The following is a 45,654-nucleotide window of genomic DNA, read 5'->3' as shown; positions in this document are numbered from 1 at the left end:
CCACCGCGTCGAAGCCCACACCGACCTCCTCTTCACCAAACGCCACCTCTTCGACCGCTCGAACATCGAACTCGACTTCGGCGGCCACCACATCCACACCACAGGCATCGAGAAGAACACCCACGACAACCCCTTCGGCGCCGTCCTCTCCTTCCGCGGCACCATCACCGACACCACCATCAAACACACACTGTCCGGCAAGGTCATCGAGCTCACCGACACCTTCCCGGTCCCGGACGCCAAGGCGTTCGCGGTGGGCCAGTGGTGGTCGGTGCAGGTGGACCCGGTCGAGGGCGGCGGCGGTGACGAGCGCGAGCTCCAGAAACTGGTCGAGATCACCGAGATCATCGACGCGGGCCACATCCGGATCGGCTACCTCAACGGCTGGGAACTCGCCGCCGGCCGCTCCCTCACCTGGACCCGGATCGAGCCGGTCCGCAACACCCACATCCGCGACATGGTCTTCGAGGGCGCGGGAACCGACGAGTACACCGGCTCCCACCCCGTCAGCTTCGAGTACGCCGTCGGCTGCGACGTCTCCGGGATCCACGCCACCGGCACCTTCTGGCCGGTCGTCATGCGCCGCTGGTGCACCCGCTTCCGTACCGAGAGCTGCTCGCTGAAGAACCCGCCCACCGTCGAGTACGGCGGCGCGGGCTACCTCACCCAGCAGATCTACTGCCTGTACGGACGGGTGGCCGACTGCACCACCAGCAACGTGCGCCACCTCAACGACCTCACCGCCTCCGCCTACTGCACCGTCGTCAACTGCCACGGCGACGGCGACGACGCCGGCGGCAACCCCTTCACCACGCACGGCCAGTACGAGCACGATCTCCTGTTCGACGGCAACTCCGGACTCATGGACATCGCCAACTCCGGCGCCCAGTGGGGCATCTCCGCCAAGCGGATCACCGTACGCAGGCACGTCTGCTCCTGGTTCACCGCCAACACCAAGATCACCGACCTGACCCTGGACGACGTCACGGTGATCGCCCGTCCCACCTTCGACCAGGCCGGCACCCTCACGGTGAACGCCGACGGGGCCCAGCTGCGCGGCTGCACCGCGAAGACCTTCGCCGTCGCCCAGCGCTCGGCCCGCTCCACCCGGCCGACCACCATCAGCGACTGCTCCTTCGAACCGCCCGCCGGAGCCGTTCTCGTCCAGACCCCCGTGACCGCACCCGTCCACTTCGTGCGCTGCACCTTCAAGGGCGTCGACGGCCTCGTCCTGCGCGGCGCGGGCCCCGTCCACCTCACCGACTGCACCGTCACCGGCGCCGACGACGCGGCCCCCCTCTCGGTGGGCTCGGCCGATCTGCGGCTGGACGGCGGTACGTTCCACAACACCGGCATCGAGCTCAGCGGCGTGCGCGACCAGCGGATCACGGTCAGCGGCGGCGCCAGGATCACCGGCGGCAACAAGGCGGGCACGCTGCTCGGCCGGGCGGCCGGCTCCGGGAGCACGACCTGGGACCTCACCGGTCTCAGCAGCACCGCTGCCGGGGCGGACACCGCGCACATCCGGATCGCCGACGGCATGAACCACTACGCGGCGACCGGCAGCCGCTTCACCGGCGGCGCCCTCCACCTCGCCCCGGAGGCCCTGGACTCGGTCCTGCACACGGGGTGCGTGGAGGACGGCACCCGGCGCAGCGCGATGCCGGAGAACGGCGAACGGGTGCGCACGGACGGGAACCTGATCCTGTGAGCGCCACCGTCCGCACCGCCACCCCGGCCGACGACCCGGCCCTGGCCGCCCTGTGGAAGCGATGCTTCGAGGCCCCGCACCTCGCCGCCCTCCACGCGCTCGACCCGGACCGCCACCGGCACACCTTCGTCGCGCAGAACGACGCGGGGGAGGGGATCGACGCGGTCGTCGTCTACGTACCGAGGCTGATCCGGGACGCGGACGGCGCCCCGCGCCGGGTCGGCGGCATCGGCAGCGTGGCGACCCGGCCCGAAGCCAGGGGGCAGGGACTGGTACGACGGCTGCTGGTCGCGGCGGAGCGCACCATGACCGCCGAACAGTGTGCCTGGTCCCTGCTGTTCACCGGGACGCCCGGCGTCTACCGGGGCTCGGGGTGGCAGGAGTTCGCGAGCAGCTACACCGAGGGGACGCTCGCTGCCTCGTCCGCCCAGGAGGCCGTCCCGGTCCGCGCGGCCAGGGCTCAGGACACCGGGGAGGTGGCAGCGCTGCACCACGCGTACAACGTGAGGCGGCCGCTCAGCTCGCTGCGGGCCCCGGAGGACTGGGCGGTGCGTGTGCCCGCCTGGTACGGCGCGTTCGAACAGTCGCTCGTGGCGCGGGACCCGGTTTCCGGTGCGCTCACCGGCTGGATCGTGGCGCAGCACGCGGGGGACTGCGTGGAGGTGCGCGAGTTCGCGGGTGCGGAGACGTCTCTGGGGGCGCTGTTCGCCGCCGTGGGCTCCCGGGCCCGTGCGGCGGGGCTGACCAGGGGCCGGGTCCGGATTCCCGTCACTCCCGGGGTGCGGGCCGCGCTGCCGGTCCTGCTGGCGGACGCCGGGCAGGTCACGGAGCACGTGGGGATGGCACGGCCGCTGCACGCCCCGGCCGAGTCGGTGTGCGCCACGGTCACGGCGCCCGGCGCGGTCCACTGGTACGGCGACTGCTTCTGACCGTGCTGCTCGTCGGCGGCCCCGGACCGTGTGCCGGCCGGGGCTGCCTGAAGGTCAGGCCCCGTCGGCCGGCGGCTTCCCGTCGTAGTCGGACGTCCCGGAGTCGAGCAGCGGCTCCTGGGTCTTGAGGTGGGCCGGGGCGAAGGCCCGCAGCACGTGGTAGCCGGTGATCACGACGATGGTGCCGAGCGCGATCCCGCTCAGCTCGAAGTTGTCTGACACCTTCAGGCTGACCCCGCCGACGCCGATGATGATGCCCGCCGCGGCCGGCACCAGGTTCAGCGGATTGCGCAGATCGACCTTGGCGTTCAGCCAGATCTGGGCACCGAGGAGACCGATCATGCCGTAGAGGATCACCGTGATGCCCCCGAGGACCCCGCCCGGAATGGCCGCCACCACCGCGCCGAACTTGGGGCACAGGCCGAACAGCAGGGCGAAGCAGGCGGCCGCCCAGTAGGCCGCGGTGGAGTACACCCGGGTCGCGGCCATCACGCCGATGTTCTCGGAGTACGTCGTGTTCGGCGGACCGCCGACCGCGGTCGACAGCATCGAGGCGGCGCCGTCCGCGGCGATCGCGGTGCCGAGCTTGCCGTCCAGGGACCGGCCCGTCATCTCGCCGACCGCCTTCACATGGCCGGCGTTCTCCGCGATGAGCGCGATGACGACGGGCAGCGCGACCAGGATCGCGGACCATTCGAAGCTCGGGGCGTGGAACGACGGCAGCCCGACCCAGTCGGCCTTCCCCACCCCCGACAGGTCCAGTCGCCAGTGGTCCACGGCCTCCGCGCCGCCCGCGGGGGAGTGGATCTTCCCGAACACCCGGTCCAGGACCCAGGACAGCACGTAGCCGAAGACCAGCCCGAGGAAGATCGCGATCCTGGACAGGAAGCCGCGCAGGCAGACCACGGCCAGTCCGGTGAACAGCATCACCAGCAGGGCCGTCCACTGGTCCTGCGGCCAGTAGGTGGACGCGGTGACCGGGGCCAGGTTGAAGCCGATCAGCATCACGACCGCACCCGTCACCACCGGCGGCATCGCCGCGTGGATGATCCGCGCGCCGAACCGCTGCACCGCGAGGCCGGCGAGGAAGAGCACCACCCCCACCACGAAGACCGCCCCGGTGACCACGGCACTGCTGCCGCCGCCGGCCCGGATGGTCGCGGCAACCCCGACGAACGAGAGCGAACAGCCCAGATAGCTGGGCACCTGTCCGCGCGTGGCCAGCAGGAAGATGGCCGTCGCGACACCCGACATCATGATCGCCAGGTTCGGGTCGAGACCCATGAGCACCGGGGCGACGAACGACGCGCCGAACATCGCGACCACGTGCTGGGCGCCCAGCCCGAACGTCCGCGGCCAGGAGAGCCGCTCGTCCGGGCGGACGACCGCTCCCGGTGCGGGCGTCTTCCCGTCGCCGTGCAAGGTCCAGCGCACGCCGAGGCCGCCCATGGTTGCTCCCTGTGTGTAGGTGCGGCGGGCCGGTGCCTCACGGGGCACGGCGCGGACCGCGGAAAAGATCAGCGCCATGCTAATGCCGGTTCGTCAACCGCTCCCCGCCGGGATCGGTGCCGAGGGGCACAGAGCCACCGCCCGCCGCGCCCGGTGACCCGGACGGCTCAGGGGCGCGGCTCGGCCGGCGCCGGTACCCCGGCATCGGCGGAGGGCACCTTGCGATCGCCCGCCCGCAGCACACCGGCTCCGAGCACCAGCCCGAAGGCCAGCACCGAGACCAGACCGAAGGAGACGACCAGCGAGGTCGCCTCGGCCAGCGAGCCGATGGCCGACGGGGCGATCAGCCCCGAGGTGTACGTGATCGTCGCGACACCCGCGATCGCCCTGCTCGGGTTCGACCCGCTGCGCCCGGCCGCCGCGAAGGCGAGCGGCACGACCACGGCGATGCCGAGGCCCATCAGGCCGAAGCCGCACAGCGCCAGGACCATGTTGGGTGCGGTGACCACCAGCACCCCGCCGACCGTGGCGAGTCCGCCGCCGGTCCGTACGGTCCGCACCGCGCCGAAGCGGTCGACGACCCGGTCACCGGCGATCCGGGCCACCGCCATCGTCAGCGCGAACGCGGTCGTGGACGCGGCCGCCAGACCTGCGGAACTGTCCAGGACATCCCGGAGGTAGACCGCCGACCAGTCCAGGCTGGCGCCCTCCGCGAACACCGCGCAGAAGCCCACCGCGCCGATGATCACAGCCGATCTGGGCGGCAGGGTGAAGCGCGGCGGAGCCTTCGTGTCCGGCTCGCTGTGCAGATCCAGCACCTGCCGGCAGGCGATCAGGCCGAGCGTGGTGAGCGCGAGCGCGGCGATGGCGTGGTGCAGTCGCGCGTCGGCCCCCAGATGGGCGGCCACCGTGCCGGCCGCCGAACCGATCAGGGCGCCCATGCTCCACATACCGTGCAGCCCGGACATGATCGACTTGTTGAGGCGGTTCTCCACCTCGACGCCGAGCGCGTTCATCGCCACGTCCGACATTCCCGCCGACGCCCCGTACACCATGAAGGCCGCGCACAACGTCAGCAGGTTGGGGGCCAAGGAGGGCAGGATCAGCGCCAGGGTCCACAGCACCAGCAGCCCGCGCAGCGCGGTCCGGGCACCGAAGCGGTGGCTGATCGCACCGGCCAGCGGCATCGCGAGCGAGGCGCCGATCGCCGGGAAGGCCAGGGCTATGCCGAGCTGTCCGGCACTGAGCCCGGCGTGGTCCTGGATCCACGGCACCCGGGTGGCGAAGCTGCCGGTCACCGCTCCGTGCACCGCGAAGACCGCGGCGATGGCGTACCTGGCGCGCCTCACCTGATCCGTGCTGAAGACCGCTGCCGTGGAATCCATCGTCATGCCGCCGTTCCCTCCCCTGGGAATTCTCCGATGCCGTGGTTCTGACGCTCCCCGGCGCCCTTCTCCACGATGCGGGCAGTAAACTATCAGGAACCCTGCCTGATAAATAGGCCGTTCCGGCATCGACCGCGGCGACGGTCTGGAAGGATCCCGGCATGCCCGCATCACCGAGCACCGCCAGGGCCATCAATGACCGGCTCGCCCTGCGGCTCCTCCAGCAGGACGGCCCGCTGACGGCCACACAGTTGAAAACTCTGACGGGACTCTCCCGGCCCACCGTGGCCGATCTGGTCGAACGGCTGCAGGGAGCGGGTCTGATCCGGGTGGTCGGAGAGGCCGGGGCCGAGCGCCGGGGCCCCAACGCCCGGCTCTACGGGATCGTCGCGGACCGCGCCCATCTCGCCGCCCTCGACGTCCGCACCGACAGCCTCGCGGTGGTCGTCGCCGACCTCCTGGGCGCGACCCTGGCCGAGGCCACCCTGCCGATCGGCAGCGAGACCGCCACCGACGACGCCGTCGAGCAGGCCGTGGCCCTCCTGGAACGCACAGCGCGCCGGGCCGGCACCGCGCCGCTGCACAGCGTCGGCATCGGCGCCCCCGGCCTGATCGACCCGGTCACGGGGGAGCTCCGCAGCACCACGGGACTGCCGGCCTGGCACCGCAATCTGGTGCGCGCGCTCCAGCAGCGGCTGCCCGCGACGGTGCTCGTCGAGAACGAGACCAACCTCGCCGCCGTGGCCGAACACCGCGCCGGAGCCGCCCGCGACCACGACACGTTCGTCCTGCTGTGGCTCGGCCACGGTGTCGGGGCGGCCGTCATGCTCGACGGGAAGGTGCGCCGCGGTGCCTCGGGGGGCGCCGGCGAACTCGGTTTCCTGCCGGTGCCCGGCACCGCCGGCACCCCCTCTGCCGTCAGCTGCGACGGCGGCTTCCACTCCCTGGCGGGCTCGGTGGCCCTGTGCGAACTGGCCGCCGCCCACGGCATCGCCGTCCCGGCCGACGGCGGGGAGCCGGGCGCGGCGGCCGCCGTCCGCGCGGCCCTCGCGGGGGAGGGCGACGCCGAGGCGTTCCTCGACGCGCTCGCCGACCGGCTGACGCTCGGCGCGGCCGCCGTCGTCTCCGTCCTGGACCCGGGGTGCGTGCTGCTGTCGGGCGAGGTCGGTCTCGCGGGCGGCGACGCGCTGGCCGCACGGGTCGAGGAACGGCTCGCCCTGATGTCCCCCCTGCGCACCGAGGTCAGAGCCGGCCTGCTCGGCGGGGCGGCGGTCCTGCGCGGCGCGCTGCTTGCGGCGCGGGAGGCGGCACAGGACGCGCTGTTCGGTGCGGGGTCGCCGGGGTGGGGGGTTCCGTCCTCAATCGCCGGACGGGCTTGATTGTGCGGGTGCGTCTTGTTTGCGGGGGTGCGCCTGCCCCGGTGGGTGGGGGGTGGTGCCCCTCCGGGGTGTCTCCTCGGAAATGGCGTGTTCACCCCGGACCGCGAGGGACCCGGGTCGTACGCCATTCCCTGCGGGGACCCCCCTGCACGTCCCCACCCCAACCTCGTGCGCGCCTGCACACCGGCCCGACGACTGTCGCAGACGCACGGCGGGCGGGTTCGGGGGCGTGCAGGGGCGTCCCCGCAGGACGACGAACAGATACCCGGGTGCTCATTGCGGACCCGCCGCACGTTCGTCGTCCGAGGAGACGCCCCGGAGGGACCCCGAACCCCCACCCACCGGGCAGGCGCACCCCCCGCGCAACGCGGAGCACCCGCACAAGCAAGCCCGTCCGGCGATTGAGGACGGAACCCCGCACCAAGGAATCGGCCAACGTCACGGGCTGTCTGTGAGCCACTCCACAGCGTTCACCCGCATGGCCCACGACCAGTCGTGGCACACTGATTCTGTACCAGCAGCAGCGCACTCCGGGGTCGGTGCAATTCCGAACCGGCGGTTATAGTCCGCGACCCGTCCGCATCCAGCGGCCGGTTGACCAGGTGGGATTCCTGGACCGACGGTTAAAGTCCGGATGGGAGGCAGTGCGCGGCGGGCCGTTTCGCGGGTACGCCGCCGTCGGCGGATGGTTTTCGGGCAACCGATCCATCCGTTTTTCGGGCATTCGGCGTCCCCGTTCCACGTCCCGCTTCATCTGTCGTCATCGACAGGCCCCGGAGTCCGTGCCCGAAGAGGCAGGAGGACCCGGTGGACACCGCAGCCGACACCACCGCAATGCGCCGAGCCATCGCGCTCGCAGCCCGCGGTCTCGGCTCCACCAGCCCCAATCCGGTCGTCGGATGCGTCGTTCTCGACGCGACGGGCCGGCCGGCCGGCGAAGGCTTTCACCAGCGCGCCGGAGGGCCGCACGCCGAGATCCACGCCCTGCGCGCGGCCGGCGAGAAGGCCCGCGGCGGCACCGCCTACGTCACCCTCGAACCCTGTAACCACACCGGACGCACCGGCCCCTGCGCCCAGCAGCTCGTCGAGGCCGGGATCGCCCGCGTCGTGTACGCGGTCGGGGACCCGGACCCGCAGGCCACCGGCGGTGCCGCCACCCTGCGTGCCGCCGGGGTCAAGGCCGAGCAGGGACTCCTCGCCGAGGAGGCGGAGCAGGGCAACGCCGCCTGGCTGACCTCCGTGCGGCTGGGCCGCCCCCATGTCACCTGGAAGTACGCGGCCACCCTGGACGGCCGGATCGCGGCCGCCGACGCCACCAGCCGCTGGATCACCTCCGCGGAGTCCCGCGCCGACGTCCACCGGCTGCGCGCCGAGGCGGACGCAGTCCTGGTCGGCTCCGGAACCGCCCGCACCGACGACCCCCAGCTCGGGGTCAGAGGCATCGACGGCGCGGTCCAGCCGCTGCGGGTCGTCGTGGACACCGCCGCCACCGCCGTCCGGCCCGGAGCCCGGGTCCTCGACGCGAGCGCCCCCACCCTGATCGCCGTGGCCGACGACGCGGACGTCCACCACCTCCCGGAAGAGGCCGTCCTGAGGCTGCCGCGCGCCACGCCCGGCCCCGGACTGGACCTCTCCGCGCTGCTCGCCGCCCTCCACGGTCGCGGCATCCGCTCCGTACTCCTCGAAGGCGGACCGACCCTGGCCGGTGCCTTCGTCGCGGCGGGAGCCGTCGACCGGATCGTCGGCTACCTCGCCCCCGTGCTCCTCGGCGCGGGCCCCGCGGCCCTGGCCGACGCCGGAATCCCCACCATCTCCAAGGCGTTGCGCCTCCAGATGACCGAGACCGTGCGTATCGGCCCCGATCTGCGCATCACCGCCGCCCCCGGCCCTGCTCCGAAGGGAAACTGAGTGTTCACCGGAATTGTCGAAGAACTGGGTGAGGTCACCGCCGTCGAGAACCTCGGCGACGCCTCCCGATTCCGTCTGCGTGGTCCCGTGGTCACCGAGGGCGCCAAGCACGGTGACTCGATCGCCGTCAACGGTGTGTGTCTGACGGTCGTGGATCTCGGCGAGCAGGACTTCACCGCGGATGTGATGGCCGAGACGCTGAACCGGTCCAGCCTGGGCGCACTGCGGGCCGGCTCCCGGGTCAACCTGGAGCGGCCCATGGCGGTCGGCGGGAGGCTCGGCGGGCACATCGTGCAGGGCCACGTGGACGGCACGGGCCGCATCGTCGAGCGCAAGGCCTCAGAGAACTGGGAGATCGTGAAGGTCTCCCTCCCCGCCGGACTCACCCGGTACGTGGTGGAGAAGGGCTCGATCACCGTCGACGGCGTGAGCCTGACCGTCGTGGACGCCGGACCCGACTACTTCACCATCAGCCTCATCCCCACCACCCTCGCCCTGACCACGCTCGGCCACAAGGAGCCCGGCGACCCGGTCAACCTCGAAGTGGACGTCATCGCGAAGTACGTCGAGCGGCTGCTCGGCCACCGCGCGCAGGAGCCAGAGGAGCCGGTGAAGTGAGCGCCCTGCACTGGCTGAACTCGGAGGCGTTCAGCGTCTTCGGACAGCACATCATCTGGTCCGACATGATCGGCAACACGATCGGTCTGATCGCCCTCACCCTGGGCTGGCTGCGCTCGATCTGGACCTGGCCCGCGCAGCTGCTGTCCGGCGTGGTCCTGGTCGCCGCCAACGTCTCGGTGCACCAGGCGGGCAGCGTCGGCAAGCAGGTCATCGTCATCGCGGTGGCCGTCTGGGGCTGGCAGCAGTGGACCAGGGGCAGGCAGCGGGCCCAGGACGGCTCCATCGCCGTACGGTTCGCCACCTGGCGCGAGCGCGGCTACCTGCTCGGCGGGGCGGCGGTCGGCACCCTCGCGGTCGGCGGCCTGTTCACCGCGTTCCCCTCGCTCTCCTGGAGCCCGTGGGCGGACGCGTACATATTCGCCGGCACGCTGGTGGCGATGCTCGCCCAGGCCCGCGGCATGGTCGAGTTCTGGTTCGCCTGGCTGCTCGTCGACCTGGTCGGCGTACCGCTCAACTTCCACAGCGGTCTCGCCTTCTCCGGTCTCATCTACGTCGTCTACGGGGCCCTCGTCCTGTGGGGCATGCGCGACTGGTGGCTGCGTACGCGGACACCCGCTCTGGAAGGAGCCACGGCATGACTGCCCAGCCCACCTGGTTGCACCGGGAACACCACGCCCCCGCGGAGGACCTCACCCTGGACCCCGTCGAGCAGGCCGTCCGCGACATCGCGGCGGGCCGGCCCGTCGTGGTCGTGGACGACGAGGACCGGGAGAACGAGGGCGACCTCGTCATCGCGGCCGAGAAGGCCACCCCCGAGATCGTCGCCTTCATGATGAGCGAGTGCCGCGGACTGATCTGCGCGCCCATGGAGAACGCCGAGCTGGAACGGCTCGAACTCCCGCAGATGGTCGATCACAACACCGAGTCGATGAAGACGGCCTTCACCGTCTCCGTCGACGCCTCGGCCGCGCACGGCGTCACCACCGGCATCTCCGCCGCCGACCGGGCCGCCACGCTCCGGCTGCTCGCCGGCGGCCTCGCGGGCCCCGGTGACTTCGTGCGGCCCGGCCACGTCTTCCCGCTCCGGGCCCGGACCGGCGGGGTGCTCGTGCGCAACGGGCACACCGAGGCGGCCGTCGACCTCGCCCGGCTCGCCGGACTGCGGCCCGCCGGGGCGATCGTCGAGATCGCGGGCGAGGACGGCGTCATGCTGCGCCTTCCCCAGCTGGTCCCGTTCGCCCGCAAGCACGGGCTCACGATCATCTCCATCGAGGACCTGATCGCCTACCGGCGGACCTCGGAGCCGACCGTCCGCCGCGAGGCGGAGGTCAGGCTGCCGACGGACTTCGGCGCGTTCACCGCCTACGGCTACCGCTCGACCGTGGACGGGGTCGAGCACGTCGCCCTGGTCCACGGCGACATCGGGGACGGTGACGACGTCCTGGTCCGGGTCCACTCCGAGTGCCTGACCGGCGACATCTTCCAGTCCGAGCGCTGCGACTGCGGCCCCCAGCTGCACGCCTCGATGCGGCGCATCACGGACGAGGGACGCGGCGTCGTCGTCTACCTGCGCGGCCACGAGGGACGCGGCATCGGCCTGGTCTCCAAGCTGCGCGCGTACGAGCTCCAGGAGCGCGGCGTCGACACCCTCGACGCCAACCTGGAGCTCGGACTGCCCGCCGACGCCCGCGACTACGCGGCCGGCGCCCAGATCCTCAAGGACCTCGGAGTCCGCAGCCTGCGCCTGATGACGAACAACCCCGACAAGACCGCCGCGATCCTGCGGCACGGCCTGGCCGTCACCGGACGGGAACCGATGCCCGTCCAGGCCGGCGAGCACAACCTGCGCTACCTGCGCACCAAGCGGGACCGGATGGGCCACGACCTGCCCTGGCTCGACGCCGCCACGGTGTCGACCTGCGGCAATCAGTAGCCGGAACACCAGCACTTCCAGCAGTCTTCAAGGAAACGAGCGGTAGGAGAGACATGAGCGGCAAGGGCGCACCCGAACTGTCCGTACGCAACTGCGGTGACCTGCGGGTGGCGGTCATCGCCGCGCAGTGGCACGAGAAGGTCATGGACGGACTCGTCGACGGCGCGCTGCGCGCCCTGCACGAGCTGGGCATCGACGAGCCGACCCTGCTGAGGGTCCCCGGCAGCTTCGAGCTCCCGGTGGTCGCCAAGGTGCTCGCCGGGCGCGGGTACGACGCGATCGTCGCGCTCGGCGTGATCATCCGGGGCGGCACCCCGCACTTCGAATACGTGTCCCACGGCGTCACCAACGGCCTCACCCAGGTCGCGGTCGACACCGGTGTACCGGTCGGCTTCGGCGTCCTCACCTGTGACACCGAGGAGCAGGCACTCGACCGGGCGGGCATCGAGGGGTCCAACGAGGACAAGGGGTACGAAGCGGTCACCGCCGCCGTCGCCACCGCGACCACACTGCGCTCGGTCAGCGAACCCTGGCGCTGAGTGCCTGTCCGGGACCCCGTATTCTAAGGACATCATGGCGAACAAAACCTTCGAAGAGCTCTTCGCCGAGCTGCAGATCAAGGCCGCCGACGGCGACCCCTCCACCTCCCGTACCGCCGAACTGGTGGACAAGGGCGTGCATGCCATCGGCAAGAAGGTCGTGGAGGAGGCCGCCGAAGTCTGGATGGCCGCCGAGCACGAGAGCAAGGACGCGGCAGCCGAGGAGATCTCGCAGCTGCTCTACCACGTCCAGGTGATGATGGTCGCGCGCGGAATCTCGCTCGACGACGTCTACGCCCATCTCTGAGCACGACCTCCGCACCCGCCCGACGCTCCCAGACCCCTTTCGCAAAGGAAACCCGACCTCATGCTGCGCATCGCCGTCCCCAACAAGGGTTCACTCTCAGGGCCTGCGATGGCGATGCTCCATGAGGCCGGCTACCAGCAGCGCAAGGAGTCCAAGGAGCTCGTCCTGGTCGACCCCGAGAACCAGGTGGAGTTCTTCTACCTGCGGCCCCGCGACATCGCGATCTACGTCAGCTCCGGCCGCCTCGACATCGGCATCACCGGCCGCGACCTGCTGCTGGACAGCGGCGCCGAGTCGGAGGAGATCCTCCAGCTCGGCTTCGCCCGCTCGACCTTCCGCTACGCCACCAAGCCCGGCACGGCCGCGGGCCCGCAGGACTTCGACGGGCTGACGATCGCCACCTCCTACGAGGGCATCGTCGCCAAGCACCTGGCCGACGTCGGGGTCAACGCCTCCGTCGTCCACCTGGACGGCGCCGTCGAGACCGCGATCGAGCTCGGTGTCGCGCAGATCATCGCCGACGTCGTCGAGACCGGCACCAGCCTGCGCAACGCCGGCCTCGAAGTCATCGGCGAACCGATCATGAAGTCGGAGGCGGTCGTCATCCGCCGCGTCGGCGCCCCGGACGACGAGCCCAAGGTGCACCAGTTCCTGCGCCGGCTCCAGGGCGTCCTGGTCGCCCGCAGCTACGTGATGATGGACTACGACTGCCGCGTCGAGCACCTGGAGCGCGCGGTAGCCCTCACCCCGGGCCTGGAGTCGCCCACCATCTCCCCGCTGCACCACGAGGGCTGGGTCGCCGTCCGCTCCATGGTCGCCGCCAAGGAGGCGCAGCGGATCATGGACGACCTGTACGACCTCGGCGCCCGCGCCATCCTCACCACGGCCATCCACGCCTGCCGGCTCTGACGGCGGGACACGGAAGAAGACCATGTCAGTCCCCGCACCCGCCCTTCCGGTCACCTTCCGGCCGACCCGCACCCGTGTGGTCCTGCTGAGCGTCGGCGTGATGATGTTCGCCGTCATCACCGTCGTCGCCTTCACCCTGGAGCAGCTCAGCAACGGGGAGCGGGCCAGTTTCGTCTTCACCGCGCTGGTCTTCCTCGGCGTGCTGGCGCTGCTCAGCCGGCCCAAGGTCGTCGCGGACGACAGCGGGGTGACCGTGGTCAATCTCACCCGTACCCGGCGGCTGTCCTGGGCCGAGATCGTGCGCGTCAACCTGCGCGCGGGTGACCCCTGGGTCTTCCTCGACCTCAGCGACGGGACCAGCATGCCCGCCCTCGGCATCCAGCCCGGAATCGCCAAGGAGCAGGCCATTCGCGACGCCCGCGCGCTCCGCGTCCTCGCCGAGAACCACGGCACGGGTACGGACAACGGCTGAGCCCCCTGCCCCGCAGGGCCTCTTGTTGATTACTCTGGGGGGCGGCGGCGCCCTGTGGCGCCCCGCCCCCACCAGAGGTCCCCGAGACCCGCGGGGCTTTCCTGCGACCCAAGGAGTGACTCCCTCCAGCAATGGACGGATCTTCCGGTAGTACCTGCGCCGCCCCTTCCGTGGAGGCGGCGGCATGACCACCCCCCTGCTGCTTCTCAGTGCGGCATTCCTTCTCATCCTCGCCAACGGATTCTTCGTGGCAGCCGAATTCGGGCTCGTCACCGTGGAACGGGCGGACGCCGAGCGCGCCGCCACCGAGGGCGACCGGCGGGCCCGTACCGTCGTCGACGCCCTGCGCGAACTCTCCTTCCAGCTCTCCGGCACCCAGCTCGGCATCACCATCACCTCACTGGTGGTCGGCATGCTCGCCGAGCCGGCCCTCGCCCAGCTGCTGGAGAGTCCACTCACCCTGACCGGTCTCCCCGACGGTGCCGTCCCCGGCATCAGCGTGGTGATCGGCATGCTCCTCGCGGCCGCCGTCCAGATGGTGATCGGTGAACTCGTACCGAAGAACTGGGCGGTCTCCAAGCCGCTCCAGGTCGCCCGGTTCGTCGCCGGACCCCAGCACCGGTTCACCATGGTCTTCCGGCCCGTGATCGGGCTGCTGAACACCGTCGCCAACCGGCTGGTGCGGCTGCTGGGCGTGGAGCCGGCCGACGAACTGGCCTCCGCCCGGACCCCGGGCGAGCTGGTCTCGCTGGCCAGGCACTCCGCGGAGGCCGGCACCCTCGAACAGGACACCGCGGATCTCTTCGTACGGACCCTGTCGCTCGCCGGCCTCACCGCCCAGCACGTCATGACCCCGCGGGTGAAGGTCAGCGCCCTCCAGACGTCCGCCACCGCGGCCGACGTCCTCAACCTCACCCGGGCCACCGGCCTCTCCCGCTTCCCCGTCTACCGGGAGCGCATCGACGAGGTCGTCGGCATGATCCACCTCAAGGACGCGCTCGCCGTTCCCTCCCAGGACCGGCTGCGCACCACGGCCGGCCGGATCGCGGTGCCCCCGCTGCTGGTCCCGGAGACGCTGCCCGTCGAGCAGCTCCTCCAGCGGCTCCGCAAGGAGCAGCCGATCGCCGTCGTGGTCGACGAGTACGGCGGCACTGCCGGTGTCGTCACCCTTGAGGACATCATCGAGGAACTCGTCGGGGAGGTCAGGGACGAGCACGACGCCGAAGGCGCCGACCGCCCCGAGCTGGCCCCCGCCGCGCCCGAGGACGGCAGGCCCGCCTGGGACGCCGAGGGCAGCTGCCGAGTCCTCACCCTGCGCCGGATAGGGCTCGACGTACCCGACGGCCCGTACGAGACCGTGGCCGGTCTCGTCGCCGACCTGCTGGGCCGGATCCCCGCCCCCGGGGACCGGGCCGAACTGCCTGGCTGGCGGATCTCGGTCCGCCAGGTCGGCCACTACCGGGCCGAGAAGGTCCGCTTCGTGCGGCTGGCCGGGGCCACCGGCCAGGTCACCTCCGAACCGGCGGCCCGCGGCGTCCTGGAGGCCGCGCGATGAGCCTGGTCCAACTGCTCTTCGCCGGACTCCTGGTCCTCGCGAACGGCTTCTTCGTCGGTGCCGAGTTCGCGCTCGTCTCGGTACGCCGCAGCCAGATCGAACCGCTCGCCGCAACCGGGTCCAGCCGGGCCCGGCAGGTGCTGTACGGCCTGGAGAACCTGCCGCAGATGATGGCGGCCGCCCAGTTCGGCATCACCATCTGCTCGCTGACCCTCGGCGCCGTCGCGGAACCGACCGTCGCCCAGCTGCTGGAGCCGGTCTTCCACGCGATCCACCTGCCGGAGGGCCTGATCCATCCGCTCGGCTATGTGCTGGCGCTGGTCTTCGTCGTCTTCCTCCACCTCGTCATCGGTGAGATGGTCCCGAAGAACCTGGCGATGGCGGCCCCGGAGAAGACCTCGCTGTGGCTCAGCCCCGGCCTGGTCGGCTTCGCCCGCCTCTGCCGACCGGTCACCTCCGCGCTGGGCGCCTGCGCCCGGCTGGTGCTCCGGCTCTTCGGTGTCGAACCGAAGGACGAGGTGGAGGCCGTCTTCACCAGCGAGCAGCTCAACCGGCTGGTCGAGGACTCCGGTCAGGCCGGACTCCTGGAGCCGGACGCGCAGGAACGGCTGGAGGACGCGCTGGAGCTGGGCAGCAGGCCCGTCACCGATGTGCTGCTGAGCCGGGCGAACCTGGTGACGGTCGACCCGTCCGTCACCCCGCACCGGATCGAGGCGCTGACGGTGCGGACCGGCTATTCGCGGTTCCCCGTCTGCGCGGAGGGCGGCGGCCCGTTCATGGGCTACCTGCACGTGAAGGACGTCCTCGACCTGGAGGACGGCGAGCGGGCGGTCCCGCAGCACGTGTGGCGCCCGATGGCCACGGTCCGGGCCGAACTACCGCTGGACGACGCCCTGACCGTGATGCGCCGCGCCGCGACGCACCTGGCCCAGGTCGCGGACGCGTCCGGCCGGGTACTCGGGCTGGTCGCCATGGAGGACGTCCTGGAGATGCTGGTCGGTGAGGTGCGGGACCCGGCCCACCGGGTCTCGGAGCCGCGCCGCACCGGGGAGAGGCAGACCGGCTCGGACGAGCTCACGGCCCTGGTCGGCTGACCCGCGCGGCCTCGGCCGCCGGGCGGGTCACCGTACCCGCCCGGCGGCCGGGGCTCACCCCGCCGGCCGCTCCGGGGGCCGGCGCCCCGACAGCACCTCGCCGTACGCCTGCATCAGATCCGGCAGCCGCAGCGTCGCCAGATCGTCCCGCGTCGGCACCGTCGCATACCCGGAGAGCCGCAGATCGCGGTAGGCGCAGCTCTTCTCGTACAGCGTGCGCAGGAACCGCCCGTTGCCCAGCTCGTCGAGCCAGCCCTGGTCGACGACATGGCCGCTGATGGCCCGCAGCTCGTCCAGCGACTCCTCGTCCCACGCGTCCCCGTTCTCCGTGGCCAGGACCTCACCGATCGAGGTGAGCTCCAGCGGGCGGTAGCTGGGGAAGTCCACCCGGGTGGTGAAACGCGAGGACAGCCCGGGGTTGGTGGCGAGCAGCCGGTCCATGCCCTCCGGGTATCCCGCCAGGATGACGACGAGGTGGTCCCGGTTGTCCTCCGCGCGCTTGAGGAGGACCTGAAGGGCCTCGTCCCCGTACGCGTCGCCCTTGCTGTAGCCCGTGTTGGAGAGGCTGTACGCCTCGTCGACGAACAGCACCCCGCCCAGTGCGGAGTCGATCAGCTCATTGGCCTTGACCGCCGTCTGGCCCAGGAACTCGCCGACCAGGTCCGCCCGCTGGGCCTCGACCAGATGGTCCCCGCCGAGCAGGCCCAGCGCGTAGAACACCCGGCCGAGGATGCGGGCCACCGTGGTCTTGCCGGTGCCGGACGGTCCGGAGAAGACGAAGTGCCGTTTCGGCGGCTGCACGGGGAGCCCCTGGCCGGCTCGCAGCCGCGCCATGTTCAACTGCGCGGACAAGGCCTTGACCTGCCGTTTCACCGGTTCCAGTCCGACCATCCGCTCCAGCTCCGCCAAGGCCTCGGCCAGCAGCACCGGATCGCTCGGGCCGGCCGGGAACAGCGACGGCGCCGACTGGCCCGGTACCGCGGTCTTCTCCCGCGCCCCGCCGGGCGGAGGAGACACCCCCACCCCCGGCAGGTCCGGCGGGTCGGCGCCGCCGGGGCGCGGGTCCCGGCCGTCCACCAGATCGGTGCCCAGGACCGAGTCGACGTCGGGCTGGGCCTCCACGAAGGCGGTGTCGCCGCCCAGGCCGGTCAGGGACACCGCGGCCAGCCCGGGGAACTCGTCGGAGCCGTCGAGCCCGTCGTAGTCCGCGATCGCCGCCAGCCGCGCCGAGGTGTCCATGAACGCCGGATCGATCCGGTGCACCGCCCGGTACAGCGGCAGCGCGGCGGCGCTGCGGCCGGTCCCCTCGTGCGCGCGGGCCAGCCAGTAGCGCAGCTCCTTGCGCTGCGGCTGCTCACTGCGGCAGCGCATCAGCGCGGTGGAGAGCAGCGGCTCGGCCTGTCCGTACATCTCCAGCCGCACCCGCGCCATACCGCCGAACAGCCCCGCCTCGATGCCCAGCAGCGGGTCCTCGATCAGCTGCTCCGTATGGCGTACGAGCTGCTCCCAGTCCTTGACCAGATAGGACCGGCAGGCGTGCAGGAAGCGGACCTGTGCGTCGGCGTCCACCGGCGGCAGTCCGGCCAACGCCCGGTCGAGCTCCGGCACATGGCGCCCGTCCAGCCAGTGCGAGGCGTGTGCCAGCAGCAGATCGCGCGGGCTCTCCAGCACCGGCTGAACCCACCAGCCCAGCCAGTACCAGGAGTTCAGCGTGCGGCGGTGGCGGCCGCGCTGCTCCCCGAAGCGGTCGCGATGGCCGTACATGTGCAGCAGCGCCGATGTGGTATCGACCCGCAGCGCGTGGAGGCCCAGCCAGGCGTCCGCCATGCCGGGATCGAGTTGTACCGCAGCTCTGAATTCCTCTTCTGCCTGCGGGTAGGCGCCCATCGTGTAGGCGTCCACGCCGCGCAGCCAGGCGAGGTCGGCCGGGGCCTGTGCGCCCTGCGTGCCGATGTCCATCTGGTCCCCCACAAACCGTGCCCCCAGGATGTCCCGCCGCACGGCTGCCCGCCGAGGCGTGCCGAACCGCTGTGCCGCGAACGGGAATTGACCGCACTGAGAGGCATCGTACCTGCGCAGGGAGTGTCCGACTAAGGGCGCCGCAGGGTGAAGAGGGGCCGTGACCCAGGGTGAGCGCGATGGGGTGGAAGGTGGCCGGGAACGGGCGCCGGGCACAGAACGAAGCCCCCGGTCACGGGGGAACAACCGGGGGCTTCGCGTCTGCGGGGGCTCCGAAAAGCCGCACATTGAGAACGTAAGACCTGTACCGCCCCGGGTCAAGCAGAGCCGGGGCACTTCCGGACCGATTTCCGACTGCTCGGTATGGCGGTACCAATTAATCACTTTGGGTGATGGAGCGACTCGCTTTTGCTGTCGGGCCGGGTCCCTTCAACCACTGGTACCCCACAGGCAACTGACGCACCAACGTTTCGGCCGAGGGGCGGGAGGGATCGGCCGAGAAATGAGCCGATTCGGCGACGGTCCAGTCGTCCCAGAACGCCGTGAGGGCCGGACCGTCCCGCCGCCGGCCCCGTTCCCAGGACTCGGCGGCGGGCAGATCCATCCACAACAGGTGTGCGAGGAAGGGGCGCAGCGCCCGCCGCCCGGCGCCGACCCCTTCGATCAGGACCACCGGGGCCGGTTCCAGGGTGCGCGGCGGGCCGAAGCGCCGGGCCGTCCAGTCGTACGGCTCGTAGCGCGCGGGCTCCCCGTGCGACAGCGGACCGAGGACCTGGCTCCGGAGCCTGGCCGTCCAGTCGAACATCTCCTCGTGGCTGGCCAGGTCGTCCAGGTGGAGTACGGGCGCGCCGTCGAGCGCCGCCGCGAGCAGGGCGGCGAAGGTGCTCTTGCCCGATCCCGCGTGGCCGTCCACGGCGATCAGCCGGACCGGCCCGCAGGACGGTGGCAGGGTGCGCAGCCGCGCGGCGTGCTGCGAGAGGTCGTTCATCCGTCCAGCCTACGAGTCCGTCCGGTCTGCGAGCCGGTATGGAGCCGTCGCAGGTCACGCCAGTGGTCGAGACCAATATTGGTCCGGCGGCGCGAGGCGAATCACTGGCCGAACCGGGGGAGGAGCCGCAATAGTTGGCGCACTGTCGTGCACCTGAAGCCCCATTCCGCTTACGACCGGGGGTCTCGCCCATGCCCAGTCCGACCTCACGCCGAACCGTGCTCGCCGCCGCCATCGCGGCAGCGGCCGGAGCCGGAGCGGTGTCGTCCACCGCTTCCGCGGCCGCCGCCGTCCGCTCCTCCGCCCCGCACCACGCACCCTCGACGGCGGCAGCTTCCGTGGACAACCACTCCTGGAGTACGTACACCGACTGGCGCTGCGGCTCCGGTGCCGGGACCCGTGCCGTCGCGGGCCGCCGGGCGGGCCTGGTGATCGGCCACCCGCTGGGACGTACCGACTACACCGACCCGCACACGGGTGCGACGGCGGCCTGGGAGTACGCGACCTGGACCTCACCCGTCCACCGCTCCTCCGTCCCCGCCACCGAGGCGATCGCCTCCTGGAACGCGCACACCCCCGCCGGCACCTGGATCCAGATCGAGCTCCGGGGCACCTACTCCGACGGCACGGACACCCCCTGGTACGTCATGGGGCGCTGGGCCGCCGGCGACGGCGACATCCGCCGTACGTCCGTCGACGGCCAGAGCGACGGCAAGAGCTCCATCTGGACCGACACCTTCTCGGTGGACGACGCGGCGAGCGGTCTGCGGCTCGCGTCCTACCGGCTGCGGCTGACCCTGTACCGCACCCCGGGCACCCGGCTCACCCCCACGGTGTGGCGTCTGGGCGCGATGGCCTCTGACGTCCCCGACCGCTTCACCGTGCCCGCCTCCGTCCCCGGCCTGGTCCGGGAGCTGTCGGTGCCGCGCTACTCGCAGAACGTGCACGCGGGGCAGTACCCCGAGTACGACAACGGCGGCGAGGCGTGGTGCAGCCCCACCTCCTCGCAGATGATCATCGAATACTGGGGCCGCCACCCCAGCGCGGCGGACCTCGCCTGGGTCAAGCCCGGGCTGGCGGACCCGCAGGTCTGCCACGCCGCGCGGTTCACCTACGACTACCAGTACGAGGGCTGCGGCAACTGGCCGTTCAACGCCGCCTACGCCGCCACGTACGAGGACATGACCGCCGTGGTGACCCGGCTGGGCTCGCTGAAGGACCTGGAGACCCTGATCCGGGCGGGGATTCCGGCCATAACGTCGCAGTCGTTCCTGAAGGAGGAGCTGACAGGCGCGGGCTACGGCACCTCCGGCCACCTGATGACGGTGATCGGCTTCACCGCGGACGGCGACGTGATCGCCAACGACCCCGCGTCCCCGGACGACGAGGCGGTACGCCGCGTCTACCAGCGGCACGAGTGGGAGACGATCTGGCTCCGCACCAAGCGCTATGACGCGAACGGGCAGGTCAGAAGCGGTACGGGTGGTGTCTGCTACATCTACTGGCCGTCTGACCCGACACCGACTCAGCACCGTGCTCTGCGGTCGCTCGGCTTGTTGTGAGCGTGTAGGGCCCCACGGCCACCTCAACTAGCCCCACGGCCACCTCAACCACCTGACGGCAGCGTTCATGGCCGTCCCGCGTGAGGTGGCCGTACTGGTCGACCGTGACCATGACGAGCGAGGTCCGAGCCAACGGGACACCTCGGGAATGGAGACCCCGCTGGTCAAGGTCACGGTCGTCTACCTGTGCCGAAGGTCGTGCGGTGTGTATGCGGGGAGTCCCAGCCGCTTGATCGTTCGCATCCGGGACTTACGAAGGGGATCCGGGTACGGAAGACCTGCGTCGGCGTTGCGGATGGGCGTCGCTTTGGACGCGGGCAAGACCACCGGCGGCGCACCTCCGCTCTCGCGGAGAGCACGGCGGGCTGCTCGCCCGACGGCCGCGACCTCCGCTCGCGCGGAGAGCACTCCGAGGCCCAGGCCAAGAAGGACAAGGCGGCCGGCTCACCTCCGCTCGCGCGGAGAGCACCGGCACTGCGGGCAATGCCGCATCCCGCCCCGCGGCTCACCTCCGCTCGCGCGGAGAGCACGGTGATCGTGTGACTATCTGGACGTTACGGATCGGCTCACCTCCGCTCGCGCGGAGAGCACTTCGGCACCCCGGGGTGGTGGGCGGCGAACACCGGCTCACCTCCGCTCGCGCGGAGAGCACAGCTCGCGCACGGACGGGAGTGCGTCGCCGTGCGGCTCACCTCCGCTCGCGCGGAGAGCACGGCGACCAGCTCAGCTGGCACGGCATCGGGGACGGCTCACCTCCGCTCGCGCGGAGAGCACGCCACGGCCTGCGAGGGCCTGGCCCCGGAGATCGGCTCACCTCCGCTCGCGCGGAGAGCACCGGGTTGTCGCGCGGAGGGTGCTGTCGTCTGCCGGCTCACCTCCGCTCGCGCGGAGAGCACACTCTCGACATCGATGGCGCTGTCCTATCGGCCGGCTCACCTCCGCTCGCGCGGAGAGCACAGCGGGTCGAGCTGTTTCATGTTGCAGCCGGGCGGCTCACCTCCGCTCGCGCGGAGAGCACATGACGATGGCGCGGCCCGGGTGGCGGGACGACGGCTCACCTCCGCTCGCGCGGAGAGCACTGTACGGCTCGGGCCAGAAGGGGAAATCGACCCGGCTCACCTCCGCTCGCGCGGAGAGCACTGTCGGTCAGTCGTCGCTGTCGTCATCGTCGCCGGCTCACCTCCGCTCGCGCGGAGAGCACCACGAGGCGGTGAGTGCGGCGATGTCGTAGGGCGGCTCACCTCCGCTCGCGCGGAGAGCACTTCACGGGGCCGAACAACAGCCTGGCCTGTTCCGGCTCACCTCCGCTCGCGCGGAGAGCACGAGTCGTGGGGTCTGCGGTGGGGCATCGATGTCGGCTCACCTCCGCTCGCGCGGAGAGCACCGGCGGGCACCGCCGAGCGGGTTCCGGCTCGCCGGCTCACCTCCGCTCGCGCGGAGAGCACAACGGCGTGTTCGTTGAGGACTACGCGCACGACGGCTCACCTCCGCTCGCGCGGAGAGCACTGCCCTCCTGTCCACGGCGGCGCGCTCCTCGGCGGCTCACCTCCGCTCGCGCGGAGAGCACCCGAACTCGTAAACCTGCTCGGGGGTGTATCGCGGCTCACCTCCGCTCGCGCGGAGAGCACTGCGTGAGACCTGGCCCAGCCTCCTTGCCGCCCGGCTCACCTCCGCTCGCGCGGAGAGCACCCGGTTTCGGGGTCGACGCAGCGCACCGCGAGCGGCTCACCTCCGCTCGCGCGGAGAGCACCCTGCCTTGGTCGCGCGTTGTCCGGACATGGACGGCTCACCTCCGCTCGCGCGGAGAGCACACCAGGCCCTGATCGCCGGAGCCGGACGGCTCCGGCTCACCTCCGCTCGCGCGGAGAGCACGCCCGCCCGGAAGAGCGGCCAGAGAGAAGGTGCGGCTCACCTCCGCTCGCGCGGAGAGCACACGACCGCACGAGCTGGAGGAAATCGAAGCGCCGGCTCACCTCCGCTCGCGCGGAGAGCACAAGGAAGCGGCCACAGATACCACCCGCGGCGCCGGCTCACCTCCGCTCGCGCGGAGAGCACATTCCGGGACCGACTCAGTCCGTCTCGGCCGTCGGCTCACCTCCGCTCGCGCGGAGAGCACCCTTCGTGAACTGGCCTTATTGGACGGCTTTGCAGTCCCTTTGCCAAGTTTCGGTATGCATGCTTCTCGATTCGTTCCGGTCGCGCAGAGAGTGTACGACCAGGCCCTCGTGCCGGTGCCGGATTGGGCCATTTGGGGTGGATGTCAGTGGGGACTGCTATCTCTGGGCACATGATGAAGCGCGACGAGGTAGGGGCCTCGGGGCACTGCGGTCTAGACGTTCGGATGTGGGGGAAGGAGAGCGGGCTGTCGCGGCCGTACCCGGTGATGTGTCATCTCCTGGACACGGGGGCGGTGTTCCAGGAGTTATGGGATGTCGTTCTGAGCGATGAGACCAGAACTGCCATCGCGGATGCGCTCGGGCTGAGCGAGGTGAAGGCGCGCACGGTGGTGTCGTTCTGGGCCGCCTTGCACGACATCGGCAAGATCACCCCACCGTTCCAGGCCCAGGTTCCCACTTGCTACAAGCCGGTTAGCGATGACCCCGCCTACATCAGTGCGCCGGGTGCTGAGGAGGAGCGGGCTTTCCGTCACGAGATCGCATCCCACTGGGCTCTGAACGAACTCTTTGAGGGGGCGGGCTATCCCGGCGGCGAGCGCCTTCTGCACAGGTCGGTGAGTCATCAGGTCGCGCAGTTGCTGGGCGGGCATCACGGCCTTTTTGGCGGCGTGTTGAAGGCGAAGGAATCAGCGAGGGCGAGCGCCTACAACCCTGGGCTGGGTGAGCAGGGCTGGGCGCGTCAGCGGCGGATGCACTTCGAGGAACTGCGTCGAATCATGGGCGCGTCCGCAGTTCCTCGGGGCGGCTTACCGGCGGGGCTGGCGGTTGTTGTGTCCGGCCTTGTGGTGGTGGCGGACTGGCTCGCGAGTCAGACATCCGTGATTGAGCCGCGTATGCCTGGCGCGGGATGGTTGGGGACCCCGGCGCAGACTGATGCCCACTGGCAGGGTGCGGTGCGTGCGGCTGCGGAGTGGGTGAGGGCGGCGCGACTGGGGCGGACCCGGTTCTCCGCCGGGGAGTTCGGCGACATGTTCCCCTTCGTTCCCAACAGCCTGCAGCGGGATCTGGCGGAGCATCTCCCCGCGATGGTCGCTGGGCGCGGGGCGGGTCTGGTGCTGGTGACGGCTCCGACGGGCGACGGCAAGACGGAGGCAGCGCTGTTCGCGGCTTCGTTGCTGGGGCGGGCTGCCGGGGCCCGTGGTGTGTACTTCGCCCTGCCGACGATGGGCACCGCGGACGCGATGCTGCCCCGGGTAGAGGCGTTTGCCTCCCGTGCGCTGTCGGGGGAGCGGGCGTTGATGCTGCTGCACTCGATGGCGTGGCTGACTTCCCCGGGCATCCGTGACAGTACAGCGGCACTCGATACCCCGTCTGGTCAGGATGCGGGACCGATAAGCGCAGGCAGAGACACGGCGGTTGAGGCGGACGGGTGGCTGCGAGGCCCGAAGCGTGGGCTGCTGGCTCCGCTGGGCGTGGGCACGATCGACCAGGCATTGAGCGCGGTGCTGCCGTTGCGGTACAACGCGCTGCGGCTGTTCGGGCTGTCGGACAAGGTATTCGTGGTCGATGAGGCACACGCGTACGGGCCGTGGATGCATCAGCTCCTGCTGCGGTTGCTGGAGTGGCTGGGGGCGATGGGTGCCCCGGTGGTGCTGTTGTCGGCGACGCTGACGGGCCGTTCGGCCGGCTCGCTGGTCGATGCGTACCGGCGTGGTGCCGGTTTCCGTGAACCGTCGCAGGTGGCGCCGCGGTACCCGGGTTGGCTGTTCGCGAGCGGCGTCTCGGGGGAAGTACCGGCCGCCCGGAGTATCGCCAGCGACCGGGCCCGGACGTTGAGGCTGTCGCGTCGGCCGGTGGTGTGGGACACCTCCGATCCCGCTGGAGGGCCGGTGCGGGCCGGCGGCCGGCGTGCAGCGCTGCGGGAGGTGCTGGCGCCAGTCGCTGCGCAGGGTGGTACGGCGCTGGTGTGCTGTACGACGGTTGCCGAGGCGCAGCAGACCTACCGCGATGTGTGTGCAGCGTTCCCCGGACTCGCGTCTCGGTCTGGTGGAGTGCGGTTGCTGCACTCCCGGTACCCCGCGGATGTGCGGGCTGCCATAACGGCTCAGGCCGAGGCCACGTACGGAAAGCCGGGGGAGGGAGAGGTCTCCGTGCGTCCGGGCTCGGTGCTGGTGGCGACGCAGGTGGTGGAGCAGTCTCTGGACTTCGACTTCGACCTGGTGGTGAGCGACCTCGCCCCACTGGCCCAGCTGTTGCAGCGCGCTGGGCGCGGACGGCGCCACCGTCGGGGTCCTCTCGGGCGTCCCGGCTGGGCGGTGGCTGAGGATGAGCCGGAGCTCGTCGTGCTTGATCCGCTTGCCGGGCCCGACGGGTCGGTCCCCCGTGCATGGGGATCTGTCTACGATGCCGGGCTGCTCGTTCGGACGTCTGAGATCCTGGGGGGTTGCGCGCGGGACGGTGTTGCGGTTCCCGGTGACGTACAGCGGCTTGTGGACGAGGTGTACGAGGAGGACTTCGTCGACCGGCTCGACGAGGCCGCCCTTCAGGAGCTGGCGCGCCTTGATGAGGAGCGGGTGGCGGGGGAGGCGGCGGAGCGGCATTTGGCGAAGTGGACCAGCATCTGTGCCCCGGTGGATGTGAAGGGTGATCTGAGCAAGCTGTCGGTGCGGGAGGCGGGGGTCAGTGAGGAACTGCTGACGACACGTCTGGGTGCTGACACCGGACGGGTGCTCTGTTTGTACGCACAGGCAGATGGGGTGACGACGCTCGACCCCGAGGGGAATGTCCCGGTCCCTGGCGGCGGCCGCAACGGCCTCGGTGTGGCAGAGCTGGTTGCCGTCGCGCGGCGTGTGGCACCCGTGCCGGGTCGGTGGCTGCGGGGCGGCGAACCGGGCGCAACCGTGCCGGAGCAGTGGGGCTCCCACCCTCTGCTCCGAGACCTCGCCGTGCTGAGCATGAGTCCGCTGGGGGAAGAGGGCTGGGCTTGCCGCCATGGGCGATTCACGATCTCGATATCCGGGGTCGGTCTCGAAATCGAATGATCTTCACGTATTGATCACGCTATGCCCACGCTTCTATTACTTTCAAGTGTGGTCCCACGCAGTCCAGTTGCGCCCTCCGCCTGCAGCCCCGTTCCAGAGCCCTTCTGGCTTGCGGCGTGGTGGAGACCGGCGACCTGCGCTGCAGATCGGCCGGCTACCGCCCGGCCTCCAGTGCTGTCTGAATGACGACAGGAACCCTCTATGCCGACCGGCACGTACAACCTGATCGACCAGCCGTGTGTCCCTGTGCGCTGGAAACCCACCGGTACGTCCGCCGTCAGCGGGCAGCACCCCGATCTGGTGGGGTTTCGGGAGCTCCTGCTGCGCAGCCACGACATCGAGTCGCTCGCCGTCGCCGACGCGCCCGCGCACTCCGCACTGCTCCGCATCCTCTATGCGCTCACAGCCAGGGTGGCCGACCTGACCGAGCAGGGTCCCGAAGGAGACTGGGACGAGCGCCGTCTGGAGGTTCTCGATGCCGGTCGGCTTCCGGCTGAAAAAATCGCCGCCTACTTCGAGGAGTACGAGGACCGGTTCTTCCTGTTCGCTCCGGGCGGGCGGCCGTGGATGCAGGATCCTCGTCTGGCCGAGCAGTGCGACGCGACGAACACGGCCGGGGTCAACAAGCTCATCGTCACCCGTCCTTCGGGCAACAACCACTCCTGGTTCCGGCACGACACGGATGCCAAGCCCGTACTGCCCACTGCTCCCGAAGCGTTCCTCAGCTTGCTGGTGTGGCACTACTACGGGCCGTCGGGGCGCTGTTCGTCCCGTGAGGTGAACGGCGTGAAAACCGCGTCCGCCACTGCCGGCCCGCTGCGCACGGCCCTGTCCTACCACCCCGAGGGCGACTGTCTGTTCGAGACGCTCCTCGCCGGCCTCGTACCGCCGGAGGACGCAGTGAACGGGGAGGAGGACCTGTGCCCCTGGGAACAGGAGGACCTGGCCGATCCGGATCGTCCACCGAGGCAGTCGTCGGGGCCGCGATCGCGGCACACGGGGCGCTCGCAGCACGCGCTGCTCCTGCTCCCGGACGAAGACGGCACCCATGTCCGGGACGCGTTCATCACCTGGGCGTTCCGGGGCGAGCGGATGCCGCGGGAGGACGACTTCCTGATCTGGCAGACCAGCCAGCAGGGCAACCGATACCCACGTCCGGCCGACGCGGGCCGGGCGCTGTGGCGGGACCTGGACGCGTTGCTCCTGCAGCACCCGCCGGCAGGCAGCGCGCACCCCCAGCAGCCACGGGTCTTCACTTCCGCGCCGCAGGTCTCGGAGAACCTGCGAGTGCGGGCACTGGGTTTCGACCAGGAGGGCCAGGCCAAGGACACGCAGTTCATTGACGCGAGCACCCCGGCTGTTCTCGGCTACGCCGAGGACAACGACCCTCGTACCGTGCCCGCGGTTGGCCGTCTGCGCCAGCACGGGGAGCTGTACGGGCGGCGGCTGGACCGAGCGGTGAAGCGTGCCTGGGCGGCCTATGTCAGTGAGGCCAAGGCGGACGGTGCGGCCTGGGCGGCAGAGGCCGGTGCCCGGTACTGGCCGGCCGCGGAGGCGGAGTTCTGGGCCCGTTTCCGTCTCCTCGACCGCACCGGTGACGTCGCCGACGGTGGTTTCGACCCGGCATCGACCCGGCGGGCGTTTGTGCGGCTGGCCGAGGAGGCGTACGACGCGGTGACCGAACCCGTCACCCGCACGCTGCGTGGCGCGAAGGCCGTCTCACAGGCACGCATCGACCTCTACGGCGGAAACCCGAAGACCCGGCCGGCTGTGCCCGGCCCCCGCGCGAAGACCAAGGAGCCCACCGCATGAGCACCCCCACCCAGCCTCCCCTCCAGGAGTCCGACAGCTCACCGACCGCGCCGGCCGGCGGATTTCCACGACAGGCCGGCAAACCGCGGGAAGGGCGGTCGCGGGCGTTCACCAGCTGGGTCGTGCAGGTCAGCCGGGAGGACCCCGGGGCCCGCAGCGCACTCAGGAGCGGGCTGCGCAAAGACCTCGACTCGGTGCGGCGTATGCACCGTCTGGTCGCCCCCTGGCTGCCCGAGTCCCGTTCCGAGGATATGGAGCGGGCGTATTACACGGTTGCCGCGATGATCGCCGCTCAGCCCCGCAGCGCAATGGCCGTTCCGGAAGGAACGGCCGAGAGCCCCGAACAACCCGACGCAGACAAGAGCCCTGCCGCAAAGGCCCGACGGCGGCGCGCGAGTCTCGGCACGGCATTCGCGACCGCGGTGACCGAGGGGCCGGGACGGGAGAAGGAGATGCGTACGGGGACAGCGGAAAGCCGTCTCAACCTCCTCACCCGCCAGAGCGTCAACGGCCTCCACCGGCACCTGCCCGGCACCGTCGGGTACCTGTGCTCAGTGGGCGTGGACGTCGACTGGGCGCAGATCCTCGACGACCTCAGCAACTGGCGCAAGGACTCCGGACGCATCTCCCGTACCTGGCTCCAGGACTTCTACCGGGCCAGGGACCGGGACCTGGCCCGGCGGGCCGACGAAGCCGACGAGCAGGACCTCGCCGTGGAGGCAGCAACTGCCTCGGCAGCCTCCTGACCGCCCACCTCACCCGACGCATGAACCACGCACCGCACACATCGCACAGCCATGGGCCAAGGAGCCGCATCACCATGAACATGCCCGCGCGTTTCATCGACATCCACATCATCCAGAGCGTTCCGTTCGCCAACCTGAACCGGGACGACACGAATTCCGTGAAGACGGTGCAGTACGGGAACGTGCTGCGGACCCGGGTCAGCAGCCAATCCTGGAAGCGCGCCGTCCGCAGCGTGTTCGAGGACCGTATCGGCCAGGCGGCACTGCGAACCCGCCGCATCGGAGAGCGCGTCACCCGCCTCCTTGAGGACCGCGGGTGGCCCTTGGACCTCGCCCAGAGGGCCGGGGCGCACACTGCTGCGGCCAGCAGCATCAAGTTCGAACTTGCGAAGGACCCGAAGGAGCCCAAGCAGGCCCTCGCCAACAAGGTCCTCACCAACGCAATGGTCTATGTTCCCGAAACCGCCGTCGCCGCACTCGCCGACCTGGCCGAGGAACACCGCGATGCCCTGGAAACCGCGAAGGACATCAAGAAGCCCGCCGACAAGAGCATCCTGCCCGCGGACAAGGTCGAGGCTGTGCTGCGCACCCGAAACGGCGTCATCAACGTCTTCGGCCGCATGCTCGCAGAGGTCGACAACGCAGGAGTGGACGGCGCCGTCCAGGTGGCCCACGCCCTCACCACACACGAGACCGACGTCGAACTCGACTACTTCTCCGCCGTCGACGACGTCACCGCCACCTGGAACGACCAGAGCGGCAGCGGACACATGGGCCACACCGAGTTCAGCGCCGGCACCTTCTACCGGTACGCGACCATCGACCTCCGCGACCTCGCCCACAACATCGGTGACGACCCCGACGAGCTCCGCGAGCTCACCGCCGCATTCCTCAGCGCCTTCACCCTGTCCCTGCCCCAGGCGAAGAAGAACGCAACCGCCCCCCACACCATCCCCGACCTCGCCCACATCTCCGTACGCACCGACCGCCCGCTGTCCTACGCCGCCGCGTTCGAGAGCCCCGTCACCGCAGCCGGCCAGGGCGGGTACGCCGGCCCGTCCCGCACCACCCTGTCCGACTACGCCGACGCCGCCAACCGCCTCCTCGGCACCAGCGGCATCCTCCATGCCGGCTGGGCCGGCATCGACGCCAAGGACCTCGACGGACTCGGCACCCGCCACACCGGCTTCGACGCCCTCATCGACACCGCCCTCACCAAGGCCCTCACCGCGCAGCCCGCCGGCGGCGCCGCATGACCACCACCCTCCTGCCCGCCCCGGAACCGGGGCTCCTGCTCCGCCTCACCGGGCCCCTGCAGTCCTGGGGCCTGCACAGCCACTTCAACGAACGCGACACCACCGCCTTCCCGACCCGCTCCGGCATCATCGGCATGCTCGCCTCCGCCCTCGGACGCCACCGCGACCACCCCATCGACGACCTCACCGCACTGCACATGACAGTGCGCACCGACCGCCCCGGCGTACTGCTGCGCGACCTGCACACCGTCGGCGGCGGACTCCCCGGCAAAGCAACGGTGACCACCGCGGAGGGCAAGAAGCGCCCCGGAGACACCGGCACCCTCCTCACCCACCGCTACTACCTCGCCGACGCCGCCTTCACCGTCGCCCTCACCACGACATCCCGTGAGGACGAGGCGCTCCTCGGCCAGTGCGCCGACGCACTGCGAGCCCCCCGGTGGCCGCTGCACCTCGGGAGACGCTCCTGCCCGCCAGAGGGCCCCGTCCTGATCGGGCAGAGCCACGACGCCCTGCACCACCTCATCCACCTGCCCCTCGCCGCATTACCGGCCCGCGGGGCGGAAAACACAGCGGTGGAGTTCCTCGCGGACCGGCCCCTCACCCTCCTGCCGGCCGCGGACCACATGGTCAGCGACACCAACCAGGACGGCACCCGCCCGTCCGGCGAACTCAACGACCAGCCCCTCAGCTATCACCCCAGCCGACGCGCCTACCGCGCCAGGCCCCTGTACCGGCGCACCCTGCTCCTGCCCAAAGCCCAGTTCGCCGGACTCGGAGCTCGACAGCTCGCCGCCTTGACCCACTACCTGAACACGCGGCTGAACACCACCGAAGGGAGCCGATGATGACGCTCTGGCTCACCCGCATCGTCCCCGACACCCGCTCCCAGGAAGCCCGACGCGACCTCGCGGGCGCAATCGGCATGCACCGCCGCATCATGAGCCTCTACCCCTCAGAAGCCGGCCCCGACCCCCGCGCCCGCTTCGGCGTCCTCTTCCGCACCGAAGACACCCCCACCGGACCGCACCTGCTCGTCCAGTCCACCCACGAACCCGACGCCAGCCGGCTCCCCGACGGCTACGGCACCACCCTCACCCGCCCACTCGACGCCCTCATCGACGCGATCCGCCCCGGACTCACCATCCGCTACCGGTGCGTCGCCAGCCCCGTCCGCAAACCCGGCGCCACCACCCGCGCCCTCTACAACCTCCCACCCGTCGTCCCGCTCACCGGAGCAGCAGCGGACGAATGGTGGCTGCGCCAAGCAGACCGGAGCGGGATCAAACCCCTCACCCACCACCCCCAACCCCTGGACGCCGCCCGAGGCGAACGGCGCCCCGACGGAGCCGCGCCCCAGCGCATCCGTCACGCCCGCACCCAGTTCGACGGAACCGCCGCCATCATCGACACCGACCTGCTCAAAGCAGCCATCCTCAACGGCATCGGACGCGGCAAAGCGTACGGATGCGGCCTCCTCAGCATCGCCCCCGCGAGGCAGCCCCAGTGACACCACGCTCGACAACAAGAGCCCTCACCACCGGTAACGCCCGTCGCAAGCTCGCCGCACCAACCGTCGCCATGCTCCCCCGCATCGCCGACTCCCTCTCCTTCCTCTACCTCGACATCGTCCGCATCCACCAGGACGACACCGGCGTCTGCGCAGAAGTCACCAGCGAACAACGAGGACCAGAAACCGTCTACCTCCCCACCGCCGCCCTCAGCTGCGTCCTCCTCGGCCCGGGCACCTCCATCACCGCACGAGCCCTCACCACCTTCGCCCGCAACGGCACCACCGTCCTCACCACCGGATCAGGAGGCGTCCGCTGCTACTCCGCAGCCGTCCCCGACTCCCTCACCACCCTCTGGCTCGAACGCCAGACCCGAGCGTGGACCAACGACACCCACCGCCTCGCCATCGCCCAGGCCATGTACGAACTCCGCTTCGGAGACGGCACCGCAACCGACGGCACCAACCTCGACAAACTCCGAGGAATGGAAGGCCAACGCGTCAAAGCCCACTACCAACTCCTCGCCCGCCAGTACAAGATCGGCCGCTTCCGCCGCGCCTACGACCCCACCTCCTGGGACACCCAGGACCCGGTCAACCTCGCCCTGTCCTCAGCCAACACCTGCCTCTACGGCATCGTGCACGCCGCGATCACCGCACTCGGCTGCTCACCCGCCCTCGGCTTCGTCCACAACGGCAACCAACAAGCCTTCGTCTACGACATCGCCGACCTCTACAAAGCCGAACTCACCATCCCCCTCGCCTTCTCCCTCCACGCATCACCCAACCCCGAAGGCGAAGCACGCCGCTCCTTCCGCCACGAGCTACGCCTCTTCCAGCTCCTGCCGCGCATCGTCACCGACATCCAGCAACTCCTCGACCCGAGCCGCACCTACGAAGGACCCGACCCCGAGGAACAGATGGTCGACCTGTGGGACCCGGTCGTCGGCTCCGTACCCGCCGGCATCAACCACGCGAAGCAACCATGACCCACGTACCGGAGGGACACGACCCGTGTCCTCAATGATCGTCATCTCAGCCACCGCCGTACCCGACCACCTACGCGGCGCTCTCACCCGTTGGCTCCTCGAAGTCACACCCGAGCTCTACGTAGGCACCGTCTCAGCCCGCGTCCGCGACGAACTCTGGACAGCCGTCGCCGCCTGCGCCGACGACGGGATGGCGGTCCTCGCACACCCTGCCGACAACGAGCAAGGCTTCCAACTACGCACAGCGGGCAGTCGTCGCCGTGAGCCCCTCGACTTCGACGGACTCACCCTGATCGCCTTCCAGCGTGAGAGTCAAGAGATGGCAAACCCCTCCTAACGGGCCAGGTCAGAGAGGGTGCTCTCCGCGCGAGCGGAGGTGAACCGGCGGCCCGGTTCGAGATCGAACAGGCCGAGACGTGCTCTCCGCGCGAGCGGAGGTGAACCGCCCCGCCGGATCATCCGGCGGGGCTTTTCCGTGTGCTCTCCGCGCGAGCGGAGGTGAACCGTTGGACTGTTGCTGGGCCTACCGATGGGGCATGTGCTCTCCGCGCGAGCGGAGGTGAACCAGGCGTAGAGCAGCTTCGCCCCGTGCCGGATGAGTGCTCTCCGCGCGAGCGGAGGTGAACCGGCGGCCGAGGACCGTGGTGAGCCGACCGCGAAGTGCTCTCCGCGCGAGCGGAGGTGAACCCTGGGCGCCATAGACGGCATGGCCAACCCCAACGTGCTCTCCGCGCGAGCGGAGGTGAACCGTCGGTGAGCAGCTGCACCAGCGCCATCGCGGCGTGCTCTCCGCGCGAGCGGAGGTGAACCGGCGGGGGCCGCGGGGACGTCGTCGTCATCGTCGTGCTCTCCGCGCGAGCGGAGGTGAACCGGTGCCAGCACCTCCGGCGGCGTCACGCAGGCCGTGCTCTCCGCGCGAGCGGAGGTGAACCGGTGCCAGCACCTCCGGCGGCGTCACGCAGGCCGTGCTCTCCGCGCGAGCGGAGGTGAACCGTTCTCGACGAACTTCCCGACCTGCTGGAGCGCGTGCTCTCCGCGCGAGCGGAGGTGAACCGGTGCCAGCACCTCCGGCGGCGTCACGCAGGCCGTGCTCTCCGCGCGAGCGGAGGTGAACCGGCCCCGCACGAGTCCTTGGCGTACATCGCGGGGTGCTCTCCGCGCGAGCGGAGGTGAACCGCATCGCTTATGGATGTGCCACTTGTCTATTAGGTGCTCTCCGCGCGAGCGGAGGTGAACCGCAGCCGAGGGAGCCGTTGGGGGCGGTCCAGTCGTGCTCTCCGCGCGAGCGGAGGTGAACCGTCGATCAGCCTGCGGGAGATCATCGAGCGCGCGTGCTCTCCGCGCGAGCGGAGGTGAACCGCACCCGGTACGAACTCACCGGAACGTTCACCAGTGCTCTCCGCGCGAGCGGAGGTGAACCGAGCTTGATCGTCTCGTTCAGCGTCGCTTCCAAGTGCTCTCCGCGCGAGCGGAGGTGAACCGAGTACCGGCGAGTCCGTGACGGTCTCCCACGTGTGCTCTCCGCGCGAGCGGAGGTGAACCGACTCAGCGAGTTGTGGCGAACTGATATCAGTTGTGCTCTCCGCGCGAGCGGAGGTGAACCGGTCGCCGACCACGGTGTTGACGCTCTCCGCTAGTGCTCTCCGCGCGAGCGGAGGTGAACCGCCCTTCCGCGCGGTGCCCTTGGAGTGGAACCCGTGCTCTCCGCGCGAGCGGAGGTGAACCGATGCCGTGCTTGTCGTAGCTGAACCAGGAGTCGTGCTCTCCGCGCGAGCGGAGGTGAACCGAAGAAGGCGGCCGCCGTTCTGCCGCAGCCCTTGTGCTCTCCGCGCGAGCGGAGGTGAACCGTGGTCTTCCAGCTCCTTCCGGGCCGACGTCGAGTGCTCTCCGCGCGAGCGGAGGTGAACCGGCGCAGTCGCGCGGGGACCAGCTGGCGGCCGAGTGCTCTCCGCGCGAGCGGAGGTGAACCGGCGCAGTCGCGCGGGGACCAGCTGGCGGCCGAGTGCTCTCCGCGCGAGCGGAGGTGAACCGCGATACCCCGGCACTATGAAACACGACTCGCCGTGCTCTCCGCGCGAGCGGAGGTGAACCGATGGCCCTCACCGGGCAGACCAAACACGCCGGGTGCTCTCCGCGCGAGCGGAGGTGAACCTCGACCTGGTCCATCCACGCGAGCAGGCCGGGCGTGCTCTCCGCGCGAGCGGAGGTGAACCGTGGTCCAGGAACTTCGCCCACGGCAGGAACGGGTGCTCTCCGCGCGAGCGGAGGTGAACCACCTGAACTTGTCGGGGGGCTTCGTGTCTGCGTGTGCTCTCCGCGCGAGCGGAGGTGAACCGCTCGGACTCATCCTCGCCGGATACGTCGGCCGGTGCTCTCCGCGCGAGCGGAGGTGAACCGACCGTGGCGCACTGGGTGCCGATCACCCGGCAGTGCTCTCCGCGCGAGCGGAGGTGAACCGGCGGAGACCGCGCGGCTGCGACTGCTGGTGACGTGCTCTCCGCGCGAGCGGAGGTGAACCGCGCGACAAGACCGTCACGACCATGCTCGATCCGTGCTCTCCGCGCGAGCGGAGGTGAACCGCTAAAGAGACGCTGGACGACGTCTCCGAGGCTGTGCTCTCCGCGCGAGCGGAGGTGAACCGCAGCTCCCCCGGTTCTGGTGGCTCTACATCCGGTGCTCTCCGCGCGAGCGGAGGTGAACCGAACTCGATCTGGCCCCCTAGCAGCCACGTCTCGTGCTCTCCGCGCGAGCGGAGGTGAACCTATGTCCCGCAGCGCGCGGTCAATGACCAGCTGGTGCTCTCCGCGCGAGCGGAGGTGAACCGAACAGCTACGACGCGACGAACGCCCCGTCCGAGTGCTCTCCGCGCGAGCGGAGGTGAACCGTCGGTCACGCTGAAGGCGCCGACCGGCGTCAAGTGCTCTCCGCGCGAGCGGAGGTGAACCGCACCGGCGGCAGCCCGAGTGGGACGACGCCGCGTGCTCTCCGCGCGAGCGGAGGTGAACCGTCCGCGGGCTCGCAGCCGTCGCCCATCGCCGGGTGCTCTCCGCGCGAGCGGAGGTGAACCGGGCGGTTCGTCGCTGTAGCCTCCGGGGAACCCGTGCTCTCCGCGCGAGCGGAGGTGAACCGCTCAGGCATGGGTGTACCCCGGTACGTAGATCGTGCTCTCCGCGCGAGCGGAGGTGAACCGAGATCCGGAAACGCGACCCCGTTCGCATCGCTGTGCTCTCCGCGCGAGCGGAGGTGAACCGCCGAACAGCGCTACCGAGCCGCGAACCTCCGGGTGCTCTCCGCGCGAGCGGAGGTGAACCGCGGCGAACCGGCTCAGCCCGGTTCGTTGATCGGTGCTCTCCGCGCGAGCGGAGGTGAACCGACGACCACGACCGTCAACCTTGCCGCCGGTCTGTGCTCTCCGCGCGAGCGGAGGTGAACCGCGCTCTTCAAAGCTCGTGCCGCGCCACACGGTGTGCTCTCCGCGCGAGCGGAGGTGAACCCCGGTCATGACCGAGGCTGACGCCAGGGATCTCGTGCTCTCCGCGCGAGCGGAGGTGAACCTTCCTGCTCTGGTCCGGAGAGCTCGCCTGCACCGTGCTCTCCGCGCGAGCGGAGGTGAACCCTCATCTGGCACGCCCTCGGCCACCTCTACGACGTGCTCTCCGCGCGAGCGGAGGTGAACCGCCGAACATGGTGGTGATCTGCTCGACCAGGCCGTGCTCTCCGCGCGAGCGGAGGTGAACCGCCGAACATGGTGGTGATCTGCTCGACCAGGCCGTGCTCTCCGCGCGAGCGGAGGTGAACCGACGGGGGCGCCCGGGCCGACACGTCGGCCGCTGTGCTCTCCGCGCGAGCGGAGGTGAACCGGTCTCCTGGACGAGGGCGGCGTGGTTCGATGCGTGCTCTCCGCGCGAGCGGAGGTGAACCGCCCTTGCGCAGCAGCGCGAGGGTGCCGAGTGCGTGCTCTCCGCGCGAGCGGAGGTGAACCGCGCCGCACCTCGGGTAGCGGCGGCGGCCAGGGGTGCTCTCCGCGCGAGCGGAGGTGAACCGTCCGGGCCCGCCGCGAAATCCTCCACCACGGTGTGCTCTCCGCGCGAGCGGAGGTGAACCGGAGTCCTGGCAGGCCCTGACGGACGGTGAGAGGTGCTCTCCGCGCGAGCGGAGGTGAACCGGACCTGGTCCGGGACATCTGGGCTGCGTGGAGGTGCTCTCCGCGTGAGCGGAGGTGAACCACCACGACCCGCTCCCCGTCGCCGCACCGGCGAGTGCTCTCCGCGCAAGCGGAGGTGAACCGGCGAGGTGGTTGAGGCCGGGGGCGAGGCGGTCGTGCTCTCCGTGCGAGCGGAGGTGAACCGACGGGCGCTGGCTTCCGCACGGTGCCGCTCACGTGCTCTCCGCGCGAGCGGAGGTGAACCGCCATGTTCGAGAACGAGCCTGAGCGCTGAGCCGTGCTCTCCGCGCGACCTCCGGACCGGCCTCGGCCGCGTACCGGACGACCTGTGCGAGGGGGCGGGCTCCGCCACACACCGCCGTGGTTGTCGTATACCCAGGAAGCGGGCTTCCCGGGAAATGCGGCAAGTGCCTGCCTTGACGTCCCACACAGGCTCACATGCGAACGATTTCCCTACGCTTGCTCCTGCTGCTCGCGAGGACGGCAGCGAGGAACGCCGGCTGCACCAAGTGGATGGTCAGCCGGGTGGCGAGGGTGGGCAAGTCAGCACCGATCCAGCACGACGCACCGAACGGACCGGAACGGACGCCAGCAGAAGTCAGCGCCAGGTCAGGATCATCGTGTCTGCGCTCGATTTGCTTGTGCTCTCCGTATCGCTGACCTGCATGTTTGCATGGGAGGGCGTCACGTGATGATTAAGGCCCCTCCCATTTGGAGGCGATCCGGCTCCGCACCAACCGCTACAACGCGAGCGGCAGTGTGGTTTCCGGCACAGGCGGCGCCTGCTGCCTCCACTTCCCCGCGCTCCCGACCCCGCCCAGCGCCGGGCTCTGGCGGCTCGCGGCATCCGCTGACGCACTCCGCGGCGCTCCGGGGGAGTGACGCAGCTCTCTACCCCGGGGGCCGGTCCGGCTGGCACTGTGGTCGGGTCCTCGGGGGACACCGACTGCCCGGCCGACCGAACGAGATGCCATGACCGCGACTGCCGCCGCAACCACCACCGCCCGCCGCCGTACGCGGACCGGCGGGCCCGGAGACCGCTCCAAGCTGCTGGAGGACGTCCTGGGCTGGACGCTCGTCGTCGTCATCGCCATGTTCGTCACGCAGCTCGGCCTGATGTGAGCGACGGGCGGACGTGACGGTGGGCGGGGAGCTCGCCCGGCTCCCCGCCCACCGTCATGCTTGTCGTGCCGAGGTCAGCTGATCGCCTTGATCAGCTCGCCGTCGGTGGTGTCACCGCTGAGCTCCCAGAAGAACGTGCCGCCGAGGCCCTGCTCGTTCTTGTAGCCCATCTTGGTGCCGATGGTGGCCGGGGTGTCGTAGCTCCACCAGTTGGTGCCGCAGAGCGCGTAGGCCGTGCCGCCGACGGTGCCGGTGGCGGGGCAGCTGTTCTTGAGGACCTTGTAGTCCTCGATGCCCGCCTCGTACGTGCCCGGGGCGGCGCCGGTCGCCGTGCCGCCCGGCTCGGCCTGGGTGACGCCGGTCCAGCCGCGGCCGTAGAAGCCGATGCCGAGCAGCAGCTTGGAGGCGGGGACGCCCTCGGCCTTCAGCTTGGCGATGGTCGCCTCGCTGTTGAAGCCGTCCTTGGGGATGCCCGAGTAGGAGTTCAGCGGGGAGTGCGGGGCTGTCGGGCCCTTGGCGTCCCACGCGCCGAAGTAGTCGTACGTCATCGGGTTGTACCAGTCGACGTACTGTGCGGCGCCGCCGTAGTCGACGGAGTCGAGCTTGCCGCCGTCGGAGGCGTCCGCGCTGATCGCCGAGGTGACCAGGTTGTCACTGCCGAACTTGGAGCGCAGGGCGGACAGCAGGTTGCCGTACGCGTCAGGGCCGCTGGTGTCGCACGTCAGACCGCAGTCGTTGGGGTACTCCCAGTCGATGTCGATGCCGTCGAAGACATCGGCCCAGCGCGGGTCCTCCACCAGGCTGTAGCAGGAGTCCGCGAACGCCGCCGGGTTCTTCGCGGCCTCACCGAAGCCGCCGGACCAGGTCCAGCCGCCGAACGACCAGAGGATCTTGAGGTCCGGGTGCAGCTTCTTCAGCTTGCGCAGCTGGTTGAAGTTGCCGGCCAGGTCCTGGTCCCAGGTGTCCGCGACCCCGTCGACCGACTGGTCGGCGGTGTAGGTCTTCTCGTAGTCGGCGTAGGAGTCACCGACGGTGCACTTGCCGCCCTGGACGTTGCCGAAGGCGTAGTTGATGTGCGTGAGCTTGTCGGCCGAGCCCGACGTCTCGATGTTCTTGACGTGGTAATTGCGGTCGTAGACACCCCAGTTGGTGAAGTAGCCGACCACCTTGCTGCCGGCCGCGGTGGGGGCGGCGGGCGCTGCCGCCGGGGCGGCGGCCTTCAGATCGACGGGGGCCGCGCCAGCGGACCCGGTGCCCGCGACGCCCAGCAGGGCGGCGCCCAGGGCGGCGGTACAGGCGGCAGCGGCGAGCGCCCGGAGGCGGGCTCCCGGGCGATGCAGTCCGATCATTGTTGCTCCTCGTGGGGGAGGGGGCTTGCCGATGGACGACCGGCTCTCTGCGCTTGCATGGAATTGGCATGAACGCGGAAAGCCGGTTCGCGGTGAACCGTAGATGGACTAGACCAGTTGGGTCAATGGTTCGGACCAATTCCGCTGACCGCTCGCCAGGGCGGCCCGCGACCGCGCGCCGTGGCCGAAGTGCCCGATCACCCAGTGACGGATACCGTCCTATCGGGCATACTCAAGCCGCCACGGCCGCTGACCGGCATCTCTCGCAATCCGGGAGGGCAACATCGGCTGGACCGCAGTCTTTTCGGGCCTCGCCCGGAGATCCACCGGCGGCGCCGCACACACCCCGCGCGCGCGACCGCCGCAACGCCCGACAGGGAGGAGAGCGCCGTCATGCCCGACCGTGCCCCGCAGTCAGTGGAACGCCGTCTGCCCACAGAGGAGTCCAGGCAGCTCATCGCGCTCGTCCGCGACATCGCCCAGCGGGAGATCGTGCCGCGGGCGGCCGAGGAGGAGGACGCCGGCCGGTTCCCGCGTGAGGTCTTCACGCTGCTCTCCGGCTCCGGCCTGCTCGGACTGCCGTACGACTCCGCCCACGGCGGCGGCGACCAGCCGTACGAGGTGTACCTCCAGGTCCTCGAAGAGCTCAGCGCCGCCCGCCTCACCGTCGGGCTCGGCGTGAGTGTCCACTCCCTCGCCTGCCACGCGGTCGCCGGATACGGCACCAAGGAGCAGCAGGCCGAGCACCTCCCGGCCATGCTCGCGGGCGGCCTGCTGGGCGCCTACTGCCTCTCGGAGCCCGCCTCCGGCTCGGACGCCGCGTCGCTGCGCACGAAGGCCGTACGGGACGGGGACGGCTGGGTCATCACCGGCACCAAGGCGTGGATCACCCACGGCGGCGTCGCGGACTTCTACACGGTGCTGGCCCGTACCGGCGCCGACGGTGCCCGCGGGATCACCGCCTTCCTCGTTCCCGGCGACGCCGACGGACTGAGCGCGGCCGTCCCCGAGAAGAAGATGGGCATGAAGGGCTCGCCCACCGCCCAGCTCCACTTCGACGGTGTCCGGGTCCCGGACACGCGGCGGATCGGTGAGGAGGGGCAGGGCTTCGCGATCGCGCTGTCCGCACTCGACTCCGGCCGGCTCGGCATCGCCGCGTGCGCCATCGGCGTGGCCCAGGCGGCGCTGGACGAGGCCGTCGCCTACGCCACCGGCCGCGAGCAGTTCGGCCGCCCCATCGCGGACTTCCAGGGACTGCGCTTCATGCTCGCCGACATGGCCACCCAGATCGAGGCGGGCCGGGCCCTCTACCTGGAGGCGGCCAGGCTGCGTGACGCGGGCAGTCCGTTCTCGCGGCAGGCGGCCATGGCCAAGCTGTTCTGCACGGACGCCGCGATGCGGGTCACCACCGACGCCGTCCAGGTCCTCGGCGGATACGGCTACACGCTGGACTTCCCCGTCGAGCGGTTCATGCGCGAGGCCAAGGTGCTGCAGATCGTCGAGGGCACCAACCAGATCCAGCGCATGGTCATCGCCCGCCACCTCGCGGGTCCTGAGACGCACTGACCCGCGGCGGCCGGTCCGACCACACCGGCGTCGTCATGATCCGGTTCCACTCCTGGTCATGGCGGCCCGGCATGGTCCTGCCGGTGCCCTCCCAGTACCGGAGCATCGCCCGGTAGACGGGGGGATCGGTCGAGTGGGGCACCCGGCGCGGCGGTTCGGACCGCGGCGCCGGAGAGGAAACGGGCTGCGGAACCGATTCTTCGGACGCCGGAACGGCGAGCCGGCGTCGACCGGGGCCGGCCGTGGAATGCAGCAGGGTCATGCCAGGCCAACGCAGGGGGGCCGGGCCGGGTCACTGTCCGGCCGATTCGGGCGCCCGTTCGCCAGGTCTCCGGGCGGCTCGGGCGCCGGAGCGGTCCGGTTCGCCGACCGCACCACGCCGGCCGGGCCGTCGTGGTGCGGCGTGGTGGTGCCGCGCCGGCCGGTTCGCGGATCCGCGAAGGCGGCGGCCGGGATCAGGCGGCCTCGCGCCGGACCTGGTCCGGTGTCCGGAACGGGCGGGAGGTGCTGCCCCCGGCGTGCGAGAACGGCTGCATCCTCCAGTCGAGCCCCTGAGGGAGCGTCAACAGCAGGGCCGTCTCCTGCTCCTGGACTTCGGGCGACTCGTCCGCGGGCCGCGCATTCGACGCCGGGCGGCCGGTACCGGCGCACACGGTGAGGACGAACGGGTTCCACGGGGACGGGCACAGCGCGTGCTCCGGCAGCACGGTCTCGTCCGCCAGGAGCGCGATCGGCTGTGCGCAGTCCGGGCAGGTGACCCGGTACATCTCAAGCGTGTCGTACGCGTCGGGAGCGGTGTCCTCGAACGGATCAACGGGCTCCGGTTCGGTACGTCCGGTGACCTTCAGGCTCTGCATGGGAAATTCCCCCCTCGGTGGGCCGACAAGGCGCCGTGGCCTCGGCCAAAGCAAGCACTTCCCGTCGTGGATCGGCGGTAACCGCGAGGTGCTCGGCTACCGGCCCGTAGACCTGTGGCATTCATCACACGACCACGACCGGGTGCCCTTCGCGGCTCCCGCGGCTGTGCCTGGAGGGGCCCGGGGCCATAGATTGATCCATATGGAGGAGCTGGACCGTCAAATCGTGGAGTTGCTCGTCAAGGACGGGCGGATGAGCTACACCGACCTGGGCAAGGCCACCGGCCTGTCCACCTCGGCCGTTCATCAGCGGGTCCGCAGGCTGGAGCAGCGCGGGGTGATCCGGGGCTATGCCGCGGTCGTCGACCCCGAGGCCGTCGGCCTGCCGCTGACCGCGTTCATCTCGGTCAAGCCCTTCGACCCGAGCGCCCCGGACGACATCGCGGAGCGGCTCGCCGGAGTCCCGGAGCTGGAGGCGTGCCACAGCGTCGCGGGCGACGAGAACTACATCCTGAAGGTGCGCGTCGCGACCCCGCTGGAGCTTGAGCACCTGCTGACACGCATCCGCTCGCTCGCCGGGGTCTCCACCCGCACCACGGTCGTCCTCTCCACGCCGTACGAGGCGCGGCCGCCGCAGATCTGAGGGGCCGGGCACGGGGCGGGACCCGGCAGGCGGGAGACTGGTCACCATGACCGAGAGCACCGCCCCCCAGAGCGAACACCGCACCGTGCTGCTGCGCGGTGGAGACGTCCACAGTCCCGCCGATCCCTTCGCCACCGCCATGGTGGTCGAACGGGGCCATGTCGCCTGGGTGGGCTCCGAGGGGGCCGCCGACGCCTTCGCGGCCGGCGTGGACGAGGTGATCGACCTCGACGGGGCGCTCGTCACCCCCGCGTTCACCGACGCCCACGTCCACACCACGTCGACCGGCCTGGCCCTCACCGGGCTGGACCTCTCCGGTGCCCGCACCCTGGAGGAGGCCCTCGCTCTCGTACGGGCGTACGTGGCGGCGCACCCCGCGGAGCGGGTGGTCCTGGGGCACGGCTGGGACGCCACGCGCTGGCCGGAGGGACGTCCGCCCTCGCGCGCCGAGCTGGACGCGGCGGCCGGCGGCCGGGCGGTCTACCTGCCCCGGATCGACGTGCACTCGGCGGTCGCCAGCACCGCGCTGCTGGACCTGGTCCCCGCGATCGCCTCGATGGCCGGCTATCACCCGCAGGAGCCGCTGACCGCCGCCGCCCACCACGCGGTGCGCGCGGCCGCCCACGGCGCCGTCTCGCCGCTCCAGCGGGCCGACGCCCAGCGTGCCGCGCTGGACCGTGCGGCGTCCCTGGGCATCGGCACGGTCCACGAGTGCGGCGGCCCCGACATCTCCGACGAGGAGGACTTCCGCGCGCTGCTGAAGCTCGCCGCCGGACGGCGCGGACCGCGGGTCTTCGGGTACTGGGCCGAGCGGGTCGCCGACGGGGAGGACGCCCGGCGCGTCCGGGAGCTGGGCGCGGTGGGCGCCGCCGGGGACCTCTTCGTCGACGGCTCGCTCGGCTCGCACACCGCCTGCCTGCACGAGCCGTACGCCGACGCCCCGCTGACCGGCACCGCCCACCTGGACGCCGCGCAGATCGCGGCCCATGTCGCGGCCTGCACGGAGGCCGGGCTGCAGGCGGGCTTCCACGCCATCGGGGATGCCGCGCTCACCGCCGTCGTCGAGGGCGTCAGGGCAGCCGCGGAGAAGGTGGGCCTGAGCCGGGTGCGGGCCGCCAGGCACCGGATCGAGCACGCCGAGATGCTCACCCCGGAGACCGTCGCCGCCTTCGCCGAGCTGGGGCTCACCGCCTCCGTCCAGCCCGCCTTCGATGCCTCCTGGGGCGGCGAGGAGGGCATGTACGCCCAGCGGCTGGGCGCCGGGCGGGCGGGGACCCTCAACCCGTACGCGGCCCTCCTGCGGGCCGGTGTGCCCCTCGCGTTCGGCTCCGACAGCCCGGTGACCCCGCTCGACCCGTGGGGGACCGTGCGGGCCGCCGCTTTCCACCAGACGCCCGAGCACCGGATCTCCGTGCGGGCCGGCTTCACCGCCCACACCAGGGGCGGCTGGCGGGCCGTCGGCCGCGACGACGCGGGCACCCTGGTGCCGGGCGCCCCGGCCGACTACGCGGTCTGGCGCACCGAGGAGCTGGTGGTCCAGGCCCCGGACGACCGGGTCGCCCGCTGGTCGACCGACCCGAGGTCGGGGACGCCCGGACTGCCGGACCTCAGCCCGGGGGCCGCACTCCCGGTCTGCCTGCGCACCGTCGTGTTCGGACAAACTGTCTACGTACGGCCGAACGAGTGACGTGCGGACATTTCGTACCGCCGATCGAAGGTGCCCCGGTTCTCCCGCGACCTGGGGATCTCCGGTACTGACCAGGCAAGTTCGGTAAAGGACGCAGGTCAGGCAACTATTGACAGAATGCGCCCACCGGCCGGTAGGTTCGGCCGAGTCCACCACAGGACGTCCGACCGGTTAAACCTCCACGCAGTCGTCGAACGCCGCTGGGTCGTGGGGTGGTGTGCCGCACCGGCGCACCACCGCTCACAGCCAGGTTCAGCGCCCGCGCCTCGGGGGCGAGGGAAGGTTTCAGCCGGACGGAGGGTGCGACCCGGGTGGGGCCCGGACGTTCAGTAGACAACGGCTCTAGGTCGACCCGCAGCCGGCGGGTCCCAGGTCGGCCCGAAGGACGCCGGGCCCCGATCCGCAGTTCTGTCCCTACTTCCGCTCTTCTGTCCGCCGCCACCGCCGAACCGCCCCGACCGGGTCGGTCTGCGGCCCCGCCACGCTGGATATGGTGTGCATCTGCGTACGGACTTAAGGGGCAGTTAGTGAACGACGGCGGTCAGAGGCGATACGGCCCGCTCGGCAGAACCTTGGTGATCATTCCGACCTACAACGAGGCCGAGAACATCAAGCCGATCGTCAGCCGGGTGCGCGCCGCCGTACCGGAGGCGGACATCCTGGTCGCCGACGACAACAGCCCCGACGGCACCGGCAAGCTGGCCGACGAGCTGGCCTGCGCGGACGACCATGTCCATGTGCTGCACCGCAAGGGCAAGGAAGGGCTCGGCGCGGCCTATCTCGCCGGCTTCCAGTGGGGGATGGAGCACGACTACGGCGTGCTCGTCGAGATGGACGCGGACGGCTCGCACCAGCCCGAGGAGCTGCCCCGGCTGCTCACCGCCCTCAAGAGCGCCGACCTGGTGCTGGGCTCCCGCTGGGTCCCGGGCGGGCGCGTGGTCAACTGGCCCAAGTCCCGCGAGATGATCTCGCGCGGCGGCAGCACCTACTCGCGGCTGATGCTCGGGCTCCGCACCAGGGACGTCACGGGCGGATACCGGGCCTTCCGTACGGAGACGCTGAAGGGGATCGGCCTCGACGAGGTCGCCTCGCAGGGCTACTGCTTCCAGGTCGACCTGGCCCGCCGCTCGATCGAGGCCGGCTACCACGTCGTCGAGGTCCCGATCACCTTCGTGGACCGGGAGGTCGGTGACTCCAAGATGAGCCGGGACATCCTCGTCGAGGCCCTCTGGCGGGTGACCGCCTGGGGCGTCACCACCCGCACGAACCGGGTGCTGGGGCGCCGGACGCCCTGACGCCCCGGGCCGGATGATCTTCACCCCCTTACCGCGCGCGGACGCGCGGCCAGGCACACTGGGGGTATGACGACCGGCACACCGCCCCCGACCGCCCGCCGGCGCTCCCGCGCCCGGACCCTCGTACCTCTCGCCATCGCCGCCTGGGCGGTGCTGGAGATCTGGCTGCTCATCGTGGTGGCGGACGTGGCGGGCGGCTTCACTGTCCTGCTGCTCCTGGCCGCGGGTGTCGTGCTCGGAGCCGTGGTGATGAAGGCGGCGGGCCGCCGCGCCTTCCGCAACCTCACCGAGACGCTCCAGCAGATGCCGGGGCAGCCGGGGGCGAGCGGCTCCTCGCCCGCCCCTTCGAGCAGCAGGGGCAACGGCTTCCTCATGCTCGGCGGACTGCTGATCATGATTCCGGGGATGATCTCGGACGTCGCCGGACTGCTGCTCCTGGTGCCGCCGTTCCGCTCCGCGCTCAGCAGGTACACGGAACGCTCGCTGGAGAAGCGGATGCGCGCGGCGGCCCCCGGTGGCCTCTCGGACGCCTTCCAGCAGGCCCGGATGCACCGGCCGGACGGAAAGGTCGTCCAGGGCGAGGTGATCCGGGAGGATCCCTCCCGGCCCGACGAGAACCCCCGCCCGCCCCTGACGCCGTAATCCCTGGCGCCTCCACGCCTTGAGGCTCGTCAGGGCGTGAAGACGTGGAGACAGAGCTGCGGGGCCCCCCACCACACGGTGGGGCGGCCCCCCCGCGGGGACAATGAGGTTGCACACCGGGCCGCCACCAAACCAGCGGGCCCCCGGATCCCCGGCC

The 45,654-nt window shown here is 70.9% G+C and carries 34 protein-coding genes, 1 pseudogene, 2 CRISPR repeat arrays and 1 riboswitch; of the genes and pseudogenes, 29 read left to right on the top strand and 6 right to left on the bottom strand.

What is annotated here, in order from left to right; genetic code table 11:
- A partial coding sequence (locus tag ACIP89_RS35735) for a peptidase C14 (protein ID WP_402118609.1) occupies positions 1 to 1,711 on the top strand: 1,711 nt, incomplete at its 5' end.
- Positions 1,708 to 2,640, top strand: coding sequence for a GNAT family N-acetyltransferase (locus ACIP89_RS35730; RefSeq protein ID WP_402118606.1), 933 nt, complete (start codon positions 1,708 to 1,710; stop codon positions 2,638 to 2,640). The genes ACIP89_RS35735 and ACIP89_RS35730, both read left to right, overlap by 4 nt.
- 54 nt (positions 2,641 to 2,694) lie before the next feature.
- On the opposite strand, the gene ACIP89_RS35725 is transcribed toward ACIP89_RS35730, so the two are convergent.
- A complete protein-coding gene (locus ACIP89_RS35725; RefSeq protein WP_401933652.1) occupies positions 2,695 to 4,089 on the bottom strand; it encodes a uracil-xanthine permease family protein in 1,395 nt (464 codons plus the stop codon).
- A gap of 167 nt (positions 4,090 to 4,256) precedes the next feature.
- A complete protein-coding gene (locus ACIP89_RS35720; protein WP_401934223.1) occupies positions 4,257 to 5,480 on the bottom strand; it encodes an MFS transporter in 1,224 nt (407 codons plus the stop codon).
- Positions 5,481 to 5,635: 155 nt separating this feature from the next.
- On the opposite strand from ACIP89_RS35720, the gene ACIP89_RS35715 reads away from it, so the two are divergent.
- The 11 genes from ACIP89_RS35715 (at position 5,636) to ACIP89_RS35665 (ending at position 16,191) form a co-directional block, all read left to right on the top strand.
- Entirely contained in the window at positions 5,636 to 6,853 is a 1,218-nt protein-coding gene (locus ACIP89_RS35715) for an ROK family protein (RefSeq protein WP_402118603.1), read from the top strand.
- A gap of 521 nt (positions 6,854 to 7,374) precedes the next feature.
- Positions 7,375 to 7,505, top strand: a riboswitch (FMN riboswitch).
- Positions 7,506 to 7,660: 155 nt separating this feature from the next.
- The gene (gene ribD, locus ACIP89_RS35710) at positions 7,661 to 8,761 is read left to right on the top strand and encodes a bifunctional diaminohydroxyphosphoribosylaminopyrimidine deaminase/5-amino-6-(5-phosphoribosylamino)uracil reductase RibD (protein WP_402118602.1); all 1,101 of its coding nucleotides are present in this window, start codon (positions 7,661 to 7,663) and stop codon (positions 8,759 to 8,761) included.
- The gene (locus ACIP89_RS35705; RefSeq protein WP_401933662.1) at positions 8,762 to 9,379 is read left to right on the top strand and encodes a riboflavin synthase; all 618 of its coding nucleotides are present in this window, start codon (positions 8,762 to 8,764) and stop codon (positions 9,377 to 9,379) included.
- Positions 9,376 to 10,020, top strand: coding sequence for a nicotinamide riboside transporter PnuC (locus ACIP89_RS35700; protein WP_389220122.1), 645 nt, complete (start codon positions 9,376 to 9,378; stop codon positions 10,018 to 10,020). The genes ACIP89_RS35705 and ACIP89_RS35700 overlap by 4 nt, the downstream gene beginning before the upstream one ends.
- Positions 10,017 to 11,315 (top strand): bifunctional 3,4-dihydroxy-2-butanone-4-phosphate synthase/GTP cyclohydrolase II, encoded by a 1,299-nt coding sequence (locus ACIP89_RS35695; RefSeq protein WP_402118599.1) that lies wholly within the window; start codon positions 10,017 to 10,019, stop codon positions 11,313 to 11,315. The genes ACIP89_RS35700 and ACIP89_RS35695 overlap by 4 nt, the downstream gene beginning before the upstream one ends.
- Before the next feature lie 53 nt (positions 11,316 to 11,368).
- Entirely contained in the window at positions 11,369 to 11,854 is a 486-nt protein-coding gene (gene ribH / locus ACIP89_RS35690) for a 6,7-dimethyl-8-ribityllumazine synthase (RefSeq protein WP_401933667.1), read from the top strand.
- Between the two features lie 34 nt (positions 11,855 to 11,888).
- A complete protein-coding gene (locus ACIP89_RS35685) occupies positions 11,889 to 12,161 on the top strand; it encodes a phosphoribosyl-ATP diphosphatase (protein WP_401933670.1) in 273 nt (90 codons plus the stop codon).
- Between the two features lie 60 nt (positions 12,162 to 12,221).
- Positions 12,222 to 13,070, top strand: a complete 849-nt coding sequence (hisG, locus tag ACIP89_RS35680) for an ATP phosphoribosyltransferase (RefSeq protein WP_371774274.1) — start codon at positions 12,222 to 12,224, stop codon at positions 13,068 to 13,070.
- Positions 13,071 to 13,092: 22 nt separating this feature from the next.
- Complete coding sequence (locus ACIP89_RS35675; protein WP_401933675.1) at positions 13,093 to 13,542, top strand: PH domain-containing protein; 450 nt, start codon at positions 13,093 to 13,095, stop codon at positions 13,540 to 13,542.
- 184 nt (positions 13,543 to 13,726) lie between these two features.
- A complete protein-coding gene (locus ACIP89_RS35670) occupies positions 13,727 to 15,097 on the top strand; it encodes a hemolysin family protein (protein ID WP_401933678.1) in 1,371 nt (456 codons plus the stop codon).
- Complete coding sequence (locus tag ACIP89_RS35665; protein WP_401933681.1) at positions 15,094 to 16,191, top strand: hemolysin family protein; 1,098 nt, start codon at positions 15,094 to 15,096, stop codon at positions 16,189 to 16,191. The genes ACIP89_RS35670 and ACIP89_RS35665 overlap by 4 nt, the downstream gene beginning before the upstream one ends.
- A 54-nt stretch (positions 16,192 to 16,245) precedes the next feature.
- Here ACIP89_RS35665 and ACIP89_RS35660 read toward each other — a convergent pair whose 3' ends face one another.
- Together ACIP89_RS35660 and ACIP89_RS35655 are read right to left on the bottom strand one after the other, a co-directional pair.
- Positions 16,246 to 18,150: an AAA family ATPase gene (locus ACIP89_RS35660; protein ID WP_401934212.1), complete on the bottom strand. Its 1,905-nt coding sequence runs from the start codon at positions 18,148 to 18,150 to the stop codon at positions 16,246 to 16,248.
- A 376-nt stretch (positions 18,151 to 18,526) separates the two neighbouring features.
- Positions 18,527 to 19,138: a uridine kinase gene (locus ACIP89_RS35655; RefSeq protein WP_402118596.1), complete on the bottom strand. Its 612-nt coding sequence runs from the start codon at positions 19,136 to 19,138 to the stop codon at positions 18,527 to 18,529.
- A 191-nt stretch (positions 19,139 to 19,329) separates the two neighbouring features.
- Here ACIP89_RS35655 and ACIP89_RS35650 point away from each other — a divergent pair, with 191 nt between their 5' ends.
- The 11 genes and pseudogenes from ACIP89_RS35650 to ACIP89_RS35600 all read left to right on the top strand — a co-directional run bounded on the left by ACIP89_RS35650 (position 19,330) and on the right by ACIP89_RS35600 (position 37,458).
- Positions 19,330 to 20,700 (top strand): peptidase C39 family protein, encoded by a 1,371-nt coding sequence (locus ACIP89_RS35650; RefSeq protein ID WP_402118594.1) that lies wholly within the window; start codon positions 19,330 to 19,332, stop codon positions 20,698 to 20,700.
- Positions 20,701 to 21,030: 330 nt separating this feature from the next.
- A CRISPR array of direct repeats spans positions 21,031 to 22,816; the repeat unit is 29 nt; unit sequence CGGCTCACCTCCGCTCGCGCGGAGAGCAC.
- A 171-nt stretch (positions 22,817 to 22,987) separates the two neighbouring features.
- A complete protein-coding gene (gene cas3, locus ACIP89_RS35645; RefSeq protein WP_402118592.1) occupies positions 22,988 to 25,858 on the top strand; it encodes a CRISPR-associated helicase Cas3' in 2,871 nt (956 codons plus the stop codon).
- Positions 25,859 to 26,059: 201 nt separating this feature from the next.
- Positions 26,060 to 27,670 (top strand): type I-E CRISPR-associated protein Cse1/CasA, encoded by a 1,611-nt coding sequence (gene casA / locus ACIP89_RS35640; RefSeq protein WP_402118590.1) that lies wholly within the window; start codon positions 26,060 to 26,062, stop codon positions 27,668 to 27,670.
- Positions 27,667 to 28,416, top strand: a complete 750-nt coding sequence (casB, locus tag ACIP89_RS35635) for a type I-E CRISPR-associated protein Cse2/CasB (RefSeq protein ID WP_402118589.1) — start codon at positions 27,667 to 27,669, stop codon at positions 28,414 to 28,416. Before casA ends, casB begins: the two co-directional genes overlap by 4 nt.
- A 74-nt stretch (positions 28,417 to 28,490) precedes the next feature.
- Positions 28,491 to 29,672 (top strand): type I-E CRISPR-associated protein Cas7/Cse4/CasC, encoded by a 1,182-nt coding sequence (gene cas7e / locus ACIP89_RS35630; RefSeq protein WP_402118588.1) that lies wholly within the window; start codon positions 28,491 to 28,493, stop codon positions 29,670 to 29,672.
- On the top strand, positions 29,669 to 30,520 hold the full coding sequence (gene cas5e, locus ACIP89_RS35625; protein ID WP_402118585.1) for a type I-E CRISPR-associated protein Cas5/CasD: 852 nt from the start codon (positions 29,669 to 29,671) through the stop codon (positions 30,518 to 30,520). The genes cas7e and cas5e overlap by 4 nt, the downstream gene beginning before the upstream one ends.
- Positions 30,520 to 31,182: a type I-E CRISPR-associated protein Cas6/Cse3/CasE gene (cas6e, locus tag ACIP89_RS35620; protein ID WP_402118582.1), complete on the top strand. Its 663-nt coding sequence runs from the start codon at positions 30,520 to 30,522 to the stop codon at positions 31,180 to 31,182. Before cas5e ends, cas6e begins: the two co-directional genes overlap by 1 nt.
- Positions 31,183 to 31,253: 71 nt before the next feature.
- Complete coding sequence (gene cas1e, locus ACIP89_RS35615) at positions 31,254 to 32,171, top strand: type I-E CRISPR-associated endonuclease Cas1e (protein ID WP_402118611.1); 918 nt, start codon at positions 31,254 to 31,256, stop codon at positions 32,169 to 32,171.
- Positions 32,172 to 32,196: 25 nt separating this feature from the next.
- Positions 32,197 to 32,508: a type I-E CRISPR-associated endoribonuclease Cas2e gene (cas2e, locus tag ACIP89_RS35610; RefSeq protein ID WP_401933708.1), complete on the top strand. Its 312-nt coding sequence runs from the start codon at positions 32,197 to 32,199 to the stop codon at positions 32,506 to 32,508.
- Between the two features lie 18 nt (positions 32,509 to 32,526).
- Positions 32,527 to 36,642: a CRISPR direct-repeat array (repeat unit 28 nt; unit sequence GTGCTCTCCGCGCGAGCGGAGGTGAACC).
- Positions 36,643 to 37,050: 408 nt separating this feature from the next.
- Positions 37,051 to 37,190 (top strand): annotated as a pseudogene (locus ACIP89_RS35605) (peptidase C39 family protein); the annotation flags it as partial.
- Positions 37,191 to 37,308: 118 nt separating this feature from the next.
- Entirely contained in the window at positions 37,309 to 37,458 is a 150-nt protein-coding gene (locus ACIP89_RS35600; protein ID WP_401934069.1) for an SCO1431 family membrane protein, read from the top strand.
- A gap of 74 nt (positions 37,459 to 37,532) precedes the next feature.
- Here ACIP89_RS35600 and ACIP89_RS35595 read toward each other — a convergent pair whose 3' ends face one another.
- Positions 37,533 to 38,807: a glycoside hydrolase family 18 protein gene (locus ACIP89_RS35595; protein ID WP_402118579.1), complete on the bottom strand. Its 1,275-nt coding sequence runs from the start codon at positions 38,805 to 38,807 to the stop codon at positions 37,533 to 37,535.
- A 393-nt stretch (positions 38,808 to 39,200) separates the two neighbouring features.
- Here ACIP89_RS35595 and ACIP89_RS35590 point away from each other — a divergent pair, with 393 nt between their 5' ends.
- Positions 39,201 to 40,373 (top strand): acyl-CoA dehydrogenase family protein, encoded by a 1,173-nt coding sequence (locus tag ACIP89_RS35590; RefSeq protein WP_402118577.1) that lies wholly within the window; start codon positions 39,201 to 39,203, stop codon positions 40,371 to 40,373.
- Positions 40,374 to 40,828: 455 nt separating this feature from the next.
- On the opposite strand, the gene ACIP89_RS35585 is transcribed toward ACIP89_RS35590, so the two are convergent.
- The gene (locus tag ACIP89_RS35585; protein ID WP_402118576.1) at positions 40,829 to 41,230 is read right to left on the bottom strand and encodes a hypothetical protein; all 402 of its coding nucleotides are present in this window, start codon (positions 41,228 to 41,230) and stop codon (positions 40,829 to 40,831) included.
- 202 nt (positions 41,231 to 41,432) lie between these two features.
- Here ACIP89_RS35585 and ACIP89_RS35580 point away from each other — a divergent pair, with 202 nt between their 5' ends.
- The 4 genes from ACIP89_RS35580 to fxsA all read left to right on the top strand — a co-directional run bounded on the left by ACIP89_RS35580 (position 41,433) and on the right by fxsA (position 45,497).
- Entirely contained in the window at positions 41,433 to 41,873 is a 441-nt protein-coding gene (locus ACIP89_RS35580) for an Lrp/AsnC family transcriptional regulator (protein ID WP_024493538.1), read from the top strand.
- 46 nt (positions 41,874 to 41,919) lie between these two features.
- On the top strand, positions 41,920 to 43,560 hold the full coding sequence (locus ACIP89_RS35575; RefSeq protein WP_402118574.1) for an amidohydrolase: 1,641 nt from the start codon (positions 41,920 to 41,922) through the stop codon (positions 43,558 to 43,560).
- A gap of 527 nt (positions 43,561 to 44,087) precedes the next feature.
- A complete protein-coding gene (locus ACIP89_RS35570; protein WP_401934084.1) occupies positions 44,088 to 44,855 on the top strand; it encodes a polyprenol monophosphomannose synthase in 768 nt (255 codons plus the stop codon).
- 66 nt (positions 44,856 to 44,921) lie between these two features.
- A complete protein-coding gene (gene fxsA, locus ACIP89_RS35565) occupies positions 44,922 to 45,497 on the top strand; it encodes an FxsA family membrane protein (protein WP_401934086.1) in 576 nt (191 codons plus the stop codon).
- Positions 45,498 to 45,654 lie beyond the last annotated feature (157 nt).

Source organism: Streptomyces sp. NPDC088730, assembly GCF_044751215.1.
Classification (GTDB): domain Bacteria; phylum Actinomycetota; class Actinomycetes; order Streptomycetales; family Streptomycetaceae; genus Streptomyces.
The sequence above is the reverse complement of the archived record's forward strand: the minus strand, read 5'-3'. Positions and strand labels throughout refer to the sequence as shown.

What these genes read in the sequence shown, in the direction of transcription:
- ACIP89_RS35660 (WP_401934212.1), bottom strand. Translation starts at nt 18,150, where the DNA reads ATGGACATCGGCACGCAGGGCGCACAGGCCCCGGCCGACCTCGCCTGG.
- ACIP89_RS35600 (WP_401934069.1), top strand. Translation starts at nt 37,309, where the DNA reads ATGACCGCGACTGCCGCCGCAACCACCACCGCCCGCCGCCGTACGCGG.
- ACIP89_RS35585 (WP_402118576.1), bottom strand. Translation starts at nt 41,230, where the DNA reads ATGCAGAGCCTGAAGGTCACCGGACGTACCGAACCGGAGCCCGTTGAT.
- cas1e (WP_402118611.1), top strand. Translation starts at nt 31,254, where the DNA reads ATGCTCCCCCGCATCGCCGACTCCCTCTCCTTCCTCTACCTCGACATC.
- ACIP89_RS35715 (WP_402118603.1), top strand. Translation starts at nt 5,636, where the DNA reads ATGCCCGCATCACCGAGCACCGCCAGGGCCATCAATGACCGGCTCGCC.
- ACIP89_RS35670 (WP_401933678.1), top strand. Translation starts at nt 13,727, where the DNA reads ATGACCACCCCCCTGCTGCTTCTCAGTGCGGCATTCCTTCTCATCCTC.
- fxsA (WP_401934086.1), top strand. Translation starts at nt 44,922, where the DNA reads ATGACGACCGGCACACCGCCCCCGACCGCCCGCCGGCGCTCCCGCGCC.
- ACIP89_RS35590 (WP_402118577.1), top strand. Translation starts at nt 39,201, where the DNA reads ATGCCCGACCGTGCCCCGCAGTCAGTGGAACGCCGTCTGCCCACAGAG.
- ACIP89_RS35655 (WP_402118596.1), bottom strand. Translation starts at nt 19,138, where the DNA reads ATGAACGACCTCTCGCAGCACGCCGCGCGGCTGCGCACCCTGCCACCG.
- casB (WP_402118589.1), top strand. Translation starts at nt 27,667, where the DNA reads ATGAGCACCCCCACCCAGCCTCCCCTCCAGGAGTCCGACAGCTCACCG.
- ACIP89_RS35685 (WP_401933670.1), top strand. Translation starts at nt 11,889, where the DNA reads ATGGCGAACAAAACCTTCGAAGAGCTCTTCGCCGAGCTGCAGATCAAG.
- cas5e (WP_402118585.1), top strand. Translation starts at nt 29,669, where the DNA reads ATGACCACCACCCTCCTGCCCGCCCCGGAACCGGGGCTCCTGCTCCGC.
- ACIP89_RS35595 (WP_402118579.1), bottom strand. Translation starts at nt 38,807, where the DNA reads ATGATCGGACTGCATCGCCCGGGAGCCCGCCTCCGGGCGCTCGCCGCT.
- cas3 (WP_402118592.1), top strand. Translation starts at nt 22,988, where the DNA reads ATGATGAAGCGCGACGAGGTAGGGGCCTCGGGGCACTGCGGTCTAGAC.
- ACIP89_RS35695 (WP_402118599.1), top strand. Translation starts at nt 10,017, where the DNA reads ATGACTGCCCAGCCCACCTGGTTGCACCGGGAACACCACGCCCCCGCG.
- casA (WP_402118590.1), top strand. Translation starts at nt 26,060, where the DNA reads ATGCCGACCGGCACGTACAACCTGATCGACCAGCCGTGTGTCCCTGTG.
- cas6e (WP_402118582.1), top strand. Translation starts at nt 30,520, where the DNA reads ATGACGCTCTGGCTCACCCGCATCGTCCCCGACACCCGCTCCCAGGAA.
- ACIP89_RS35650 (WP_402118594.1), top strand. Translation starts at nt 19,330, where the DNA reads ATGCCCAGTCCGACCTCACGCCGAACCGTGCTCGCCGCCGCCATCGCG.
- ACIP89_RS35575 (WP_402118574.1), top strand. Translation starts at nt 41,920, where the DNA reads ATGACCGAGAGCACCGCCCCCCAGAGCGAACACCGCACCGTGCTGCTG.
- cas7e (WP_402118588.1), top strand. Translation starts at nt 28,491, where the DNA reads ATGAACATGCCCGCGCGTTTCATCGACATCCACATCATCCAGAGCGTT.
- ribH (WP_401933667.1), top strand. Translation starts at nt 11,369, where the DNA reads ATGAGCGGCAAGGGCGCACCCGAACTGTCCGTACGCAACTGCGGTGAC.
- ACIP89_RS35580 (WP_024493538.1), top strand. Translation starts at nt 41,433, where the DNA reads ATGGAGGAGCTGGACCGTCAAATCGTGGAGTTGCTCGTCAAGGACGGG.
- ACIP89_RS35665 (WP_401933681.1), top strand. Translation starts at nt 15,094, where the DNA reads ATGAGCCTGGTCCAACTGCTCTTCGCCGGACTCCTGGTCCTCGCGAAC.
- ACIP89_RS35720 (WP_401934223.1), bottom strand. Translation starts at nt 5,480, where the DNA reads ATGACGATGGATTCCACGGCAGCGGTCTTCAGCACGGATCAGGTGAGG.
- ACIP89_RS35675 (WP_401933675.1), top strand. Translation starts at nt 13,093, where the DNA reads ATGTCAGTCCCCGCACCCGCCCTTCCGGTCACCTTCCGGCCGACCCGC.
- hisG (WP_371774274.1), top strand. Translation starts at nt 12,222, where the DNA reads ATGCTGCGCATCGCCGTCCCCAACAAGGGTTCACTCTCAGGGCCTGCG.
- ACIP89_RS35725 (WP_401933652.1), bottom strand. Translation starts at nt 4,089, where the DNA reads ATGGGCGGCCTCGGCGTGCGCTGGACCTTGCACGGCGACGGGAAGACG.